Source organism: Pseudomonas sp. A-R-19 (assembly GCF_019956575.1).
Taxonomy (GTDB): domain Bacteria; phylum Pseudomonadota; class Gammaproteobacteria; order Pseudomonadales; family Pseudomonadaceae; genus Aquipseudomonas.
In genome coordinates this window covers 1-57,415 of sequence record NZ_JAHBDR010000126.1, presented here as the reverse complement: position 1 = coordinate 57,415, position 57,415 = coordinate 1, and the positions used below count along the sequence as shown (strand labels likewise).

Sequence of the window (57,415 nt, the reverse complement as noted above, 5' to 3'; positions counted from 1 at the left end):
CCTTTGCGTTGCATAGGCACGGTACGTTGTAACCACTCAGGATCCACCCCGACGCCCCGCATCTTAGGTGCATGCTCGCCCAAAATCCGTGTCGAGTTCGCTCGCATTTCCGTTTGGATAGAACCAGGACATACGGTATTGATACGAATGCCGTCTTTGGCGTAATCACAGGCCATTTGTTTGGACAAGCCAATAACAGCGTGTTTCGACGCGGTGTACGATGCACCATCGGCGCCGCCGACCAAACCACCTACAGATGCAACGTTAACAATATTACCCTTGCCGACGGTCAGGAAGTGCCGGATTGCAGCGCGGCACGCATAGAAAGTACCGCGAAGGTTAATATCGATAATTGCTTCCCACAACTCGTCGCTGGTCTCAACCGCACTGGCGAACCCATCGAAAATGGCTGCGTTGCAGATCAAACCATCTAACTTCCCGTATTTGCGAATTGTCCCGGCGATCAGTTCTTCCACCTGCGCCAGGTTGCGAACGTCAGTCTGGACAAAATCCACGTTACCAACGCCTTTTGCGTTGATCGAATTGGCAGCCTCGGTACCTTTGTCTTCTAGAATGCCGCCTAAAACCACGTTCACGCCGGCGGAAGCAAGGTGTTCAACCGTCGCTAGACCGATACCCGTTTCACCGCCCGTGATGATAATGACCTGACCATTCAAATTGAACATCTGTATCTCCTAATAATTTAGCGTTAGATTAGCTAGCCAAAATCAGAACAACCAACATGACACGGGGTTCTCCTTTGTACTGCCCGGGCACCCCCTCTGTTTGGCAGCCTTGGGGAAGCTCGGTAAGCGCAAGCTGGAGCAAGGGCATGACGCGTGACGTTAGTTCGCATGTGAAAGCTGGTGAGCTCACCATGCCCCTCTGGAAAATATCACGCTGCCGACAAAATCATTCATCGTCTAAACCGCCTTTTACAGGCTTTGTACCCAGGGGTATTAATACGTACCCGCAAGTCAGTATGGCAAAAAGGGCAGTTTTGTCAATGACTGTTTACCCCTATAAACGACGATGTTTTTTGGACGGAAATTGGATAACGCCCTTGATAGACGACAGTGCGATCGTTATGCAGTGACCGACCTTTTCAATCGAGCCAGCAAACAGTTGGATTTGCCCACTCACTGCGAAGATGACCGTTTGTCTGGATAATTCTATAGTCATGCTCTGCAGGTCACTGATCAGCCATTCGAGCCACAGAGAATTTTTATAGCCATATCACCTGCGACGCGCTGCATCGAACCTGATTGCGCATCAGACCGCCTATCCACCAGCATCCCTGAAAGCATGGCTATCACTGCTTCACACGCGAGGTCGCGATAAGTTTGTTTCACTCCGTGCTCACAACATTCACGCGCCGCTATACCCTTTAATAAATTTAAACGGAAGTTTCGAAGGCTGTATATTTTGTCGCGAAAACTCCCGACTAAAGAATGACCTTCCCTGATAGCCAATGTGTGGAGATCACGATTCAGCAAACTGAATTCAGTGTACTCAGACACAAAAGCCATCAGTTTTTTCCTCTGTGAGCGTTCCCGAGCTATTGCTTGTTTGACGCCGCGTGAAAGCTCTTGTTCGAAGTCGTGAATAAGTTCGAAGAGAAGGTACTCCTTCCCTTCGATTCGATTGTACAAATATCCAGGCTTCAAACCGACACCCTGAGCAATTTGCCTTAAACCCACTGCTTGATATCCGTGTGCAACAAAAAGATTGAGCGCCGTTAAACGCACGTTAGCGCTGATATCTCCGCTCAGGCTATCGTATTTACTGGCCAACCTACCGTGGGAATGTAAAACCACAACGATACAACCTGCAAAAAATTTATGGGTTTGATGATTGAGTCAGCCCGGACTGAAGGAAATCAGCTGAGAAGTCCTTTACTTCAACGCTATAACTGACTTCCTCATCGGGAATGGTACGGATTCTGACTTTGGACTCCATTTCCTCAGAGATATGGGCAATTACGCCCGGTAGCGTTGAAATGACCGCTAATCCAGTCATCTCTGCAGGAGTGAAATCCATTTGCGCTAAAATCGCGCCCATCATCCCTACTTCATTAATGACCATCTCAGGTTTGTTGGCTTGACCAATAAAGGCACGGTGAACAGCTTCGTACCATTCACACATGTCGCCCCATACACCCGTTTCGATCGCCAACGTCTTGAGTTGCTCAGCTCGTGGATCGATGTATCGAAAAGCTGGGTGGCCTAACCCCGGCACGCGCTCGCGTTTAGATCTCATTTGGGCTACCAACGATTCGGCAGCCTGGTCAAAGGTCTCAGCGCTTTGCGCGGTAGCGAACGTCGCTTTCAGGAAACTACCTGTTTGATCGGGGGCAAGAGAATATTCTCCCGCCGTCAGCACCGATGTCGCCAAACCGGCCACCATTGAAGGGTTGCTGGACACACAAAATCTCGCTGCCACAGTTCCAGGCTTCTTCAAAGCGTAATCAAGCACCGAGCACAACACACCGTTTACCATCCGCGCCTCCCCTGCTGTAGGAAGACGGCCCCTGATCAATAGAAAGGTTGCGGAGGCAAAATCCAGCTTGCCAATGATGTCTCCCAGGTCATAACCGCGAATGTAGACCGCATTATCTTTGACATGGCTGACAGCGCTGCTCCAGTAACGCTTGCTTGTATCGTTCATCCTGTCCTGCTCCAAAATGGCTAACCCCCCCGATTTCCTGGGGAATGGCAAAACTGTACGTCAGGTCTTTTTTTTTGTCTAGCAAGACAGCTACGATAAAAACAGGTCGGTAATCTGGTTCGAACGGCTGGTTGCCTTTACCCCGAAAGCTGATAGTATCCGATAAGGTATTTTTACATACCCGATGGTCAGTCTCGCAAAAGGCGGCAGCTCGACTGTCAAAGGTGATCGTGCGAAACCAACAAACGCACATCAGCCGAGTGCCTGAGACGAGGTCAGTCAGCTCTGGCATAGAAATAGCCTGCTCTACCTTCAAAAATTGATACCACCCAACCTCATAGGATTGTTCCGGTATGCAGGACACACTATTCACTTCGACGACCCTCTACAGCGCACTGGCGGAAATAGCCCTGCGCACGCCTTCAGCATCAGCCATCGTCTATGAGGGGCAAACCATCCAGTACAAGGAGCTGATCGACCGTATTGATGTGGTTGCCGACTATTTAAATAGTTTGGGATTGCGACAGGGACATTCGATAGCTGCGTTCGGTCAAAACAGTCCAGACTTTGCTATTCACTACTACGCAGCAGCGAAACTGGGTGTAGTTTTTGTACCCCTAAATTTCAATCTGACACCCGCCGAGATTGCCTACATTTTGAATCACTGCGAGGCCAAGTTTCTCTTTCTGGACGAAGATGCTACAGCGCTGATGATTGACAGTTCTGAAACCGCTATGTTCAGGAGCCAGTTCCGGCCTCTTCGCATGCCGGTGCGCTCAGAATGGGGGGTCAATCTGATTGCTCCTTCGGTACCTGAGGCAGAGCATGATCTGATTATTGCTTACACCTCAGGTACTACAGGTACCCCTAAGGCAGTGGTGATGGATCACACTGCACAATTGGGCGCAGCAAAGGCACTTAAAGACTTTTGGGGGCTGAACGGTAACGATTGCACCGTGGTAGCTGCGCCCTTAGGGTTCCTTCTGGGGCTGTCAACCGCCACGACCGTCGGCTTGTTAAATGGCATGAAGGTCGTTATTCACCGACGATTTCACCCAGTAGAAGTGTTGGATTCAATGGTTAAACACGAGGTCACCGTATACACCGGTGTTCCGACGATGTATTCCATGATGCTGGAACACAGCGAACAGCAAGACATCCGTTACGACCTGTCTAAAGTTCGGTCACTTATTTGCTGCGGGGCTCCGCTGGCTGATGAACTCAAGAAACGATTCGAGATACGTTTCGGTCAAAAACTGCAAAATTATTATGGAATGACCGAGTGTTACCCGCTAATTGGTAAATTCGCAAATGATCCAAACCCACACCCCGAGACGTGTGTAGGACGCATTGCGCCTAACGCGAGCATCAAGATCGTGGCGGCGGATGGAAAAGAGTGTGAGCCGGGTGTTGCAGGTGAAATGCTAGTGAAAGCAGCATCCATGCTCAAGCGATATCATAAAGATCATGCCTTGACGCAAGCATCGCTTGTTGATGGATGGTTCAAAAGCGGCGACCTGGGCTCGATCGATGCACACGGACACGTCTATATTACCGGACGCATCAAGGACATTATTATTCGTGGGGGTGCGAATATTTCGCCGGTCGAAATTGAAAGTGTTTTGCAACGGCATCCGGACGTTCAAGATGCGGCGGTCATTGGCGTACCTGACGAGCGTTATGGAGAAGTACCCGTCGCCTTCATTAAATCTCGTCAAGGCAGGAAGGCTCTGGAAAGCAGCCTTATTCAACATTGCACAGTAGCCCTCGCCAAATTTAAAGTACCCGCGTCTATTATTGTGTGCGACGTGTTGCCACTGGGCACTACTGGAAAAGTAGATAAACAGGCGTTAAAAAAACAGTGGTCCACACACACTATCTCGGTCGCCATGTCATAGTTTCCACTTCAAACACATAGCCGAGACAAATCGGCTATGTGTTGCATTCCTCGCTTGAAAGTCGTTTCCCGATACTATTCACAGCACATTATCAGTTAGCCGTTTTGCCGAGTTCGATCCTGGCACTCACTCGCATAGAATGAGCTCGGTTGATACTTGCCAAAGACGTTGAATTCCATTCCGATCGGAACCGCGGCATGCCCTTAACATCGCCCTCAATAAAAAACAGAACAACGCTATTGTATTGGCTTTGCACAGTGGGTGTGATGACCGCACTCACAGGACTCTCGATCAATCGTGTTCAAATGTTATCAAGCGTGGCAGCGGACTCCAGCTCAGAGATCCTGAAAAATAGCGCCATACAATATTTAAACTTAGTGGGGGAACAACAATCCAGCCTCATTACTGAACGATTTAATAGCACCGTCGCATTTAGCGAAACCCTCAGCGGTCAATTAATGCAGGATGCACTCCTCTCCCCTGTCTCTTTGAATGTTGCCTCCCTGACTAATGAAGGTATGCTGCGGCAGTTCCGGGAGATCGACCAGGTTGCCACAGCTTCCCAGGAAATGAGCGCCACGTCTCAAGACGTCGCACGCAACGCCACCCAGGCAGCAGAAGCAGCGCGAGTCGTCGATATTGCTGCTCAAGAGGGTATGACTAGCGTTCGGCAAACGGCTTGTTTCATAGACATTTTGGCAGCCGGAATCGATACATCCATGCGAGAGGTCGAAATTCTCGCAGTGGATAGCGAGCGGATCGGTGCAGTCCTCGATGTCATCCGTTCCGTCGCAGACCAAACCAACTTACTTGCACTTAACGTGGCCATTGAAGCTGCTCGCGCGGGGGAATCCGTGCGCGGTGTTGCAGTGGTAGCGGACGAAGTACGCACCCTCGCTCAACGCACGCAGCAATCAGTGAATCAAATTCATGGGGTCATCGATCGGCTTCAAGGTGGCACCCGTTCCGTTGTGCAATCCATGAAATCAAGCCACGTGCAAGCAGCAACAAGCGTGTTTCAAGCTAAGCAAGCGCTATTGGCGTTAGAGAAGATTTATCTAGGCGTTGAAACCATCAACCAGATGAATTTGCAATAGCCAGTGCCGCGGAGGAGCAAAGTTCCGTGACCGAAGAAGTCAATCGCAGTATGGCCAATATCCGAGATGTCACTGAATTGCTCGTTGGTCAATCCGATCGATCGGCAGAAGTTAGCCCGAATCTGAACGTAATCGCTACCACTCAGCAATCACTGATGAGTCATTTTCGAGTATGACAAGGACGGTTAAAGCCGACGGGTCTGTTAATGGTACGAAGAGGCTGCCTCATGAAGGTAATAAACTCAACAGGAGACGGAAATGCTTATCCATGAGCGTCAGGGTTATGTATTAGGGTTATTTGCCTACTTGGCGTGGGGGCTCTCGCCGCTCTTCTATAAACAACTAGCCGATCTTCCGCCTTTCGAGATTGTCGGCCAGCGAATCATTTGGTCAGCCGTCTTCGGTATTACAGGTCTGATTATCTGGCGCCAGGGCCATCGCCTCTCGGAGCTTCGCGCTCATCCTGGTCGACTATTCGTACTGGTGCTTTGCGGATTACTGGTGAGTTCATCTCAAGTCATCTATATCTGGGCAGTTAATAATCACCAAATTGTAGAAGCCAGCATGGGTTACTACATCTCACCCCTCCTCAATGTGCTGATTGGCTCACTTGTACTAAGAGAACGACTTCGCGCCATTCAGTGGTTTAGCGTGTTCCTTGCCGTTGTGGGTGTCGGGTCACAAGTGTGGCATTACGGGGCAGTGCCGTGGATTTCCCTCTCCTTGGCAGCTTGTTTTTCTTTATACGGAGTCATTCGAAAGCAAGCCAAGGTACTTGCTTTGCCAGGCATGGCAATGGAAAACCTATTGCTATGTCCATTGGCCATAGCGTGGCTCCTCACCACCCCCGACTCTATCACTGGCAGTGCTCCCTACTGGGGCACCGTTGACGCCTGGTGGGCAGTGGCAGTTGGCCCATTCACGCTAATCCCATTGATATGCTTCCACGCGGCGGCTCGACGTGTTCCTTACACCACACTGGGATTCCTGCAGTATTTATCGCCCACCCTCATGCTTCTTCTGGCCGTCAGTGTCTTCGGCGAACCGCTGCTCAACACTACCCTCACGGCGCTCAGCTTCATTTGGGCAGGTTTAGGCCTTTACAGCGTAGACCTCTGGTACTCATCACGTGACAAGCCTCAACGCTTAACAAATTCATAAAGCAGAAAACAAAACTGACTGAGTGGTCTTTTTTTAATCCTTTGCGGTATGATGCGTAGGCAAGGAATGAACTTAGGTGGTGCCGCGCCCGCCTCAGGCCATTTCGCTGCACAAGCCCGCCGCAGGTTAGCAGTCACTTCCTGGTGAGGCGGATCAAGCAGGCTTGCCACGACCGAGGGTACTCTCTGAAATGTCCAGCGAAGAAGTTTTCTTAGAAGCAGTGAGAATTTCGGCTCATAAATCACTTACCAACGTGAGCCCATGCCCTAACGTTGATCCAATTACTCGACTCATCGGCAGCCGAATTAACTCTCGGACGGACAAGACATCGGGAAGCTGTCGGACGTCATGATAGATGTTAAAGCGGGAAAAATAGCCTATGCAGTTCTTTCAGAAGGTGGCTTCTTTGGAAGATCTGACATTCTCCACGCCGTCCCGTGGCGCGTCCTCAAATACGATGGCGATGCGCGGCTTTTTCTTTTAGCTGCAACAGCTGCAAGAGTCAGAGAGGAACCAGGATTCAAGCAAGGTGCGTGGCCGAACATTGAGAACGAGCGATGGGCACGTGCGCTACATCGGTTTTACAACATCACTCCTTATTGGGAGGCCGATGCTGGACATAGTTAAATTACCTCGCTCACATATAGGTGAGGTACGTAAAGATTCCCGCACAGGTGCGCGCTGCTCATCAATTCGGAAAGCTTCGTGTGGGCATACGAGAAAACCTCATCATTTTCCTTATATTAAATAAATGGGCTATCGATGCACTTCAAAGAGAACGACCTCGTGAAACAAACTGCCCAACCGCGCCTCACCGATTTGAACACATTACTCTCACTTCGAGAAAAACTCAGTGCCCAAACCACTGCTGAAATTCGATTTGACGCTGCAACGAAAGCTATCTATGCATCTGAAGCATCCAATTATCGGCAATTACCTATCGGTGTAGTGATACCCAGGACTATTGAAGACGTTGTTACTACAGTAAAGCTGTGTGCGGCAGCAGGCTTACCGATTCTTCCGCGCGGCGCTGGCACGTCGATGTGCGGCCAGGCTGTCAACGCGGCTGTCATCATCGACGCGTCGAAATACCTCAACAGAATCACTTCCATTGACGTCGAGCGTTGGTCTGCGGTTGTGGAGCCAGGTGTTATTTGCGACCAGTTAAAAGGCGCTGCAGCAAAACATGGCTTAACTTTTGGACCGGATCCCGCCACGCACAGTCGATGCACGTTGGGGGGGATGATCGGTAATAACTCCTGTGGTGCCCACTCCGTAATGGCAGGCAAGACAGTCGAAAACATCGAGAGACTTGAAATTCTGACGTACGACGGGGAACGTTTCTGGGTAGGGCCTACAGACGACGCCACCTATCAGGAACACATCCGCGCAGGGGGCCGGCGGGCTGAAATCGTCAAATCACTCAAGACGCTTATTGATCGAAACGAAGCTGAGATCCGTTCCGGTTTCCCCAGACTGAAACGCCGAGTGTCTGGATACAACCTCGATCAGCTATTACCGGAAAATGGTTTCAACATCGCCAGGGCTCTTGTTGGCGTGGAAGGTACCTGTGTAACAATCCTCCAGGCAGAAACGACGTTGATTAAAAACCCGACTCATCGGGTGCTCGTCGTGTATGGTTTTGATGAGATATTCCTGGCGGCGGACGCTGTTCCTCAGTTGTTACCATTGAATCCGATTGCAATGGAAGGTTTAGATGAAGGAATCATTGGGGGGTTGAAGACCCGGGGAATGAAGCTGGCAGATATTGCCGAGCTTCCTGCTGGTCATGCTTGGCTAATGGTGGAGTTCGGTGCTACTTCCCATGAAGAAGCCATAGCAGCGGCTCAGAAAGCCGTCGACATCGCAGAACAATTGCCGGGAACGCCGCGCGTTCGCCTGATCACTGAAAGCGCTTTGATCAGCCGTATCTGGACCATTCGGGAGACCGGTGCGTCCGCCACCTCACTCGGCCTAGACCCAAATGAACCTGATCCAGTGGTGGGTTGGGAGGACGCGGCGGTCGAACCCGAGCAGCTAGGCGCTTATTTGAGGGAGTTCTCGGCGCTGGTGGACAGTTACGGATACAAAACGAATCTGTACGGGCACTTTGGTGATGGCTGCATCCACTCTCGGATCACATTCAATCTAAAGACTGCCCAAGGGCTGACTCAGTGGCGGAGCTTCCTGGAGGAGGCAGCAAGACTTGTGGTCAAGTACGGCGGATCCTTGTCGGGCGAACACGGCGATGGACAAGCAAAAGGCGAATACCTTCACATCATGTATTCACCGGCAATAATGCAGGCCTTTGGTGTTTTCAAGCGGATATGGGACCCGCAAAATCGAATGAATCCGGGCAAACTCATTGACGCCATGCCTGTAGATTCGAACCTGCGGCTTGGCCCCGACTACCAACGTAAAAATATCACCAGCTTGTTCACATACGATGCACGCTTGGGCGACCAGGGCTTTGCGCGGGAAACCGAACGCTGTATAGGCATGGGCAAATGCCGATCCCTGGAAGGTGGGACGATGTGCCCTAGCTATCGAGCAACACGAGACGAAAGGTATTCCACTCGAGGGAGAGCACGACTGTTTTTCGAACTCCTTCGCGGCGAGGTCATTCAAGACGGCTGGAGTAACGCACAGGTCAAGGATTCATTAGACCTCTGCCTAGGGTGCAAAGGCTGTAAAACAGACTGCCCGACGAACGTGGACATTGCTCGTTATAAGTCAGAGTTTCTCTCCAGGTATTATAAAACCAACCGACGTCCACTCATGGACTCAATGATCGGTCGCATTTCAGAATGGCTACCGGCCGCTACAAAGATAGCGCCTATCGTCAACTTCTTGATGGAAAATCGACTGTTTCGAAAAATAGCATCAGGATTTGGCCTGGCTCCTGACGTTAATTTTCCTAAAATTGCGACCGGTAGCTTTCAAGCCAGCCGCGTCGCTCAGAGGTTACAGAAGAATCCTCATAAGTCTGAGAAAAATGTAATTCTCTGGATTGACAGTTTCAATAACGGCTTTACTCCAAAAGTACTTGAGGCCGGCGTCACAGTGTTGGAAAAGCTTGGCTTTTCGGTCAGCTTGATAAAGAAACAAACCTGCTGCGGGCGTCCCTATTATGATGTGGGTATGATCGATAAGGCGAAGTCGAATCTCGAGAAAATTCTAGAACAACTAAAGGAGCCTATCGACCAACAGACTCCGATAGTCGTGCTCGAACCAAGCTGCTTGTCGGTGTTCAGAGACGAGATGCCAGGTTTGTTCCCGAACGACGAACGAGCAACACGCCTGAAAACGATGATAATGACACTCAGCGAGTTCATTGTGAGTAAAAATATCATATTGCCTACAATCGATGAGGATATTCGAATCCACGGGCATTGCCACCAAAAAAGTTGCGGCGGCATGAATGCTGAAGAAACTGTGCTAAAGAATATAGGCGGCAAAGGCCAACTGATCACTGCAGGCTGTTGCGGCGTAGCTGGGGCTTACGGCTACCACGCAAAAAGTGCACCTGTGGCCAAAAAAATCGGACAAGAAGAATTCAAACCTCATCTCGACAACATTCCGTTCGATGCACATGTCGTAGCCGATGGATTCAGCTGTCGTGGGCAGATCAAAAACGTCGGGAACAGGGAGGCACTGCATTTTGCTGAACTTCTTGCTAAAGTCTTGCCCTAGCTAGCTGTTTCAGGGGGGCCGACATCGCCTACGTACATCGGCCTCCTGATGCCACATTCAAGTATTGCGCGCTACACTTGCACCCTCCAAGGTTAACGGCTGTACACGCTGAGCAGAACAAACACCGCGCTTGAAGCAAACACTACTGGAATACAAGGATCAACGCATGACTTTATTATTCCACCTGGGCGCCGTTCGATGGAAAATGTTGAGTTTGATTTTTTGTGCCACGGCGCTCAATTATATTGACCGAGCAGCACTGGGCATCATGCAGCCTGTTCTCAGCAAGAGCTTGAATTGGTCGACCATGGACTATGCCAATATTAATTTTTGGTTCCAGGCCGGTTATGCGGCTGGTTATTTTGCTCAGGGTACTTTCATCGATCGATTCGGAGTAAAAAAGGTTTTTTTCCTGGCTGTACTATTATGGAGCCTGGCGACAGGCCTTCATGGATTTGTCACAAGCGTCAGCGGGTTCATAATCTGTAGACTGATTCTGGGCTTTACAGAGGCCGCCAACTACCCAGCGGGAGTAAAGATCTCCAGGCTGTGGTTCCCTGCAAAAGAGCGTGCATTAGCAACTGGCTTGTTCAATGCCGGAACTCACATTGGTGCCATGATCACCCCAATCCTGTTGCCGATATTGCTAATCACATGGGGATGGCAATCTGTTTTTTTCACCCTGGGCGCGGTCGGAATAGTGTGGTCGATGGTTTGGCTAAGATTCTATAGAGACCCCGAAAGCCACCCTCAATTAAGCGCGCTCGAGAAGTCCCATATTCAAAGTGATAATGAACCCGAATTTGAAAAAGTGCCAATGCACAGAATTCTGCGCATGCGAGGCACCTGGGCATTCGCAGTAGCTTTTACATTAACGGCGCCTGTATTTTGGTTCTACCTCTATTGGTTGCCATCGTTCCTGAATCAGGAGTACGCCCTCGGCATCAGCGTTTCACAGATCGGCTTGCCACTTATCATCATATATTTGTCCGCTGACCTTGGCAGCATCGGAGGAGGCATCATCTCTTCAAATCTCATAAAACGAGGCATGCGCCCCGTTAACGCAAGGCTTTTGACATTATCCTGTTGCACCGTACTGGTAACTACGATTCTACTTGCCAATTCTCCTAACCTCTGGACATGTGTCTTTGCCATCGCTGTTGGGATCGCTGCAGGACAAGCGTGGATTACAAACATCTACAATATAGTAATGGATTACACACCCAAGCATATGATCAGCACTGTCTTCGGATTTGGGGGAATGTGCGCAGCGATGGGTGGCATGCTCATGACGCAAATAGTCGGGCATTTTCTAACCCTGACTAACAACAATTACCAAGCGCTCTTCGCCGCGATACCAGGGCTTTATGTAGTCGCTCTTGCCTGGCTATTCATCACCGCGCCCAGAAGTATTCAGACGCCGATTGCAGGTGACCAATAACATTGCCTCCTGTCACGAGCGTGAATCCGCACATCATGGCTGCATTAAATAGTGAATGACTGTACCCAATGACCTAATGAGTAAGGGCAATCATTCGATTGCCCTCTTCGTCAATTGTTTGGCTTTCTATTTGCGAACCGTGCACGAACACTATTGAACTCGTGTTCATTTCGATCTTTGAGATTTTGATAATACGCACGGCGACTAATACTGTAAGCGCCCTGCTGTTTAAGCTCTGCCAATGACTGCGCTACCTTCAATGCCATCGTATTGGGATTCAAAATAGAAAAATCACGAGGCTGCCCATCAAGAATTGATTTTTCGTAAGAGGCCGAGATGATTGTGCAACCTAAAATTGCTACATCGGCACCCGCCTCCTCCTTGATTTTATTTGCCGCTTCCACGGCATCCCGCGCTACGCCTGCCGGATCCTGAATCATGTCGGTAACCCACCAGTCGATGCAATCCACCTTTCGACAGTGCGCATCTTCACCGTACAGCCTAACCAAGTCTCGGAGGTACGGAACGGCCTTGTGATGATCAGTCACTAAAACGTATTCATGGCCATAATAAGGCGCTAGTTGCATCGCTGCTTCGAGAGGTCCAATGACAGGAATATCTACCAGTTCTCTGGCTACTCGAACACCCGGATCGTAGCAACACCCCACAATCACGGCGTCAAATCCGTCACGCTCAGCATCTATACAGCTCTCATAAATAGCTTCCTCAATAAGATGCTTGTTGTAGTAGTAATCGATATTTTCCGGACAGTTCTTAGTATTGGTGACAAAGAGTTCGGCCCCGCCTGTCAGATAAGGACTCATCGTCTCCATAATAAGATCATTATAAACATCAGTTCCAAACGGGTTTATGAAGCAAATTTTCACACCCACGCTGCCACCTCCAAGCCTGAATGAATTAATAGGGCATTCTGTCTAAAACTATCGTTACCGCTGAGCAACTTTCCAGTCTTTCGACACGTAATAGTTCTTATGCTCTCGGGGTAGCCGCTGTCCTTTGATCAGATCGGCGGCTTTCTCTCCGATCATAATAGTCGGTGCGTTGGTATTAGAAGCGGTGACCTCAGGCATGACAGAAGCATCAGCAATGCGCAAATTTTTGATGCCCCGAACTTTCAGATCTGGAGTTACAACCGCCAACGGATCATCTTCGCGCCCCATTCGGCATGTGCATGATGGATGATAGGCAGTCGCGACATTTTTTCGGATCCAGTTATCAAGCGCCTCATCGCTCTGTATTGATGCGCCAGGCTCCAATTCGTCAGAACGCAGAGCATCAAAAGCGGGTTGGGACACGATTTCACGCGTGAGTTTTATTGCATTGCGCAGCGCAACGAGATCACTTTCAGCGGACAAATAATTAAATTTTATGATTGGTTTATCCAGCGGATTATCAGAGCGTATCGCTACCCAGCCGCGACTTTCCACCCGCATCAAACTCATGTGTATTTGAAAACTGAATCCTTTGTAAGGTGTCAGCGTGTCGTTTTGAAAAGCAAGGGGCAGAAATTCAAGCTTGAGATCGGGATACTCCACGCCTTCACTGGTTCGAAGGTACGCCGCCGCTTCAAATTGGTTACTCGCAGCTGTACCTGTTTTATTCAAGAACCATTCGATGCCGACAAGTTGTTTTTTTGGAAATCCGAGTACGGCGCCCAGTCCGGAAGCCGTTTTGCAGCGCCATTTAATGACCAGATCAGGATGATCCTGGAGATTAGCTCCTACACCTGGAAGCTCATGGACAAGTTTTACACCCGCTTTCTTAAGCACATCTGATGGCCCGATGCCTGAAAGTTGAAGAAGCTGCGGGGAATTGAACGCTCCACCGCACAGAACGACTTCTCGTCTGGCCAATACTTCCGTACTGATATCCTTGCGGCGATACTTGATCCCTTTGGCAGCTTTGCCTTCCAGGATAATCTTTTCTGCTAAAGCACCCGTCACGATATGTAGATTTTTTCTTTTCTGTACGTCTTTACTGAGAAATGCTCTGGCTGTGCTCCATCGACTGCCTTGGTAGATGGTGCATTCATTTGGCCCGAAACCTTCTTGTTGAAATCCGTTGGAGTCAAGCGTTTGAGGGTATCCCGCCTGCTGACCCGCCTCCATGAAAGCTCTATTAAGTGGGTCCGCCATGACATCCGGACGAGTGACATATAACGGCCCGCTCTGTCCCCGGTAATCGTTGTTGCCACTGATGCTGGTCTCAGACTTCTTGAAATACGGAAGAACGTCCGTATAGCCCCAATCTCGGCAACCGTATTTATGCTGCCAATTTTCGTAATCGAGTGCATGCCCGCGCGTGTAAACCATTCCGTTGATCGATGAGGAACCACCCAGCACTCGACCACGAGGATGAGCGATTTGACGCCCGCCTATTGTTTCATCGGGTGCTGATTCATACGCCCAATTATAACGGTCACTCGTTAGCAACTTTTCGATGGCTAACGGCATATCGATGGTCCAGCTTTTGTCTACCGGGCCCGCTTCTAACAGCAGTACAGAAACCGAAGCATCCTCCGACAGACGTGATGCGACCACGCTTCCGCAGGAACCTGCACCGACAACGATGTAGTCGTATTCTTGCAGGGTTTTTGTTGTGATTCCCATCTAACTCTCCACCATTGCCCTACCCAGCAAGCAGACGACGTCATTCGAGCTTCCATGCATCACTGTACAGCGATTCGTCGACTAGACGCTCAACTGTCGACACTCGACGCTGAATTCTCGAATAAGTCCACTTCCATACCGCTGGGAATTATAAAAAGACTTCTAGGTCAGTATGCCTAAACGATCGGTCAAATCAAGGCATTTGTAGTTGTGAATTTTATCGCCGAGGTGGCGTTGGCTGGACAGTGGCCATAGAAGCTGCAGGAAGAAAGCATTCTTCCGAATAGATCGTACAGATAGGTGTACGGTCGCAGTGATCGGCTATCGAGCGGTGTAGCCGCCATCAATAGTCAATGCGCTTCCCGTCACAAAACTGCTCTCGTCAGACGCCAGGTAGAGGCACGCAAAAGCTATATCGATAGGCATTGCCATCCGGCCCAGTGGGTGCACGGCCGCCGCATCTTGTTTGGCTTTTTCCATATCTCCCCCACCTTGTTGGAGTTCATCTTCAGTCATCGGCGTCCATACGAACGCAGGATGAACTGAATTTACCCGAATGCGATCTCGGGCTAGATCCATCGCATCATTGCGGGTCATTGCTTTCACCGCACCTTTAGCTGCGTGATAAGGTGCCAGGCCGCCGAAGCCGATGTCGGCGCAAATCGAACAAATATTCACAATACTTCCGCCACCAGCGGCACGCATCCGGGGGATAGCGTGTTTTGTCCCGAACAGCACTCCTTTTGCGTTGATAGATATTACTTTGTCCCATTCCTCCTCTGACACGTGTTCAGTGCTGCTAAACGTATGCGTAATACCGGCGTTGTTGACTAAAACATCCAGTCGGCCAAATCTCGAGATCACTTCCCCAACAGCGGTTTTAATGGCTGACTCTGAGGACACGTCTACTCGCAGGAACAAAACATTGTGTCCCGCTGAAGACAACTCCTCAGTCAACCGAACTCCAGAGCTGACATCCACATCGAACACTGCAACTTTTGCCCCCTCTTTTGCAAACAGCTCTACACAGGCTTTTCCGATACCAGACGCACCGCCCGTTACGATGCATACTTTTTCAGCCAACCTCGCCATGTCAACGCTCCTCAAGATTATTAAATGCGCAGCAGCTATTACCCGAAACCTCGAAAATTAGAATCGGACATTTCGATTAAGTAAAATTGTCTCAAGCAACCGGCGGTGACCACTGGATTCGATCCGAGTTATTAAACCACCCGTCAACCGGCAGGCCAGACTGACGGGGGGGTCATTAACTAAAGATAGCGATTGCTTTACCCAAAACTTCTTCGTTGGGCTCCACACCGAGGCCGGGCAGATCGGGCGGTGTCAAAAACCCATTCAACGCTCGTGCGCCCTGACCAGGAGCAGGATCAACCGTCAAAAGCTCTTGGCAATTCCAGCAGCCTATTAAGCGATTACTGGGTATCGACTGTGCAAAGTGCGCAGACACGGTGTCATTCACTACCGTGCCCGCCATGCACATGATCAGCATCTTGACATCATAACTTAAGCATAAATCACGAATAGCGCGGGCCTTGGTAATGCCCCCTACCCTGGCAAGTTTGATATTCACAATCTCGCAACTACGGTCGGTAAATGCTCTGGCAAAATCCTTCAAGTCAACAAGGCACTCATCTAAACACAGCGCCTGTCTCGTCTGGCTACGTACATTCATGCACTGGTCATAAGACATGCACGGCTGTTCGAAGCATGCATCCACATCACTGACTGCATTCATGACGCGAATTGCATCCATCGGCGCCCAGCCTGTATTCGCATCATATATGAACGTTTCATGTGGCAACCGTTTGCCCGCAAATGCACGCACGATAGCAACGTCGGATTCATAGTCGTTACCCACTTTGACAGAGAAACGCGTTACACCTTGAAGCCTTTTTTTATCAAGATCTGCAAGCATGACTTCAAGAGGATTAACGTGGATGGCATACGATAACGGAACGTTGTGATCCTCTTTACCGCCCAACAAGTCATACACCGGTAGGTTACATGCTTTGCCTATGATGTCCCAAAGCGCATAATCGATTCCTGCTTTTGCGTAGATGTGACCTGTCAGAACAGCATCCATAAACCGGTTGATTACTTCTGGGCGCAGTGGGTCCATGCCGATTAGCTTGGGCGCGATTTCTGCAATTGCCGTTTGTACCCCACCCGTAAATGCTGGCAGGTAGGAGGCACCCCATGGGCAGACTTCACCCCACCCGGTAATACCTTCATCAGTCTCGATTTTGATGAACGTTGACTCGAACTCACGAAACTCCCTGCCGCGTGAGAGATGTTGCACCTGAGCCAGTGGCAGCGCCAATGCATACGTCGAAATGCTTTTAATACGCATAACAATTCCCGTCTATCGTCTGACTATCGAAAGCAATAATTTATTGCTTCTCACCTTTAAAGATTTTTCCAACTGGCACGGCAGCAGAAGAATCATTAACAGCGGTGATATACATTGTCTTTTCATCTTCAGAAAAGGCGATGTTCGTCGTGCCACTGGAATCGGGAAGTTCAATAACCTTCAACAACTCGCCGCTGGCGGCGATCTTCAGGATTTTCCCACCTCCCCACTGCGCTACATAAACATTGCCTTCGCGGTCTACTTCAATACCATCCGGTCCAGTCCAAGGATCCGAAGACTGTGTAGGACTTAACGCCCCCAGCACTGCAAAATTCTCCATATCGGCAAGCGAGCCGTCAGGCTCCACCGCGAATTTGTACACGACATTTCCAACTTCGCCACTCACATACAAAGTTTTATTATCCGGAGACAGGCCAATTCCATTTGCGTAGTTAATATGATCAGCAACGACACGCCATGTCTTGGTTTTGGGTGAAAACATGATAATCTTACCACTTACCTTTGACGGTGTTTTAGTGGCTTGGCCCCAGAGCGTGGCGTAGACAGCGCCCGATTTGGCGGTGACCATATCATTGACCCCCCCAATAAACTTTTGCCCTTTATTATCGACATCCCACCGCCCGAGTTCATTCCCCTTCAGGTCGATTTCAAGGATGGACCCTGGGTCGGCCGAGCATGCCAGGAATAATGTCTTCGAGGGAGTCAGCGTTAACCCGGTAGGGCCACATTTCGGAAACTCCTTGATGATGGTATTCGCTTTACCATCCCATTTACTCACGGTTTCCTTCGCCCAGGAAACGTAATAGAGGTCGTTCCCGACGATCTGCGGGCCTTCAACGCCAATGACATCGGTAGCCACCACTTCCCTATCAGCAAATGCGAACCCACTGATTACCATCATTGTTACGGACAGCCATGATAGTCGCTTCATAACGCACCTCAAAAATGACGTTCAATTAATTAAATATAATCAATCAATCAACGAGCCGCGGTTCTCCCACATTGGCAGCCGCTGAATCGATCCCGTATTTTTCGAGGGTTTTCTCAATAAATTTTTCATCATGCAGTCCGCTTAGCACGGTATTGATCGCCTGGGCCAGTTGCTCATTATCTTTAGCCCATACGAAACCAACTTGTGCAGGTGTTGCTGTTGATTTCATCTGTTCATCAGGTTCTACAATTTTAAATTGAAAGTTTTGGTAGTTCCCGTTTTTTTGCGCATAAGCACCAATCGCGTAACTGTCCATGCCTACGTCCAGTCGGCCCGATGCAAGATCTTGCGCCAAGGCAACAGGAGACGGATACAAGGAAAGGTTAGTGCCAAATATTCTCTTGAGATCAGACACTTGGTTATAACCCTGAACCGTACCCACTTTGAGCCCTTTCAACTCATCCAGTCGACTGAAACCCTGCTTGGATATAATTGCAAATGAATCCAGGTACAAAGGTGACGACATCCCCATCGTTTGAGCGCGTTTTACCGTCCGGTACCATTGGCCGGAGGTCAGATCAGCTTTCTGCGAAGCGACATACTGGATCGCGGCCGCGAAATCTGTCGTCTTCACGTCTAGTTTCAGGCACTCCCGTTTTGCAATTTCCGCCAGGATCTCCCCTTCAATACCACTTGCAGTACCGTCCGAATTCGGTACGACAAAGGGTGGCAAGTTTGGCATCGCAACCGTCAGAACACCCGGCACTACCGTTTTGATCTTTGCAACCGGTGTACATTCAGCTTGTGCAGTGGCGGCCGCTGTCAGGAGCGCAGTAACCAGAGCAACCGAGCAGGCGAGCTTGTTAGAACTTTTCATTTGCATTATTCCCATGTAACGAGCATTAAAGAAAATGGAGTGATCTTACCGTTCGTGTTTGGACAGCATTTTTTCAAGCTTACCGACTAACAATGAAGCGGGTGCACAGACAGCAATATAGATAACGGCAGCGAGGCTCAACGCGGACATGTACTTAAACGTCATACTTCCGGCTTCACTTGCCTTGGTTGCTAATTCTGGAAGTGCGATAGTGAAACACAGCGAAGTGGACTGCAACATTACCACGCCAAAACCCAACAGCGACGGCAACGCCACTTTCAAAGCCTGAGGAAGTATTACAATGATCAGGGAATCAAAGCGGTTCAGCCCTAAAACATGAGTAGCTTCCTGCTGTCCCGCGCTCACCGAGTTGATGCCAGCTCTTATATATTCACTTGTGTAAGCCGCCGTGCACCATGCGAACGCAACCAGCGCTGCGGAGAAAGACGTCAACATTATCTTCATGGTCGGCAGACCATAGTAAATCAGCTGAAGTAGAATGAGTAATGGCGCCCCCCGCCCTAACTCTACAAATAATGCGCTCAACCCTCTCAGCATACGGGATTTTGCTGAAAGCCCCAGTGCGGCCACCAGACCACCAGGAATGCCAATTATCAGGCTGATGACTGTGACTTCAAGGCTGATCAAGAAACCAGAGATGAATTCTGGGAACCACTCAATCCAGGACAGCAATACCTCATTCATCTAGAAATTCTCCGACGAAGATAATTATCGACCACTCTTGTCACCATGCCGATAATTAAACTTATTCCAAAATAAACAACACCAAACACGGCGAAAACTTCCAGGCCTTTGAATGTCTGCTGCGAAATTCGTTGAGCGCCTTCGGCTAGATCTTGAACTCCAATCGTCGAAGCTATGGCGGTGTCCTTCAGAAGGCCGATCGTGTATGCACCGATGGATGGCAAAATAATTCTGGTGAGCTGTGGTACCAAAATATCGAAGAAAGTGCTTGTGCGGGACAACCCTAATGTTCTGCAGGCTTCCCATTGACCAGGCGGAATAGCTTTAAGTGCGCCGCGGTAGATCTCGGAAAAATTGGCTGCGGTGATCACGGCTAACCCGATCGCAGCAGCGGTGAAAGGTGAGAAATTTATTGAAAGACTTCCAAATCCGAAAAAAAGGATGAACAACCAGAGTATCGGCGGTATCGAGCGAACTATAATGACGACAAACGCGGCGGACACTCTAACCAGCTTGTATCGACTAAGTTGGGCTGCGCAAATTGGAACCCCCATCACAGCGCCGAAAAACAACGCAGTTGTTGTAAGCGCCAGTGTGATAGGCAATCCGTGGAGGATCGCCGCCCAAATCATCTCAGCGGTCGTAGCCATTACCGATTCCTCACCGCAGAAAGGAATTGCTTAACTCGTTCATTTTCAGAATGGCGCATGACTCTTGAGCTAGTCCCTTCTTCAATGATTTTGCCGTCTGCCATGACAATTACACGATTCGAAACGTCCTCTGCGAAGCTCATTTCGTGCGTGACTATCATCATCGTCATTCCGTCTTGAGCCAGTTCTCGCATGACAGCCAATACTTCCAACCCGACTTCTGGATCGAGTGCTGAAGTCGGCTCGTCGAACAACATGATTTTCGGATCAAGCGCGAGCGCTCTGCAGATGGCTATTCGTTGTTGCTGGCCACCTGAGCAACGGGCGGGGTACTGACTCGCTTTTTGCTCCAACCCAACTCGTTTAAGTAAGGACATCGCCCGCTCATTGGCGACTTCAGTCGTTCGCCCCAGAACTCTACGCTGGGCGAGAGTAATGTTTTCCAACACAGTTAAATGGGGAAACAAATTGAATGATTGAAAAACCATTCCGAGATTTCTTTTAAAATGCTGCAATGTCGAACGATCAGGGTCGACCCCCCCTTTGATAGTCAATCCCGCGACAGTGACAGTTCCGGCCTCAGCAGGCTCAAGCTGATTGATACAACGAAGCAGTGTACTTTTGCCCGACCCGCTGGGCCCAATGACTGCTACCACCTCTCCTGGCTCAATGGAAAGATTGATTTCTTTCAGTACTTGCACGCTACCGTAGTGCTTGCTTAGCCCCTGAACTTCTATCACCGGGCTTGCTTTAGTAGCCTCTGGTATTAGTAGCTTGTCTAGAACTGACAGATTTTGCATTCGACACCCCACCCGTTTAGCTTTTTTCTTTCGATATATTTAATGAACACTTTAAGAAATCTTCAAAAAGGAAGACCGCCGCCAGAGTCTGCCCGTCCCACAGATAAACCAGCTGCGAAACACCGATTTCTAATAAGTGCTGAAATCACCGTCATGACGCTTGTTCTCTGTCCGTACGAACATTTTGATAACTGCTGATCGATGAAGCGTTTGATCTTCGACGCTATTTTGATGGGAACGGCAACCTCCCATAACGCAGCTTTGCGTTCCATGTCGGAAAAATGGAACGGCCTGCATTGCTGCTTCGGCACGACGGGGGCAGTTGTGAGGAACCATAAGCCCGTCTGCCGAACGTCGGAGAGCGCTTCTTTCGGTTATGACGGCTACTGGGGCCGCGATACTTCGGTATGTGTGCATGATTCGTCCGTTCGTAGTTCTGCATCAGCAGCATTTCTTATTTTTTATTCGGCTACCTGATCTAGACGGACGGCCGGCAGGCCTGATCAGCAGCAAATGACTACGGTTCTCTCGATATGCATCAGCCTGCTTGGGCCATTGGCCTCAAGACCTATAGGTCTTTTTTACATACCTCCGAGTCAGCATAACTGATTGGCTGATCAGATCAACACTTTTTCAACCTTTTCCTTGGAAATTTTTACGGCTGTTTAGAAGGACTCGCGGCACGACTCAAAGCCGAGCAAATTCAGGGAGCAGGTCAGGGAAATATGGGCCACGTCGTTCATGCAAACGCAAGATTTGATCCAGAGGATCGTAGGGAAGATTTCTCCCACCCCAGTAGGTAGCAGCCCACTCTGGTGTGCGTCCTCGAAGAACCCTCCTAATCTGACACTCGACGTCCGCTATTTCCCTCTCGCGAGAGCATGGGTGAAAGACATGTTTTCCGTATTCCGGTGATCGTTCGCTAGCCTGGCAAAGTACCAGCCAACACCATTGGCAACGGCGTCATGCCCGTCATGGACTGGTTTCCGACGTTTGTCGCGGCGGCAGGTAATCCGAACATCACGCAAGAACTGCTCGAAGGCAAACAACTGGGAGATTCCGGGTGGCAGCTTTTTTATCAGCCATGAACTGGATGAACACTGGAGCGTAGGTTTCGGCCGGTACGGTGACTTCGGGCTGACGGCAAATTACGACAACGACTGGTCCGGACGCTATTTCGCGCAGAACGTCAGCCTCGCTGGCTTGTCGTTCGTGCCCAGCGTGGCGTACCGCGTTAACGAAGAATGGTCGGCTGGCGTCGGCGTGAAACCTGTCTGTATCCATTATGCAGACCCCAGCTCTCGCTCCATTCGGGTGATGTCCAATGCGATGATTCGTAGGCTTTTCCGCTGCTCTACTAACACCTCTGGCCGAGACCCTGCCAGCACCATACGCGCGTAATAACGAGTGGCCGACCTGCCGCCAACTCCCCAAAGGAGTCTGTCGTGTCGATGTAGCGCATAGCAGACTTCATGTCCTTCCAGCCGACGTGGTCATCAGCGTTTTGATGTCCCAGCCCTTCGCCGCCGCCCAAGTGGCGAAGCCGCGACGCAGTGAGTGACTGGTGTACAGATCACCAGACACGCCCGCGCGATCAAAAATTCGAAGCAGCAGCTGACCTTCCTGGTGCATCTTCATTTCTCGGGGAGGCACCACTTGGCAACTCCTTTTGCGACCTCGGGGGTGGAACGTCTTTGAAGTCCCGAGCATTTACTGGCGCACGGCTTTCCCTGTTTGGGGATGGCCCCACACAAGTACGGCCGGAGATATCTGTGTCGGCGACGGGGAGGGTGTGGAGTACGCCCCGGACGATGTTGCAGGCGTTTTGGCATGGTTGCTTGACGAAGCGATACGAATGCTTGAGAGCAACCACAAACGGACCGCACATGATCGTAACAAGCTATTCGCTGATCAATTGGAAGGCTATCTGCAGAATTGCGGGGCAATAGCAGTTTCTATGGGGGTCATGCTAGACCCGGAGCGGACGCTTTACGCTGAGATCGAGCCGGTCAAAAAAGGAAATATGAATCTAGTATCTCCTGAAGTCCGCAGGCTGAACACGGCACGCTAAAGTCTGAGAAGTGTTTGCAGCAGCCAGGCCGAAAGGTGAGCGGTCAATGGCGGTCTGTGCTTGCAGCATGCCGTACATGGCTTGGGGGACACGCTTTCCGGCGTGGTGCACAGTGCGGCGAAGGCGGTGGTTGAAGAAAATTTGAAATAGCTTTCCATCGCCCACTGGGGGGGTTGGAGAAGTCTTAAGGGCTGGAGCGGGAAGCAGTGCTTAACGTCAGGCGCAGACGCTTTGATACTCATTAGCTATCGCGGATCTTCTGAGCGAAGTCGACATCGAAGTAATCTCTCCACGCGGTAATGCGATCACCGTCAAACTCAAGGATGCCCATTACCTTCGCTGCTCCGATCTCGCTGCCATCCGCGAGTTCGAACCGTTCAAGTCGCTCGGTGAGCACTCTGTTACCGTCTGCGGCGATGGCGAGCATTTCGAAACGTACTGTAGCGATGAGCGATGTTTTCTCAAGCGCATCAATGAACGCGATGGCTTCGCCGGTACCGGTCGTAATGGCGACTCCTTCGTTGACCCAGATTGTGCTTGGTGTGAACCACTCCTGTATGGCAACTCTACCGCTATCCTCGGGATAAGCGGCAAAGAACGCGATGGCATTTTCGATTGGTGTTGGCATGAGGGATGTCCTCTCTCAGATAACGGAGACAGTGCCGACAAACATTTTTGGCGTTGGATCCCATGGGTATCGAGAGCCTATCCGCGTAAGCCTGCAGTAAGGCTGAGACATATCGCGTCCGAGAGCATTGCCTGCTGTTCAACAAGGTGCAGTTGGAGTCGCTCGGCGTAATCGCTTCGAACGGCAGAGATGACACTCGGCCTGTTTGCCAATGAGGTCCGCCAAGCTGATACGCGGGGAAGTTTGTCAAAGATCGGCTGGGAGACGACTGGGCTCAGCAAGTCGAAGTAACGAAAGACCGGGGCAAACATCGCATCGACCATCCCGAACGCCGATCCTGCAAAATAGGGCCCTTAATCAAGCTTGTCCTCAAGCCGCTGCAACTTATCTCGAAAGGCAGTTTTCTTGCTTTCGGCAACCACGAGATCTTTGGCGTTGAGGAACTGCCAGGCATCGGCGAGCGCCGCGCCGCCAAACTCCACCCCGGCGCGCTGCTGCGCGCGGGAAATCGCGTCGTTGGAATAAAGGCTGGTACTGCCCTGCGTTTCGTTGAGGTATTCGCAAATGGCTGTGCTCTCGAAGAGTATCGCGTGCGCCCTATCCGGCAGTTCTACTTTGAGTAACGGCACTTTTCCCGTCGGCGAAAGCGCCAGGAACCAATCTGGCTTGGCGGCGAGGTCGACATCGATCCTCTCAAAGGGCACATTCTTTTCCAGCAGCACAATCGCCGCTCGCTGAACGAACGGGCACAACGGATGGCTGATGAGCGTAAGTTGAGCGTGCGGCATGATGGTTTCTCGATAGGGCGGCGACAGGATGGAAGTAACGCAGCTGTGACTAGAGCAACTGCCCGCCCGAAATGTCAAAAGTCGTCCCGTTAGCCCAGGCCATGTCATCGGACAAGATGGCCGCAACCGCACCACCTATATCGTCCGGTAGGCCGACACGGCCCAGCGCGATGCCCTGTGCCACATAGGCGTTCACATCCTTATTGTCGCGCACCGCACCACCGCCAAAATCGGTGGCGATGGCGCCTGGGGCAATCGCATTCACCCGAATTTGGCGCGTACCCAGCTCTACGGCCATGTAACGGGTCAGCACCTCGACTGCCGCTTTTATCGCCGCGTAAATGCCGTACCCCGGCAAAGTAAAGCGTACGAAGCCGGACGAAACGTTCAGGATACGACCGCCGTCTTCCACGAGCGGCAACAGCTTCTGCGTCAGAAAAATCGGCCCGCGCAGGTGCGTGGCGACCAGTGAGGCAAACTGGTCTTCGGTCGCGTCAATAAAGTTCGCAAAGAGGCCATTGCCGGCATTGTTGACGAGGAAGTCGAAGCGCTCACGGCCAAACTCGGTCTTCAGCGTTTCAGTCAATGCGCTTGAAAAAGCCTCATAGCTGGCGGTATCGGTGATGTCGAGCGGCAGCATCGCCGCCTTGCCACCTTGCGCCTCGATTTCCAGCCTCAGCGATTCGGCTTCTGCCGCGCCGCTGCGATAAGTGCCGATGATGTGGACGCCGCGCTTGGCGAGGTGAAGCGCCATGTTGCGGCCAAGGCCGCGGCTGGCGCCGGTGATGAGTGCGATCTGGTTAGTCATGGCTTGTCTCTGCGAGGTTTAGAAGCGCCTTTCGGTGCTTTCTTGACCTGCTCAAGATAGGCAATGACCGGTTTGTAACCCACGCCCAATACGCTCAATTTATTGCCTGATTGTATCAATCATATTGCGTGGTAACGGGACGTAGGCATAATCGGCTCATGAACAACGATCTTGCACCGCATCTTGATATAGCCCTGCGCCATGCGCCACCGGGTTTGACTATCACACGGATCCCGCGTGTAGACCTCTGCGTCGGGCAAGGCTCTACAGATAAGGCGCCATGCCTCTATCGCTCGATGATCTGCTTCATCCTGCAAGGCTCCAAGCGCGTTGCGATTAACGACCATCTTCTGAGCTACGACAGTGAGCAATATCTCATCAGCGCTCTGGATCTGCCTTTGATCGGACAGATTCTCGATGCTGAAGGGGGGCAGCCCTATGTTGCGGTATCGCTCGTGCTGGATCCGGCCATATTGGCGGAACTGGCGGCGAGCATGCCGCCGGTTCGCGAGAGCGAACAAAAAGGGATTGGCATCACGATAAACCCGCTGACCGCTCCGCTCCGCGAGACGTTAATGCGCTTATTGTCCTTGCTCGACACACCTGCCGATATTCCGATTCTCGGCCCCATGGTCGAACGGGAATTACTCTATCGTCTTCTACAGGGCCCTCAGGGGCGGCTGTTGCGTCAGATTGCCCAACCCGATGGCGCACTGGGCAGCATCCGGCGGGCCGTAGCCTGCATCAGGGACAATTACAACATTCGACTTCGCATCGAGGCCTTGTGCGATGCAAGCGGCATGAGTCGGGCGAGCCTGCATCGCCATTTTCTGTCGATGACAGGCCTCAGTCCCATCCAGTATCAGAAACAGCTTAGATTGCAGGAAGCTCGCCAGCTTTTGCTTGCCGGCGAGCATCGCGCGTCTGACGTGGCGTTCGTTGTCGGCTATGAAAGCGCATCACAGTTCACCCGCGAATACTCACGGCAATTCGGCGCATCGCCTGCACGCGACGTGCGTGAGATACGACAGGCGATCGGCTCTCCAAAAAGGGCGTAAACCGGAGACTTGTCTACGGATTGTCTGAGAGCGAATAGCCACTTAATCTGCTATCGGTGACGGGCCTCTTTCAAGATAGGTGGAGAGAGCAATACTGCTACGCGTCGCCTCAATGCCTTCTATTCCATGAATTATGCCGAGTAACGCCTCCAGTGTTTGAGTATCTCGAGTTCTGACTTTGAGCAGGACAGCACTCTCGCCGGTCACGGTGTGGATCTCTTCAATGTCAGGCAAGTCGACCAGTTGTACGAGTTGTCGCGTCTTTGCCCAGCTTTTCGTGTCGACATTGATGAATGCAAGGAGAGGCCTTCCAAGCTTGGCGCCGTCGAGCGAAGCAACAGTCGCCTTTATGATGCCGTGATGTTTAAGGCGTTTCACGCGCTCATGCACAGCCGGCGCTGATAGATGAACCAACTCGCCCAAAATTGCATAGCTAAGCGTCGCGTCTACCGCCAGATGCCCTAATAATTTTCGGTCAATCCCGTCCAGCAAGGTGCTTTTGGACGCACTTTGCTTAACGGGGTTCGATTCTTCATTCATTTCAGAGAGATCTCGCCTTTGCCAAATTTCGTTAGGTATATTTGAGATTCTCTTGTATGGCATTCGGAGGTTTGTGGCAATGACAGGTTTATCTCATTCAGAAGCTTGCGCGCCGATAAACGTTACATTGCTAATGTGCTCGGTCGCTATCGTGGGATCGAATGGCCTGCTTTTGAGCCCAATTCTTTCTGATGTGGCATCTTCCCTGGTTGCGCCCCTTAATTCAGCAGCGATTGCGATGTCAGCTTACGGTGCAGGCACAGCTATTTCTGCCCTGTTCCTGGCTCCCCTAATCGATCGCTATGGTGCGCCCTGGGCTTTGAAAACTGGCTTGATAGCTCTTCTCTTGTCATTGTTTGGCAGCTCCTTAGCTATCTCTGTTGCAATGTTGATCGTCTTCCAAGCATCCGCAGGGGTAGCTGCAGGTCTGGTTCTTCCATCTGCCTACGCACTTGCGACTAAATTTACCTCCCCTGAATTCGCTTCCCAAGCCTTGGGGAGGGTGCTCATTGGCTGGTCACTTTCGCTGGTAGCTGGCGTTCCACTGTCAGCATTAATTACAGAGTACGCAGGGTGGCGAGTTGCCTATCTCTGTTTAGCCGTGCCTGCCACGATCATAGTCAGCTGTTTACCTCAATCGCCGCTGTATCCCAGGAAAAATAAAGAGGAGGCTAGCTGGTCAACCCCCTTCCTAGCGTTGAAAGAAACTGGCGTACGCCCTCTTTTGACTATCGGTCTAGCTTTCACCAGCTCGTTCTACGGCACCTATGCGTTTGTGGTGCAGGAAACCCATGAAGTACTGCAGACTTCAACAGCGCAAGCAGGGATTGTTGTTCTGGTATTCGGGCTCGGTTTTGCAAGCGCCTCAATTGCTAATCGCTGGGTCGACCAGGTCGGGGCTCAGAAAGTTTTACCGTGGCTTCTGATGATTAACGCGGCTATTTACGTGTCCATGATCCTCACAATAGCCTCTTTTGCAGCATTCCTCGCAGTGGCATTCTGCTGGGGCTTTGCTAACCATCTGACCCTTAACTCGGTTGTGCTGCTGTTATCGCAATCCAGTGATGGGCAACGCGGTGCGGTACTCGGACTCAACAGCACCACAACCTATGTAGGTTTAACCATTGGCACTATTGTCGCTAGCCTCATTTATCCCGTAGCTGGTTTTGAACGTATCCTCCTGGTTGCAGCAACGATGCAGATAGCAGCCGCTTTATTAGCATTTTACTGGTTTAGAACTTATAACTAATTTGAAATAAAACCTGATCAAACAAACCGCCGCCCAGGTCAATCCCTATGCCGACTGGGCCATCGCGCAACTCGAAGAAAAACTGATGAAAGCCAAAGCTGGAGTGCTGGAACTGACCCAGTAGCTGGCGCGGGTCGCGCGGGAAATCAAGGCGCAGTTAAGTCAGCTGATGGAGGCCGTGATGCAGCAGGCCGGACAACCTCATTACTCACTGATGGATATTCGATTGATGCTGCAGAACACCAGCGCGGGAAGCACCTTTTTGCGTTGGCGCACCCGTGATTTTGCCCCTATGGGGGTTGCGGTCCGAGAGAGCCACGTTTCCAACAAGGCCCTGCCGCAGGTCATACGCGAAGGATTGCACCTTTTCGAATGCAATCGTATAGCACTGAACTTGCAGATGAGTGTGGTGTGCTACTGGCCGTGGTGGCGATCATCTTGAAAACGTGGGTCGCGGGTGGCAGCACGCCCTCTCCAGAGAACGGTTGATCAGGGCAACCTTCTGTTATCCGTTGAGCAAGCCAAGTCGCTCGGCATTGCAGGCGATACCCAACGCGACACAATCGCCACTCTGGTCAGCTAGGTGAAAGCCATGCGCAACGACATGCTCACAAAGAATCATGTGTCATGGGCATCGAGCAAAAAACAATTTTCTAAGCACTTGAGTGTGTGCGGTACGCCATGCGCAAACATAATTTCGCGAGCAGCAAGCAAGTCAGTAATACAAAGATCATCATAACCAATGGTGTGTCGCCCAATGTGGCTAGATAGCTGGCAAGAGCGCCCACACCCATCTGGAAGAAACCATATATACCTGACGCTGACCCAGCGACCTGTGGGTTGACGCTCAGAGCCTCGGACATCGCCACTGGCGAAATAATTCCTGCACCGAGTGTATAAATCATCATCAATCCCACCAATATGTATTTGCTCAATGCACCTAACAGGGCGGACGAACACAAGACTATGACGGCGACGAAACTGATGCCAGTTCCCCATTGCAACAGACGTTTGGCTGTCACGCGAAAAATCAGGTGGGTGACGCATATATTTCCTAACCATGCCCCGAAGATATTCAGTGCCAGGAATAGCGCCATCTCACTTTCAGAGGTGTGCAGGTCACGGATAAATATAAATGGCGCTGCGGTTATGTAGGCGTAGAGGGATGTGGTTGCCAAACTTCCACCGAGTGAAAAACCCCAAAAGCGTGGTGACTTGAGAAGTGTTGCATAATTGAATACCACGGTTTGAAACGACTGCCCCTGATGGGGGCTGCTCTCGGGGAGCATCCGCCAGATCAAGATGAGGCTGGAAACGCCAAATAATGAAAGCGCTGCAAAGATTAAGCGCCACCCGTCAAGTTTTACCAGTGCCATACCGATCAACGGTGCCAGCCCAGGACCTATCATGACAATGAGGCTAAGCAGCGCCAAGCGCTGAGTTGCTTTAGCCCCTTTGACGGTATCGAGGATGATCGCTTTCCCCAGCACCAGCCCCGAGCAACCGCCTAGCGCTTGTATTAAACGAGCCGCAATCAGCATCTGAATTGAACTCGCTGTCCATGCGCCAACACTGCCAACGCAAAACAGCATGACACCACACAGCAGTACTTTTTTGCGGCCAAGGCGGTCGGATATCGGGCCGTAAAACAATTGACCAACGGCCAAACCAATGATGTAGGCACTCAGGGTTAGTTGGATATAACTTGGACTTACCTGGAAATCATGCGCCGCAGCAGGCAAGGCAGGCACAAACATGTGCATGGCCACCGTGCCGCTAAAGGTAATGAGTGCCAGCAGCCACAATGGTGCTTGCTTGAGCGGATTTGAAGGTGTCGGGCGTTTAGCCGTTGAATGAGCGGCGTTTGAGCTTGTCATCTCACACCTTGTTTGTGATTTGCACGATGTTGTTCGCAATCCGATTCAGTACCTCGCGGGTAGTCGCGACATCTTCGGGTGCGATGCCGGCCAGCACTTCTCCCTCAAGTGCGCGGGAGTACCCTTCAATGCTGGCGACCAGTTGCTGGCCTTGCAGTGTCAGAGAAATCGCTTTGGCGCGACGGTCATCGGGGTCAACTGACCAATCAATGAGCCGTTCAGCACGCAACTTTTCCAGCACCCTTACCATTGAGGAGGTGTCCAAGGACAGACGCTCAGCCAGTTCTTTTTGGCGCAGTGGTCGTCCGGCCCTCGCCAGGGTAATCAGTGGCATCCAACTAGCATCGGTAACGCCAAACGTCTTGAGACGAGCGTCAAGAATTTTGCGCCACTGGCGGTAAATCAGACCTACCTGACTACCCAGCCGCGGGTATGTAGTGTCATTTTTGATATTCACGGAAAAGGCTCTGATTATTGGCTTGCGTGCAAAGTAATTTACCGGGCAAATACTTTGCATGCAAACTAAATAGTCTCGATGCGTGTGGCGCTGACGGGACTGTGGTCCAGGGCCTGTTCCCATTTCGCCCAGCGATTTGCCGAAGGCGCCAGCAAGGAACTCCACAAGGGCCGTCCTCATCGCTTCCCTATGCACTAGAACGTGAAGGTGTAGCCCACAATGACTCGGTTCTCGTCCGCCGGAGCAGTGAAGTTCGAGCGCATGGTCGAGTTACGCCAACGCAACGACACATTCTTGAAAGTGCCTGACTGGATGAGGTAAGTAATGTCAGTGGTTCGCTCCCATTCATCACCCTCACCGCCTGTAGCCTGCAAGGCTTTGGCCTTGACAGTGCTGACATGCTCCGGATCGACCTGATCGCCCTTCACATAACGCACGTTGAAGGTCAGTCCGGGAATTCCAAGTGCGGCGAAGTTGTAGTCATAGCGCATCATCCATACGCGCTCATTCTCCAACGAGAAAGTACTGAGTTGCTGCTCGCTGAACAGATAAGTGTCAGTGCCGCCCACTGAGGCGTATGCCGTATCCCCGCTTCCTTTCTGGTAGCCGCCACTGAAGGTGTGTCCCTGTATCGAGTAACCGAAGTTGGTGCTCAAGGTTCGATTGTCGACGTTGCCAAGCAACTCGCGGCCCGTTTCCTTCGCAGTGAAATAACGCCACTCGGTGAACGCCTCACCCGGCCCCATCTCAGTCCGGAATTTGAACCCAGCGAAATTCCGCTGAAACAAATCCTCAAGCTGGCTGGCGTGCAAGCTCAGCGTCAGATTTTTCAGCGGCTGATAGTCAATTCCCGCGTAGTACAACCGATCGCTGGTGATAGTTGCAGAGTAAGCGCCCTGCTGTGGCGTCGCCGTCAGGTCTTCGGAATCAGTGGAGTCACGTAACTTGGTGGAGTCGATATCCATGCCCGTAAAGGTAAATTTGTCCAGATCCTTGCTCACCACTTGAGCGCCGTTGAACCACTGCGGGAGTAGCCGGCTGTTGTTGGATGCCAGCAGCGGCAGCACGGGGTTGAGACCCCCTACTCGAACCTCCGTTTTCGAGAGTTTTGCCTTGAACGTGACAACGGCCTTTGAATAATCATCAGGCGCGCGCTTGTCCGCTCCGCGTGGTAACAGGCCTGTTCCGGAACGGTCCGGGGAGGAGTCGAGTTTTATGCCGAGCATACCCACCGCATCCAGTCCAAAACCAACCAGGCCTGGTGTAAAACCGGACTGCAACTGCAATATTAAACCTTGGGCCCACTCGCCACGCCTGGACTGAGTTGCAGTATCACCGTGAAAATCGCGATCAAAATAGAAGTTACGCAACTCCATACTTCCCTTCGCATCGCCCAGAAAAGCGGCTTGAGCCGCCGGTTGTAATACACAGCAAAGTGCAGCGAGCATCAGCGATGCGCGCTGGGTATTGATTGTTGTCATGCTTCAGCCTTTATTGTTGTTATTAAGGTATGAAGTTCGATGTAAAGATCCGTCAGGACCCGGGTTATTTAACGTGGCGCATGACCACGAAACAAACGATCAGACTCGGCGCAGCAATGGACAGAAAACTCAGGTAGAGAGTGGTCATCAAATGACTCCGCCAACCGGGTATGCGTTATATAAACGCACACCTGGTTTGCGTTTATGAACGCCCCTGAGGATGCATAGAGTCCATCTTGGTGCCGATGATTGCTTTCTTCCCTCAGACTTCGCGACGGCGCAGATTCGCCACGTTGCGCGTCGTCTTGGCATACAACAGCCCGCCTAGGCAGAACAGTCCGCCGAATACATAGATGCCGATGCTCATACTGCCCATGTGCGTGTTCAACCATCCGATCACTGCTGGACTGATGACTCCACCGAGCAGACCGATGGTCGCAACCGCCGAGACAGCTTTTGCGGAGCCGGGGAAGCAAGCCGGCACACTGGCCCAAAACAGCGGAATGAATGTAACCAGCCCTGCCATACCTACCGACAGCAAAGCGAGTGAAAGCACTAGTGAACTCGAAGCGAATGGCAGCAGGCAGAGTGCAGCGCCGCCGACCAGCTGTGTCGCAACAACGCTTTCGCGCAAACGCTGCTTACGGTCGGCACGCGCCCCAATCGAGATCATCGCGAAGAATGAGAAAACGCTGGGAATGGCGGAGTAGAAGCCGACATGGATGATGTCGGTCACGCCGAGTGAGCGAATGATGGTCGGGGTCCAGAAATGGAGCACCGCGATAGCGCCGGCGAATGTGAAATAGACGGCCATCAGCGCATAGAGGCGAGGATCACGGAGGATCTGTGCGAACGTCTGCCCCTCGCTGGCCGGTGACTCGGCTTTGAGCGAAGCAGCTAGCATGGCCTTTTCTTCGTTTGACAGCCAGTCGGCTTTTTCAGGCGACTCATCAAGCAACATAGGCACCAGCAAGGCGAGAAGGACGCATGGCAAACCTTCGAGCGGGAACATCCACTCCCAGCCGTCCAATCCCCCTAAGCCGTGCATGTGCTTGAGGATCGCGCCTGATATCGGATAAGCAATGACCCCGGATATCACGATTGCCGAGGAGAACAGCGCCAGCACTTTGGCGCGGCGCTGCAGCGGAAACCAGCACGACAGGTAATAGACGACGATCGGAAAGAACCCCGCCTCGAACACGCCCAGCAGAAAGCGCAGCACATAGAACGAGGCTGGGGTGCGGACAAACATCGTGAGTGACGAGACGAGACCCCAGCCAATGGTCAATAGCATGATTGTCTTCAGTGCGCCGAGCCGCGACATCACGATAGTGTTAGGCAATGCGAACAGCGCGTACGACACGAAGAAGATGCCCGCGCCCAAGCCATAGACGGCGTCGGTGAAACCCAGTGCGGACTTCATCTGGAGCTGCGCAATGCCGACGTTGACGCGGTCAATGTTGGACATCAGGTAAATGAGGAATAACAACGGGACCAGGCGGCGAGTGATCTTTTGGAACGTCTTGTCGGCATCAAGAACCTGCGCGGTGCTCGTGGTGCTTGCGTCGGGATATTTCGCTAGTGAAACCATAGTTGTCTCCATTTGATTGTTTTTGGATTACCTGCACAAGTCGTCATTCACGACGAAACAGGGGCGCCCATTTCGTGACCTCAAGTTGAGGTAAGCCCGGTGGGACGTTCGCGGGTCTTTCAAATCTGTATCCGGCCCAGAAAACAAAGGGTTTTCTGAAAAATTAGCCGGTGGATCTACTTGCAATGAATCGTTGAGCCAGCGTGAATCTAGTACATGAAAAAAACCTGCCTTGGCCTGAGCGTGTCGACCAAGCGCACCCGAAAGCGCGAATTTCTGGACTGGATGAACCGTGTGATTCCTTCCCTGCACATCCCGGATTGAGCATAGATACATAGCAAAAAGATGAAAGATGTGTGTCCACTATGCGGACATCTGGAGGTCTTATGCGAGCTGCCGGGGCCTGAGATTTTGTAACCAACCTTGAACACTTCACGCAGCCCAATGCCTCGTGACTGAACAGCGTGGAAGGCTGTTTCGCGCAACTGGAAGGACGAGCGCTGTATCGTAATGCTGTTCACTTAAGTCTCTGTAAGAGCGAGCTCCTACAGTGTTCTAAAAACAGAATAATACTGGGCTGTGATTCGTCAGTTTATCGAGGCCCACAATGACCGTTCGGCCGAACCATTGCGGGGAACAAGACGGCTGAATCAATCATCAGCTCTGTGAACAAAACAAAGCAGGGTTGATAAAGAACACGCTATTGAATTAATCGCTCGAAGCACTAGTCGTCAAAACCAACAAAAACGCTGGCTTCGGCGATGCTCTTGCGCTCGGTGATCACCGCGTTGGCAGGGAAGGTATCGTCAGGCCAACCAAGCGCAATGCTCTTCATGATCACCTGGTCGCCGGCAATGCCGGCATGCTCTCGCACCACCGGCGATTGCATGATGCCCTGACTGTTGATCACGCAACCCAGTCCTCGCGACCACGCGGCGTTCACAATCGCAGTGGTTACTGACCCGCAGTCGAATGGCGTATCGTCGCTGCCGTCAAGCACACGGTCGTAGGTGACAATGACGCAGACAGGCGCATCGAACTGGCGGAAGCCGCGCATGACCCAGTCGTGGCGACTCTCATTGTCGTCGCGCGCGATGCCCATCGCCGTGAACAGCTGCTTGGCGACCTTGACCTGCCGCTCGCGGTGGGTGCCGGCGAAGGCCAGACCGGTCCGAAACTCCCGAGATTGCGGCACACCGGCCATCATCCTCTGCGTATTGCCGGCGCGAATGCGGGCCAGCGGCTCCCCGGTGACGACATAGAAGTTCCACGGTTGGGTGTTATTGGACGATGGGGCCCGCATGGCCAGTGCAATAACTTCCTCGATCACCACCTTTGGAACCGGGTCACGCTTGTAGCCCCGGATGCTGCGGCGGCCGAGGATGACGTCGTCGAACTGCATGATGCCCCTTTAGTCCTTGCACGCGGCTTGGTATTCGCGGACGAGCCGCGCGACCAATGTGGCGACGTCGGGGATGTCGTCGATGAGATCGATGCCTTGCCCGCCGCTCCAGATGTCCCGCCATGGCCGGATGTCGGTCGGCAGATGATCGAACCGTCCAGCGCTGGGCGTAGCGAGCGTGTCGATGTCGACCCCGCACCGCCGTAAAGACGGCTTCAACCAGTTCGCCGACACGCCCGTGACGTTGGGCGTATAGACCAAATCTTCCGATGTCGATTCGACGAGCATCTGCTTGTAATCGGCAGGTGCATCTGCCTCTTTCGTGGCGATGAAGCGTGTCCCCATATACGCGTAATCGGCGCCTAAAACCTCTGCGGCCCGCACGCCAGCACCCGTGGAGATCCCGCCAGCCATGACCAGGGGACCCTTGAATGTCGTGCGGATTTTTTCAATCAGCGCCAGATGGCACAGAAGCCCTGAATGGCCGCCGCCTCCCAAACCAATAGCGATGAGACCATCGACTCCCTGGCTGATCGCCTTGTTCGCGAAGTCCAGACTGATAACATCGTGAAGCACGCCCATGCCCTTCTCATGCGCGACGCGCACGACCTCGCGCGGTCCGCCGCCGACACTGATAACAGTCTCCACGCCGTAGCGGGCTGCAAGAGCCAAACTTTCCTCTATCTCGGCAACAGGCAGTTTTGCGGAGACGTTGACTGCGAGCGCGCCGACCTTTGATGACAGCGCGTTCTTCCGTGCGGTCTGGATCGTATCCAGCCACTCCTCGAACTGCTCCAGGGTTCTGGCGTTGTGGCGCGGCAAAACGCCCACCAGTCCCGCGAGGCAAGCCTCCCGTACCAGGTCGGGTCCGGTGACGAGAAACATCGGAGCGCAGATGACGGGAAGCGAAAGACTAGAGCGATTGAACATAGCTGATTGGCTCTTTTAGAAAAGTGATTGGGTAAGGGCTATTTCGGCTGCGTCGGCTTTCGCCAGTTACGCTCGCTGAAACCCGTGAACAACAGGGGCGACTTTCCGACAAAGCGCTCGACAGCATCAGCGTGGTAATCCGTGCCAATGGCGATGGCCTGAGCGAGCGCCTCAGCCTGCGCCATCGCTGTCTGGCTCGACTCGAATGTCTGATTGAGCAGTTGCTTTGTGAGTGCCACAGCGGCAACGGACGCAAACTTCATCTTGCGTGCGAGCTCGGTGGCCGCTTCTATGACTTCGCTTTCGGGCACCAGGCCGTAAACGATGCCCATTGTCTTGGCCTCGTCGGCACCCAGCACGCGCGCCGAGAAGATCAATTCCTTGGCGCGCTGCAACCCCACGATGCGAGGCAGCATGAAGATAAGCGACGTGTCCGGCACCAGACCCATGCGTCCGAACGCTGCGCAGAAGCTCGACTTCGGCGTCGCAATAATAAAGTCGGCGGCAAGCGCGATGCTGAATCCGGCACCGAAAGCTGGTCCGTCGACAGCCGCGATGACGGGCATCTCAAGCTTGATGAGATCTCGAAACCAGTCCTGGATGTCCGTCATGCGACTGTGCATCATCAGGCCGGTCTTTTTCTTTGCCATGCCCTTCACGTCACCGCCGCCGCAGAAGGCGCCGCCGCGTCCGCCGATCACCAGGGCCCGGACATCGAGATCCTTGTGGTCGATTCCCTTGGTCAGGCGTCTGATGACGTCAGCGATTTCCCCGCGCATGACATCATCAATCGCGTTCTTGGCCGCCGGCCGGTTCAAGTAAAGAAACGCAATGCCGTCTTCAATGTTGAAATCGATCGTTTCATAAGTCATGCACATACCTCCAAAATTCTGACGTAACCGGCCATCCAGCATCCTCACCAAGGGCGGTTTGACTAGACTCCTAAATGCCGATTTGGCCGCTGCGACAGGAGGCAGAGAGTCTGGCCGCGGCGGCTTCGGTTTGATCTATTGCTGCTGTGGCAACAGCCGAGGTGTTCCCCAAAAGCGCCACGTTGTGCAACTCGACGCCCCTCCCCCCAGCACGTTCTCGAGCGCGCTTGGTCCGGCCGGCCCCAATGCGCAGGCCCACAAAGGAATGCAAAGCGGCTGGTGCCCCCGGACGTATGTTGAAGGCGTCGCGTGCATCTCGGCATTCATGCCGCAATGTGGCCGAAGGGGTCGGTCATACCCAGCGTGTGAAACTCTTCACAGTCTCTCGTGGCGGCTGATAGTTATTCACCAGCGCGGACTCGTCTGCATAGCCCAACGCCATGCCGCAAACCAGCATTTCATCGGAACCCGCGCCGATGAAAGGCGTGACGATCTTCGCGTAATTGTTCCACGCCGCCTGGGGACAGGTGTGCAGACCAAGGGTGCGCGCCGCCAGCATCAGGGTTTGCAGGAACATGCCGTAGTCGATCAAGGAGCCACGCCCCATGACGCGATCGATGGTGAACATGAGGCCCACCGGCGCGTCGAAAAAGCGGTAATTCCTCTGTGTTTGCGCATGCATCTTGTCCTTCTCGCCTTTTACGATTCCGAGAGCACCGTACAGGCCCCAACCGTTCTGGCGTCGTCGGTCGATGTAAGGTGAGATCCACTCAGCAGGGTAGTAGCCGTCCACCTCCCCATATTCGGCGGATCGCGAAGGATCTGCTTGCGTCGCTTCGTGCGCAGCACACACCTTCGCAACCAGTGCATCACGTTGATCTCCCTGCAGCACATACACTTTCCACGGCTGGGTGTTGGTGCTGGACGCCGCGCAACTCGCAACCCGCAGAATCTCTTCGATCTGCTGGCGCGCGACCGGCTTGTCGGCCAAGAACGCACGGCACGAGAAGCGGCTCTCGATGGCCGAGACCACGCTCGCCGAATCCCGCACGACCGTTTTGACTTTGGACAGGGTCATTGAATTACCTCCATTGTGTTCGGCACCTTAGACCGTGCCCACTTGGCGCAGCTCGGCGATCTGCCCAACCGAGAACCCCAAAAGTTCGTGTAGGACCTCGTCGGTATGCGCGCCGAGAGCGGGTGCTGGCTTGATTTTCGGCGACGGCGTCCCACTGAAGCGGGGCTGCACAGCTGGCATCTTTAGTTCGCCGATCGTCGGGTGCTCAACGCTGGCGATGCTGCCCCGGGCCTGGTAGTGCGGGTCTGCGACGATGTCCTTGATCGAGTAGATCAAGGAATAAGCGAGGCCCTTCTCTTCGAGAATCCGGCACACCTCCAGAACCGGCAGCGACTTGATCCAATCAGCGACGACCTGGTTGACTTCCTCGACGCACGCGGTGCGTTTCGCGTGGCTGGAAAAGCGCTCGTTACCGACAAGGACCGGAATGACTTCGCACAGGCGGCCGTACATGCGGTCGTTGGACACGGTCAGGACGATGTAGCGTCCATCGCACGTTTCAAAATGGTCACCCGGGGCGGCCGCGAAGTGAAGGTTGCCCGTCCGCTCGCGCGGCAGTCCTATCTTCTCGTACGCCGTGACCATCACGTCGGTAAAGCGGAACACTGTTTCGTACAACGAAAGATCGATTTGCTGACCTGTACCGCCGCACGTATCACGGTTGTAGAGCGCCACCATGATTCCAAAAGCGCCAAGCACCGCTGTCGAATAGTCGGCCATCGCCGTGCCCAGTTTGACGGGGGCGCGATCAGGATAGCCCGTAGCGTTCAGCGTGCCGCCCATTGCGAGGGCAATGCGGTCGTATCCTGCACGATTTGCGTAGGGACCGGTCTGGCCATAGCCGGAAACACTGAGCATCACCAGCCTTGGGTTCACTTGCTTCAGGTGCTCCCACGACAGGTTCCATTTGTCCAAGACGCCGGGGCGGAAATTCTCCACGAGCACATCGGCTTGCTTCAACATTTCCTTCAGAATCCGCTGGCCTTCGGGATGGTGCAGATCGAGCGTCACCGACTTCTTGTTTCGCCCTTCGACATTCCACCAAAGGCTTTCGCCTTCCACCATTGGCCCGATATGGCGTAGGGCGTCGCCACCCCGCGGTTGCTCGATTTTGATCACGTCGGCGCCCAAGTCTGCAAGCAGCGTCGCGGCAACCGGACCAGCAACCATCGTGCCGATGTCAATTACACGGATGCCAGCCAACGGCCCTTTATCTTTCGGTTCCATATTCAATCCCTTTAATCGTTGATGTCAGCCGAGCGGCCTTAGGTCAGGGCGATCGGCTAACACTGTGATAGTCGAGTGGCGGGCAGGACTAGTTGCCCTTGAACTGCGGAGCGCGCTTTTCTTTGAAGGCGGCCAGCCCTTCCACACGATCGGCCGAGAAGTGGTGCAGGTTGCTCAAGGCACGCTCATAGCGCAGACCAATGGCCATGGGCTGATCCAGCGCATCATTTAGCGCCTGCTTCATCCGAGCCAGAACCAGCGGACTCTTTGTCGCGATTTTCTTGGCAAGCGTCGCCACGGCATCAATGAAGCTGTCATCAGCGACCACCACGTTAACGAGGCCGAGCGCCTTCCATTCGCTGGCAGGATGCATGTCGCCCGTGAACATGAGGAGCTTCGCGTTGTTCAATCCCACCTTCCTCGGCAAGCGCACAGTGGCGCCCGCTCCTGGGAATAGGGCGTAGTTCGAATGGGCATCACCAATCCGGGCGGACTCGGCGGCGATCACGATGTCGCAGGCAAGCACGAGTTCCAGCCCGCCGGCGACCGTGATTCCGTTGAGAGCGGCGATGACCGGTTTGGTGGACGCTTCGATCAGCTCGGTCAGCGCGCCGATGGCCTTCACGAATTCGGCACCACTTTCGGGGCGGCTCCTGGCGGGGTCCTTCAAGTCAGCGCCGGCGCAGAAGGCGCGACCCTCGCCTGTCAGAACGATGACACGTACATCCGGGTCGGTCTGAGCATCGTCAATCGCCCGCGTCAATGCGTTTACAAGCGACAGTGTCAGCGAGTTCAACGCCTGTGGTCGATTCAGTTTCAACCACAGCACGCTCTCGTCCTGTTGGCGATGAAGTTCTTCAGTGTTCGATGTAATTTCCACTTTTTGGCTACCTTTCCGAGTTCATTTGCAGGCTGACTAACAGGCTTCTTATCGCAGGCCGAGGGACTTCGCGATGATGCCGCGAAGCACTTCTCTGGTCCCGCCGCGGATCGTGCAGGAAGGTGCATGCAGGATGACGTTGGCCAGCGCCGCGCTGTAGGCCTGCGAGGCGCCCGGCTCCGGTTCGGTCTGCAGGACCAATCGAAGGGTCTCTGGAATCTCCTGTTCGAAGCAGTTACCCAGGTCCTTGACCAAGGCAGCATGCAATGCGGCATCCTGGCCATCGGTGATCATCGTGGCGATCGAGCGCGACATCCGCCTCAGCGTTGAGAGATGAGCGACCAGGCGCCCTACCGTCCGGGCGCCTTCACTCGACGGCTGCTGCTTGAGCGCGGCGACGAATTCCTCGACTGCTCCCATGTGGGACATGAACCGGTCCGGCCCGCTTCGCTCAAGCGTCAGCTCGCTCGTGACCTGTTGCCAGCCTTGGCCTTCGACGCCAATGAGGGCATCGTCAGCGAGGAATACGTCCTGGAAGTGCACTTCATTGAAGTCGTCGTCTCCGGCGATGTTGACGATCTGCCGGCATGTGATGCCGGGCGTCTTCATGTCGACCAGAAACTGGCTTAACCCGGCTTGCCGCACTTCACTCGCGGGCGCCGTACGGCACAGCAGAATCATGTAGTGAGCGCGGTGCGCGCTCGACGTCCAGATCTTGGCACCGTTCACAACCCAGCCACCGTCCACCTTCGTGGCACGCGTGCGCACTGAAGCGAGATCCGACCCCGAATTCGGCTCGCTCAGGCCGATGCAAAAATAGCTTTTCCCGGCGGCAATCTGGGGGACGATCTCCTCGCGCTGCCGTTCGTTGCCGAACCGTAAGAGCAACGGCCCGCTTTGTCGCTCGGCCACCGCATGGGCAAAAATGGGGGCACGAGCGGCAAGCAGTTCCTCCAGCACGACGAACCGTTCCATCAGTCCATAGCCGCCACCGCCATAGCGCTTGGGAAAGCCCATGCCGATCCAGCCGCGTTCGCCAAGTGCTTCGCTGAATGCGGGATCAAAGCCGCCAAAGGTAGCGGCGCCATGCCGATCGCCGTGCCAGCCGTCAAGAAACTCGCGCACTTCAGCTCGAAGCCGCTCGCCAATCTCGGACCCCCGCGGGCGCGCAAAGGAAAGGTTGTTCATCGTGCTGCTCCCGTGACTGTTCCGCTTGCTGTCGGCACCACTGTGTGCCAGAGGGACTGTCCGGGGTCGCCGGCCAGGATGCGTTCGCCAAGCTCGCGAGACCAGAAAGCCTCGTTGCCACACTCATCACGCCAGGACCAAAGCCGCTTGGTGAATCGGTGAAGTTCGTGCTCCTCAGTGAAGCCGATGGCTCCGAACACCTGATGCGCAATCGCACAGGCCTGCCCAGCCGCTTCGCCGGTTCGAATCTTGGCGCTGGCGGCGGCAATGCTTTGCATGAGAGGCTCGCCCATCGCAGCCAGCGATTCATCGATCGCCTCGCAGCCAGCTTCCGCCGCGGCGCGCGCCGCCGCCGCCTGTGTCGCCAACACGGCGATGCTCTGCTGGACGGCCTGGAACTTGCCAATCGCTCGGCCGAACTGCACGCGAAGGTTGGCGTAGTCAACGGCGAGAGCGAGGGACCGTTCGATCGCTCCGGCCATGAGCGCGCTGCGCAGGATGGCTGCAAGGCAAAGCAGCTCATGCTCGCCGAAAGGCGCAGGGGCCACCGCCTCTGGCACAACGCTATCAAGCACCAGCGTGTCGCGCGGCTCGCCGGCGAGATTGCGCCCTGATGTGACAGAGACGCCTGCCGCACCCCGTGCCACCACGATCAGTTGAGCGGCAGTGCCAGCCCCCACGATGAATGCGACATGCGTGCATGCGTCGCCCCATGGCACACGGGGCAGCGTGCCGTCGACGCGCTGGTCGTTGCCTGCTGCACTCACCCGGACCTGCTCGTTGAGCACCGATGGCGCAATGGTCGGCAGGCTTGCGCCCTCGACGCCGGCAAGGTTCATAAGCCAGTGTCCAACCATCGCCTCCGCCAGCGGAGCGGCTGCCGCATGCTCTCCCGCAAGCATCAGAAGCCCGCACGCATCCGCCCAGCTCACGCCCGCGCCGCCTTTACTCTCAGGCAGCAAGGCCTTGTCGAATCCGGACTCTTGCAGAACGGCCCACAGGTTTTCGGGCTTGTCCGCCAGTATCCGGCGGGCTGCTTCATGCAGCATGTCACGCGTCTCATCACTCATCGTTTGTTCCTTATTGTTGTTTTTGTCACGTCAGACTGGATCCCAGGTGAAGATGTCGCGCGACTTGTCCAGCGGAAAGAACGAGGGTTTCATCATGGGCAGCGCCACTTCGAGGCAGGTATCGACAGTCCAGCCTTCGCTGCGATGTGCGGTACGGATCGGCCTAGGCTGTGAGAACAGGAAAATCTCGTTGCTGCGAACGCCGAAGATCTGACCCGACACGCTCTGAGCTTCGTCGGTGAGCAGCGCGCAGGTGAACGGTGCAATCTTGGCAACTTCCATGCGCTGGTTGACCAGCGTGCGGGCCAGCCCTTCCGGCGTGTCGGTCGGAATCGAACTCACCATGCGGGTGAATGCGAATGGCGCAATGCAGTTCGACCGCACTCCGAAGCGCTCCATGTCCAGCGCAATCGATTTCGACAGGCCTACGATGCCCATCTTTGCCGCGGAGTAATTGGCCTGCGCGACGTTACCGATCAGCCCGGAAGTCGAAGTCATGTGGACGATGGCGCCCGACTCCTGGCTTTTAAAATGCGGCGCCGCGGCTCGGGCCATGTTGAAGCAGCCCTTCAGGTGCACCTTCACCACCGCGTCGAAGTCCTCTTCCGTCATCTTGTGGAAGATCCCGTCTCGCAGATTGCCGGCGTTGTTGACCAGCCCGTCGATACGTCCGTACGTGTCCAGCGCATGCTGCACGATTCGTTGCGCCGAGCTCCACTCTGCCACGCTGTCTGTATTGGCCGAAGCCTCACCACCGGCGGCCCGGATCTGATCCACGGTCTGCTGCGCTGGGCCTGCACTACCGCCCTCGCCTTCCATGCTCACGCCCAGGTCGTTCACGATCACACGTGCACCCTGGCGCGCCGCTTCAAGCGCAATTTCCTTGCCCACGCCGGCGCCCGCGCCGGTCACCACGATTACTTTGCCCAGCAGTCGCTGTGTCATATCAATCTCCAGATTTATCGATCAATCGTTCCGAGGAGCCAGTCGACCCGGTTCACGTAGTCAGGATGGTCACAACCGCTGCGGCCGAGTCACCGCCAACTTGCCCTCCGGAGTTTTGCGCCAGGCCAACCTTTGCCGACTTGCGTTGCCGCTCGCCCGCCTCACCGCGAAGTTGCTGCACGAGTTCGAAAATCTGAGCAGTGCCCGTCGCCCCGATAGGGTGGCCCCGGCTGAGCAACCCACCGCTCGGATTGATCGAAATCTTTCCGCCGAGGTCTGTGGCGCCGCTTCGCAGCAGTTGGACGGCCTCTCCGGGCGCACAGAGCTGTAACGTTTCGCAATTGATCAGCTCGCCTGGTGCGGATGCATCGTGGACTTCGACAACGTGAATTTCTCTCGGATCGATAGAAGCTGATTCATACGCCACCTTTGCAGCCCGTGCTGTAGCGTTGGGACCTGTCGGATCTGCCGAGCCCGAAACCAATGCAGAAGTAGCCACCCACACTGGTCTGGCACCCGTCAATTGCGCGGCAATGCGACTCGAACACAGAACGATTGCTGCAGCACCGTCACCGATCGAAGAGCACATCGGGAGCGTCAATGGGTTGCTGATCATGCGGGCCGCCAACACCTCTTCAACGGTCGTTGGCTTGCGGAATTGAGCAAAGGGATTTAGGGACGCTGCACGCCGGCTTTTGACCACTACTTGGGCTATGTCCGCCGATGTCGTTCCCGTTGCCTCCATGTAACGGCGGGTTCTCTCGGCGTAAATGTCCATGAAGATGGAGCCGCTACCTGACCCGACATGCTCGAGTTGCTTTTCTTCCAAATCTACCGCGGAACCGAATGCACCGAAGGACACCGCTTTGTCGACGTGGGTGAGCTTTTCCGCGCCAACCACCAGCACGACATCGGCTTGTCCGGCTTCCACGCACTGCCATGCAAGATGAAACGCGGTGCTACCTGTGGCACACGCGTTTTCAGTGTTAATCATCGGCTTGCCCATCAGCCCCGTGAATCTCAACGCAGCCTGGGCGCGAACCATTTCCTGCCCTGTGACAAGGCCAGCCGCCGCGTTACCAAAGTAAACCCGGTCAACGCGCCCGGCATCGATACCGGCATCTTCCAGCGCTATCTGTACAGCTTCTTCCGAAAGATTTCTGACCGAGCGGTCGAGAAACTTTCCAAAAGAAGTCATTCCAATTCCAACGATTGCTACACGATCGGACATGAGTGTCTCCAATTCATGAATAGTTAAGTAAGGACGTCGCATCCAAACCGTGGCGGTTTTGGATTAAGTGTTCTGTCAGCGTGCAGGGTCGTTGTTGGTCCGGCGCGCTGGGCCGTCGTATTCAACTTGGTCAAGCGTTATCTGGCGCCAGCCGGGCTCGCGCACGGACTCTTCGAATGCGTGGGCGAACAAGCCCGCAGTGCGCGGAATGACGATGAAAGCGCGAGCCAGCCGCCAGTCGATTCCCATGTCCGAGATGATTGCGCCGACCGCGGCATCGATGTTCGCCAGCAGCGGTCGGTTTTTCTTCTTGATCAGCGCCTTCTCCAGCTCGCGAGTCATCCGGACGTGATCGCCTGCAATCCCATATTCCTCGGCGAGTGCGAACAGCACCTTCCCGCGAGGATCGCCCTCGGGATGCTGCGGATGTCCGAAGCCATCCAGTCGCTTTTGGTTGGCAACGTACTCAGACGCCACATCCTCATAGCTACGTCCGCTTGAGGCTGCCTCGGACACCAGCTCCTGAACGTAGCGGGCGAACTCCTCGCCGGCACCCCCGTGGACGTCGCCGAACATCATGGCGCCTGCCGCGACCGAGCATTGGATCGGCACACCCGCGGCTTGCACGAACCGCGTGACCGTCGAGGACGGTGAAATACCGTGGTCGGCCACCGAGATGAACATCGCATTGATGATTTTCGACTCATTGCCCTTGGGGAGCTCGCCCTTGAAAAGCAGGTACACCATTGCCCCGAAGTCGATCTTGCCGACGAGATCGGTGAGGACGTCATAGCCCCTGACCACAGTGCCTTCGTGTGGAGAAGGATCCGCGATAGCGGTGCGCCAGTATTTTCGATCTGCTGTTTTTGTCGTGTTAGTCATGCAGTTCTCGATTTCAGTGAGAGGAGATTCAGGCGATTGATCTCGAACCTGTGAGGAAAAATCCTACTTCCCGGCGTCTGGATATAAAAACCTAACATCCACAATATGGATGTTTTCCTCCAAATTCTTCCGACAAGAAGCTCCACAGGGTTCGTTTCACGCCCCCGCTCGGCTCACGTCATGTTTGGAATTATGAGAAGTACGAACTAAAGCGGAACGAAGTGAACAGGCACGGAAATCGAGAGGGCCCCAACATTTGAGAAAATGGAGCCATGAGGAAAAAGCACTCAAGTATTCGTCGCAGGCCAAACGAAAGATGCAGCGCTTGTGCTTTTTTCGCGTAGCTGCACCGCACACCGCGACGACTCTGGCCAACACGGTGTCGGTGCCCGCGCGCGCGTCCATTGGCTCGGCAGCAAGCCAGATGAAATCGATGCGGACACTCCGGGGCGCTAAAAGCTGATTCTTGTCCTAAGAAAACTGCGGCTTGTGCCGGTTATTCGCGGGATGGGTGATAGCGAAACGCTGGAGGATTTAGGCGGGAACACGTACTAAAATTTCACAGCAAATCTAAGCGTTCCTGAATAGACAATATGTGCCGGTTGACGATTTGCATTGATTTCTCCTGCATCTCCTTTGTCATCCGACTGTCTAAAGAAGCAGTGGTGATCGCTCCTAGCACTTTTCCTACGCTGTTTCTCAATGTCACACCTATGCCAATAACGCCCGGAGCGCTGTAATGACCAATCACTGCATATCCGCGGTTTTGGGTAGCAGCGATCATCGCGCGCAACGTAGAAACGTTCAGCGAGCCGTAGCCGGTAAGTCGACGGGCGTTAGCGCGCAAGCACTCCTGTTGTTGGGCACGGGACAAAGTAGCCAGAATTGCCAACCCTCCTGCCCCGACGCCCAAAGGTTGCCGATGACCAACCCTGACCGCCACAACCTGGATTGGATAGCCACCGATGGCCCGCGCAACGCACATAGAGTCTAGGTCCATCTGAATAATCAAGAATGAACTGTTCCCCGTTTCTTCTGAAATGGCTTTCAAGACGGGATTGCAAATTGAGCGTAAATCCAGTCGGTCAGCAAACTGGGCCCCAAGTTCCCGACAGAACTCGCCGAGCACATACCGGGTTGAGCCAGTTGGGCGCGAAAGCAAGCCGTGCTTCATGAGCGACTGCACCATACGGTACGCAGTCGGTCGCTCCACACCGCTAAGCCTTACTAGATCAACCAGGCGCAGCCCCCTGTGGCTGTTGGCCGCTACCAGCTTTAACAGGCCAATCGACCGTTCAAGGCTTTGGGTTCCCGAACTCTGGGAAGCTGCTTCTTCTGAAGTTGACGTTTGGGAAGTCATGTGGGACCTGAGATTTCCATGATTGTTAGAATGCAGCTTAAATATCCATATGTTGGACGTTAAGCTACTAAAAGGAGGCTACCAGAGATAGGGTTCCTCTGTGTTGAACCACACAGTTACGAATCGCATATCTTGTGACCGTTTATCAAATTACGGAGATCGACAGGGTTGAATCAACAGGAATTTAGCTGGGAGCGTAGGTCTCTATGATGACACTTGATCAGAGCGAGCTTAGCCAGCGCGTCACGGACTTCACGGCTGAGACGGCGGACGAGCTCGGTGACTTGCTGGCTCCTCAACCAAGGTCAGACCGTCTGAATCCGGGGAGCAACTTCATCCAAGCTCGCCAGTCGACTATTGTCGGCGGATCAGCCGTTTTTCAACCAAACATCATCGCTAAACACGTCCTGGGCAGCCATAAACACTATGCACTACGAAACCGTTCTTTTTAGTATTGAGGAGGGCATTGCTCGGCTGGTGCTTAATCGGCCGAGTAAGCTCAACAGTTTTTCTGAAACCATGCACCACGAGATTGCGGAGGTGATGCACTATTTGATGCAGGCCAATAACGGCGTACGCGTTCTATTAATTACTGGGGCCGGACGGGCGTTCTGTGCTGGGCAAGACTTGTCGGAAGGTCAAATGTCCGGCGGGAGTACCGTTGATCTCGGTATTACCGTGGCGCGTTACTATGAGCCACTCGTAAGAAACTTAAGAGCCCTGCCCATTCCGGTCATTGCTGCGGTGAACGGAGTAGCCGCCGGAGCCGGAGCGAATTTCGCACTGGCTTGCGATATCGTCGTAGCGAAATCCTCTGCTTTCTTTTTGCAGCCTTTTGTTAACCTTGGCCTACAGCCAGACACTGGTGGTACGTACTTTTTGCCGCGCCTAATCGGCAGTGCCAGGGCAATGGGGCTATCGTTGTTAGGTGACAAACTTAGCGCGGACCAAGCAGAGCAATGGGGGCTGATTTGGAAGTCGATTCCGGACGAGGAGTTTGACACTGCCGTGGAGACGTTAGCACGCAGGCTGGCATCAGGTCCGTCGTTAGCTCATGCCCACATCAAGCAGGCGCTGCACGCCAGCATAGGTAACGATCTGGATCAACAGCTTGCATTGGAGCGCGAGAGCATGCGTACGCTAGGAAATAGCGCGGACTATATCGAAGGAGTCGGTGCTTTCCTGGAAAAACGATTGCCTCGCTTTAACGAGCGCTAGGCTCGATATGGACTCAAAGCCCGTTTGCCCAACGCATCCCGTATAGCTTCTTGTAGCGGCCGCTTTCTTTGCCGCGCCCGGCTTTTGAAAATACTCAGAAGTACCAGCATTGTGCTTGACTCGAGCTTGAACGGGCGCGGTAGGGACGGCAATTACCTGCCGCTCCCTGCACAGGTCCGTACGTGCGGAACTACCGCATACGGCTCCTGCCTCGCCTGTGACGCGAAGCGATCCTCAGGGTAAGGATGTGCATTTCTGGGGTTCGCTGGTAGCACCATCGCCGGCGATCAACCCTTCGCGCTCTTGACCGCCGCGCGGTAGGCCCGCTCCGCCCACTGCTGCAGTTGCTCATGATCCTCAACTACGTCGGCGGGCACTTCCCAATAGGACTTCAGCGCATGCTCCTCGCCTTCGCTCACGTAACCCAAGGGATGGGAACCTGCGGTCTCGTAGTTCTTGCGCGAGTCGTTATCAACCTTGAAATAGAGGCACCCATGCCAAGCCATGGCAAAGACATGATCGTGCCGATAAAGTGCAACGGCACCGAACAGAGGCCGTGTCGTGATCTTTGCCCAGGACGAGAGCTGGTCTACATAATAATCTGCAAGTGCTTGGGTTTTCTGGGATTGCTGGGTCATTGCTGGGTTCCTTTTACTGAGGTGACTTTTCCGGCGCAGTCCAGACTAAGATCGTCTGCTCATCGGGATCGATACGTCGATGCTTTTCAGGTGATGCACCTGAGTGCCACGCACTTCGATAGCTTGAATCGCCCTCTAGCTCACGCCCTGTCCTTTTTGGGCCTGTCACGCTCCGGCATCGTTTCGACGACCAACTGATAGGAAGTCTCGATCAGTTCAGTGATCAACTGCGGGGTGATGCCCCGGCCCACGCCGATGGAGATCCAGTGTCCCTTGTCCAGGTAGCGTCCGGTAGTCACCGTTCGGAAGTGATCACGCAGCGCACTCGCATGATGTGGATCAGCTTTTAGTGTGATGATTCTCTCGTCGGGATCATCGGTCACGATCATGAAAACTTTATCGCCAACCTTGTACACATCCAGCTTTTCCACGAATGGGCGGCCATGGCTTACGCCTGACAGCGACGCCGCCACTTTTCGAGCCAACGGTTGGAGCTGGCGCTGCGATAGGCTTCTAGTACATAGCCTCTGGCCACCAGAATCGCGGACGTTCATACGAATCCCTTTTTAGACAAGCCCTAGGACTTGCGTGTTTTCGTCAGAGGAGCGCATTGGCGATGATCCTTGCGGGTTCTTACTGAGGACTACCTCCGCAAGCAGCGAGAAGAGCAGCGTTCCGCGATCAGGAGGCCGATGGCGTTGTCATGGACTGCGTTATTGCCCAGTTCGAATGCACGATACGCCATGTGCCCTTGATCTTCCGGTAGACCTCTGTCGCATTCCAGGCGCGTAACAACTGCTCTTCGCCGTTGGCATCCGCGACATAGCTACGCAGGTTGTAGCTCAGGACGGCCAAGTCACTTGCCTCGCTAGTGATCACGTGTGGGTTGAGATACTCACTGCGCACGATATATGGATTCTTATACAGTTTCTGGATGTGCTCGACGACGGCGTCGCGCCCCACCAGCAGGCCATCGAGAGCAGGATCGAAGTAGCTAATGTCCTCATGGTAGTTGTCGAGATAACCGCGGTTGTCTCCTGCACTCCACCGATCATTGAGCGAGCGCTCCAGCTCAAACACTTCCTGCGCGGCCTTTTGAAGGTTGTTATTCATAGCTAGTTTCCCTTTAGCCTGAAAATGATACTTTCGCGCACCCTCATATAATAAATAAAGGCACAAATTACGTTTTTCAGATACTTTTCGGACAAATCTGGTCGTAACAGAACGTGATCTCATCGTTGAAAGGACTCTATGAAATGACGGGATCATCAAGGAATCAGGTCAAGGAAATTCGTTACCAGCCCGAAGGTTCGTACCCCTATGGCCTGGAGGTGTTCCGGGTCTCAGACCTGCGTCGACGGACAAGCCCGAAAGGCATGCGCCGAACGTACGGCTACACGTTCTATATGCTGATACTGGTGACCGGAGGCCAGTGCAATCAAATGCTAGACTTCCAGGCCTGCTCAGGCGGGGCTGGGAGCATGATCATGGTTCGCCCTGGGCAGGCGCATAACTTTGGAGAGGGCGAAGATTGGGATGGCTGGATAGTGTTAGTACGTCCGGATTTTCTTCGGGCCGAGTCATCCCGTGAGGATCCTCGCACGGGATTCGATATAGATCGATTTCCAGCCTACGTCCGCATCGATGCCGTGGATCTAAAGCGTGCAGAATCCGCCATCGAATGGATGAGGCAGGACGCGGCGTTCAATGACGAAAGCAGCTCAGAGCATTCGCAGCATGATCCGGGCCGACCGGCGCAATTTGTCGAGGACATACAGTCTCATCTGCGATATTGCTTTTATGCGCTGGTTTCATGGATTGCTATTACCTATAGGGACAAACGTACGGATGACCTGCGGAGGCGACCAGCGGTGATGCGTTTCCATCATTTCAAGGCCTTGGTAGAGCAGCATTTCGTAGAGTGGAAAAGCATCGGTGCATACGCGATTGAAATGGGGTGCACCGAGAGAAGCCTTACGCGTGCCACGCTGGACGCTGAAGGCATCAGTGCTAAGGAGTATGTTTCACGACGCCTTGGTCTGGAGGCGAAGCGTCTACTGATACACACTGATTGGCCCGTCGGCGTGATCGCCGATCATCTCGGCTTTAAAGAGGCAACGCATTTCAGTAAATTTTTCAGGCGCGTCGCAGGATTTACGCCTCAGCAATTCCGATCTGCAAATGGAACCAGCACACACCCTTAACGGGAGAACTGAACTCATGACTAATACCGCTGCCCACTCGATCCGCTCATGGCTGGGAATCCCCTACGCCAGCGCAGAACGCTTTCGCCGACCCACTTTGCTGCCGTTCAACCCGGACCTACCCTATGACCAGAAGGGGCCCGCGCCGCTCCAAGTCGGCGACACGAGCTGGCTCGAAGCCGACAACGGCTTGAGCGAGGACTGCCTGAACCTCAATGTCTGGGCACCCAAGGACACCGGCGACGAACAGCTCCCCGTGATCGTCTACATCTTCGGCGGGGGCTTCGAAGTCGGCGCAAACACCCAGACCACCTCAAACGCTTCGGGTCTGGCCGCGACCGGGCGCGCCATTGGGGTATCCCTGAACTACCGGCTCGGCCCTTTGGGGTGGCTCTCGCTCTCCCATTACGGGGGCGTGCTCGCGGACGCCACCAACCTCGGCCTGCAGGACATCATCACCGCACTCAAGTGGGTGCAGGAGAACATCGCCCAATTCGGCGGTGACCCTCAGAACGTCACCGTCACCGGTCATAGCGCTGGAGCGTACTGCACGACCGCGCTCCTCGCCGCTCCGACCGCCGACGGTCTCTACCAGCGCCTTGCGGCGTTTTCCGGCGGTGCGTCCCGTATCGTTCCGGCCTGGTGGGCCGAAGAGCTCGCGATCACGTTCCTCACAGAACTCGGCATCGCGGACGATCCCGAAAGGCTGCTCACTTTGGATCCGAAACTTCTCATCCAGACATTCATCAAGGTCAGCCCGCGTGAGTTCGGGCAGAGACACAGCATCGATAACACCACGACAAGCATCGTCGATGACCACACGCAACCTGGTGCCGTTCTTACAGGCCATCCCATGCGTGCCATCGAGGCCGGGAGGCGCTCTGACATCGACATCCTGTTCAGCAGCACCACTCACGAAGTTGACTGGTACGTCATCAACGATCCGACGTTCGACCCGGGCAGCATCGACAACATCATCGATGTGTTCGCCTTGAAGGGCCGCATTCCCAGAAGCCGTGCTCGGCGCATCGTTGCCACCTATGACGTCAATGGACGCACTCCGGCGGAGGTTCGTGGAGCACTGTATACCGACTATTCCTTCACCCTTCCAGCCGCACGTGCGGCGCTTGCCCACGCCGCCGCAGGCGGAAATGCCCGTCTGCTCAGCGTTGGCCCTGTCGAGGGTGCGCATGCGGTACACGGCACCGAGATGTACGGTATCGTTGGACAGGAACGCCCCGGGCAAAGCGACGAGCAAGCCATCCGCGACACCTTTGTCTGCAACGCCCTCCTCGACTTCGCCGAAGGCAAGCACGACCGGCTGTGGAATGCAGTGACCACGGAACCCACCTCACACGGCATCGGCAACCCACCATACGACCCTACTGCCCACTCGGCCGAAGTCCTGCGCACGTTCGCGGGCATCGAACGCACCTGATCTGCCATAAATCGCCGCAACAAGTTCGACCAAGAACGCCGCGGACGAGGGCGATCAAAAAATGCCCCAGACAAAGAAGGACAATTATTGGTACTTCGACATGAAGGCAGCATCGGTACCGATGTTGACAGCGTTCCCTTCAACGAAGTACGGCAGGCACCAAAAAATATCAACTATCAAGCCCGTCTGGCGTCTGGCGCTGTCGTCGAAACGGCAGACGCCTTGCGCCGTGTCATACTGCTACCTCCTTGACTTCTTGCATCCCGGTGAATCGTCTTGCGTCGATTCGCAACCAGTTCGGCCGCGTTACGCACCGGCTTGCCCTCGATGTGAACATAGCGGATGAACATGGCCAGGGTCTTGTCTGCCGTTGAACGCAATATTCGTGGCAAGCGGGTTTGCGATGACTGCGAAACGCTGATCCAAGCACCTGTACCGGCGCAGGTCATTGACAAGGGCATCCCGACTGCCGGATTACTTGCCCACGTCATGATCGCGAAGTTCGCTGATCATCTTCCGCTTTACCATCAGGAATCGATTTTTGGTCGCGCTGGCTTGGCGATTCCACGCTCGACTTTAGCTCAATGGGTGGGCGTTACGGGCGTGCAGTTGCAGCCCTGGTCGATGCCCTGCGTGACGTAGTGATCGGGCAGCAGGTCGTGCACTCGGATGAAACACCCGTGCAAATGCTTGCTCCGGGCTCGAAGAAAACCCACCGTTCTTATGTTTGGGCTTACGCCACCAGCCAATTCTGCGAAACAGCCACTGTCGTCTACGACGTCAGCCCCAGTCGCGCCGGTGAGCATGCTCGCAACTTCCTGCAAGGCTGGAAAGGTAAGTTGGTCTGCGAAGATTTTGGCGGCTACAAAGTCAGTTTCGAACTTGGTGTTACCGAAATCGGCTGCATGGCCATGCGCGTCGCAAGTTCTTCGAACTGCACGCCACGAACAAAAGCCAACTCGCCGAGCAGGCCCTGCGTTACAACCAGTTGCTGTACGAAATCGAGAGCGAAGTGCGCGACCTGGAGTCGGATTTACGATGCCGAATACGGCAAGCAAGGGTCGTACCCATGATGGATAGGCTGCATGCCTGGATGATCGCCCAGCGTGATCTTGTGCCCGAAGGTTCGGCTATCAGCAGAGCACTCGATTACAGCCTGAAACGCTGGGCAGCGCTGTCACGCTACCTCGATGACGGGGTCGTACCCATTGATAATAATTGGGCCAAGAATCAGATCCGACCATGGGCTCTTGGCCGCAAGAACTGGCTCTTCGCCGGATCGCGACGCAGCGGAAAACGGACTGCGGCGATCATGAGCTTGCATTGCTCGCGGTGGCATTCTGCTGGGGTTTTGCAGTTTGATGATGCAATGCTCATCGGCAGGAATGAAAAAAGTCTATGCAGACTGTAAGAAAATCGCGGACTAAATCTTGTCACCCCCAGCAGAATGCTGAAGAGTTTCAATCAGCATATTCCCGCGCCACATGCATAGCAGAGCTCGCTAAGGTGAGCTTCACATAGCAGGTAGCGCGGGCGTAGAGCCTACTCAGGAAGGAACCGGTGCCTGAGCATCGATCAAGCTCTGGCTCTTCAGCTCCTCCCAAAAGGCTGCTGGAATACCGACCTTCATCGCCTTTACATTGGAAACTACCTGCCCCGGCGAACGCGCCCCCGGAATGATCGCGGACACTTGCGGATGTGCTGCTGCGAACTGCAAAGCAGCAGTATGAATGTCGATGCCATGTCGGCAGGCAACGGCCATGATTCGCGCGCGCTTTTCTACCGCACCGGGAGGTAGATCCTGGCTAAAATTATATCGGCTGCGACCTCCCAAAAATCCATCATTCAGTGGTGTTCCAACCACAACGCTGGTGCCCTTCCTTTTCAACGCAGGAAAGGTACTGCGCAACGCATCGCCGTGGTCAAGGAGGGAATACTGGCAGGCTAGTAACACGATGTCGGGAGTCGGGTCATCACTGGCCAATGCCTGAACCACAGCATTCGGTGTATTGACTCCGAAGCCCCACGCCTTAATGAGCCCCTCATCACGCATCTTTTCAAGCTCAACCATCGCCCCTGTGCGCGCAACTTGATACGCCGCTTCCCATCCACCCTCCAGTTCAGTGTTATCTGGCGAGAGGTCATGGATTAAGACGATATCGATACGTGGCAGCCCCAGTCGCTGCAGGCTGTCTTCTACGGAACGACGCGCGCCTGCTGCGGTGTAGTCGTATCGGTAGTTGAAGGGCGCCGGCGACTTCCAAATGGCATGGTCCGCACGCTGACCACCAGAGGCCGTCAATACGCGGCCGACCTTGGTGGAGATCACATAGTCATCTGGATCTTTGCCATGCAGGAAACGCCCTAGACGATACTCACTCAAGCCAAACCCATAGAACGGGGACGTATCGTAAAGCCGTACGCCCGCCCCCCAAGCGGCCTGCAGAACCGAACTCGCCTGCTCGTCGCTGATCGGCGCAAAAATATTTCCGACCTGCGTCCCGCCCATACCAAAGCGTTGAGGTGTCATGTACCTCATTGCATGTGAGGGCAAATTGAGGGGCAGGTCTGCGCGTACAAGTCGCCCTTTTGTTCGCATCACGCTTCCGCGCTCTGTTAACGAAGAGGGCGCCGGGGCTGTAGCCACAGAACTGGCGCGACTCGATGCTGGCAGTAAAGCGGCTGCAACAGCACCCGCCGCCGAATAGGTAAGAAAATCTCGTCTGTCCATCCAACGTTCCTTTCGCGACTGAGGGTTCAGGGGCTCATCGAAGCCCGCATTCAAACTAGAAACTAGAGCAACGAGGAGTAATCGGTGAGCCTAATACGCCATATTTTCTGCATAATCCTGCCGATACGCTTGTGCTAGGCACGCACGCTCAGCACACTCAAATACTCCGTTAACAGGACGCATGTGATGACGAGCGGTTCCTTCTCGCAGTTTGGTGTCGGCCATGCGCATTCCCTGAGCGAGGGCGAACCCGTTCAGCCCAACGAACGCCTTCAGGCACTTAGAAGACTTATCGAAAAAGTCACAATCCAGATTGGTTTGAACGAGGTCTGCTCAACATCGATCCCCGGCCTGACTTTTTATCGAATGGCCGAACTGGGTACGCCCACGTACTGCGTTTATGAACCGTGCGTGGCAATCATTCTGCAGGGGGCGAAGGAGATCACGTTCGGTGAGGAAGTCTGTGAGTTCGGGCAGGGGACGTTTTTCGTCACTTCGGTCGATATACCCACATTGGCTCGCGTTACCGCGGCTAACGAGCAGACCCCCTATTTATCCGTTGTGTTGAAGCTCGATCTTTCCATGCTCAACGAGGTGATCCAGACCTTGGAACCACCCAAGCAGGAATTGGCTTCTGAAGCACGGGGCTTCGCATCTGGTGCGGCGTCGGGCGAGATGCTCGACGCATTCAATCGACTCTCCACACTAATCGAACGGCCGCTTGAAGCGGGCTTGATGTCGGATCTTATCAAGCGGGAAATATGCGTTCGGCTGCTGCTTAGTGGTGCGGGCCAGTGGCTGCGCAGCGTCACTCGCGATGGTTACCGTGACAAGGGCATCGTGAGAGCCATTGAATGGCTGAAACATCACTATGACAAACCGCTGCACGTGGCCGATCTCGCTCAACGATCAGGAATGGCCAGCTCCACGCTACACCACAATTTTCGCAAACTGACAGGCACCAGTCCCGTTCAGTATCAAAAATCGTTACGGCTGCAAGCCGCGCGCAGCCTGATGTTGACGGATCGGGTAGACGTGAACACCGCCGCGTTACGAGTCGGCTATGAAAGCGTCGCTCAATTCAGCCGCGAATATGCTCGGCGCTTCGGAGCCCCACCCTCGAAAGACATCAAGCACGCACGGGAAAATGGTGGGCGGCTCGATTAGCCGCACCAAGCATGGCACGGGTAGGTTCCCACAGCATAGGCAAGACGAGGGTGAAATACTGTGATGAACAGGAGCTCGGAAAGAAGTACTAACGGGTAAAGTCGACAGGATCGCTTGCGTATCTACGTTGGTTAAATCGCGCTGCCCCAAAGCGCCTGATCAACTCAATCAGGACGAAAAATACTTGCTCAGCATCTAGGAAACACTGGACAGCAACCGCACGGAAGCCTAGGTCACTTCAGTAGATCTTTAGACAGTACCTAGCGGGTCTGCCCTTTGATAGGAGGCTACCTCTATGTACGGATCTAACACCTATAGCTCTGATGAAAAACTGTTCTACAGACCCATCGAAGCGGCTATACGCTGGTGTGGTTTGGTAAATTACGAAACGAGCATTCTCGAGTTGACGTGGGATTATCCTGAGCGCCTCATGTCGGCCTTCCCCCAATGGCCCTATTTATACAAGAACTTAGAGAGAATTCTGGATGCAGTACGAAACCAGGAGTTGCGTTATGGGATGCTCGGCATCACCGTTTCACCTGGTACCCCTGTCGATCTCAAACTGCTGACCATCCGGCACTCGGATCTAAAGTCGTGGATGTTTCATCACTATCCGGAGGAGCGTCCCTCTTTTCTTTTTCACGAAATCACACCTGACCAGGAATCGATACGCTACGGGACATATCTGATTTTGCTAGCTGATAGGGACGCCCTACAGGTGCAGCTAAATTCTACCGAGACAAAGCTCCAGGAGCTCATGGCAGAACTGGCAGCTGCTGGATTGGAGCGAGAAAATATTCGCTCGCTTGCCGACTCGGCAAAAGAGATCAGCGGACAGAGTAAAGCCGGCTTTCTCAACGTAATTGGAGCTCTGGTCAATACCATGCTTGGCTCTACTGAAAGCGGAAGGCGTCATTCTATCTTCGATAGCCAAGCATCTATTGTCGACTCTATAACTGCGCATTACGGTGAGGTTCCCGGACTGAGCAAGCGTTCACTGGATGAAAAATTTGCGGCTGCCCGACGTAGTCTAAACCAAGCCAGGCCGTAAGGATTGCAATGCAATCCCGTCAATTGCATTGCAATGACTCAGCACATTTTCTGGTATTGAATCCAGGTCACTTACCACCACACGCCAATCGGCGCCAGGAGTGACCAGCATGTCCAGCCAATCCTCAACCATCGTCGAAACACCTCAATTGCAGGTCGAGCGTCACATCATGCGGCGTGACGAGGTGGAGCGAAAAACCGGCTTCAAGCGTGCCCACATTTACAACTTGATGAAGGAAGGTAAATTCCCTCAAGCCAAACGCATTGGACTGCGCGCTGTAGGCTGGGTGTCGGCGCTGATTGAAAACTGACCCACCCTGCCGATTGAAAATTGACCCAGGGCGGATTGCTGATTTTTGCTTCAGCAATTGTGGATAAGCTTAGCAGTCGTGTCCCAGTGCAGAGGCGCCGAAC

The 57,415-nt window shown here is 53.8% G+C and carries 52 protein-coding genes and 8 pseudogenes (1 of these 60 cut by a window edge); 21 read left to right on the top strand and 39 right to left on the bottom strand.

What is annotated here, in order from left to right; genetic code table 11:
- The 3 genes from KGA88_RS30930 to KGA88_RS30920 form a co-directional block, all read right to left on the bottom strand.
- Positions 1–686: the 5' portion of an SDR family NAD(P)-dependent oxidoreductase gene (locus KGA88_RS30930; protein WP_223596643.1), read on the bottom strand. Its footprint begins 106 nt before the window's first position; the window shows 686 of its 792 coding nt (coding positions 1–686); the start codon lies at positions 684–686; the stop codon falls past the left edge of the window.
- A gap of 513 nt (positions 687–1,199) precedes the next feature.
- Positions 1,200–1,817 carry a TetR/AcrR family transcriptional regulator gene (locus KGA88_RS30925; RefSeq protein ID WP_223596641.1) on the bottom strand — a complete coding sequence of 206 codons (618 nt, stop codon included), beginning with the start codon at positions 1,815–1,817 and terminating at the stop codon, positions 1,200–1,202.
- Positions 1,818–1,839: 22 nt separating this feature from the next.
- Positions 1,840–2,667 carry a citryl-CoA lyase gene (locus KGA88_RS30920; protein ID WP_223596639.1) on the bottom strand — a complete coding sequence of 276 codons (828 nt, stop codon included), beginning with the start codon at positions 2,665–2,667 and terminating at the stop codon, positions 1,840–1,842.
- A 353-nt stretch (positions 2,668–3,020) separates the two neighbouring features.
- On the opposite strand from KGA88_RS30920, the gene KGA88_RS30915 reads away from it, so the two are divergent.
- From KGA88_RS30915 to KGA88_RS30890, 7 genes and pseudogenes are all read left to right on the top strand, one after another.
- Positions 3,021–4,565 carry a class I adenylate-forming enzyme family protein gene (locus KGA88_RS30915; protein WP_223596637.1) on the top strand — a complete coding sequence of 515 codons (1,545 nt, stop codon included), beginning with the start codon at positions 3,021–3,023 and terminating at the stop codon, positions 4,563–4,565.
- Between the two features lie 197 nt (positions 4,566–4,762).
- Positions 4,763–5,662, top strand: a complete 900-nt coding sequence (locus KGA88_RS30910) for a methyl-accepting chemotaxis protein (RefSeq protein ID WP_411740878.1) — start codon at positions 4,763–4,765, stop codon at positions 5,660–5,662.
- Positions 5,663–5,688: 26 nt separating this feature from the next.
- Positions 5,689–5,838 carry a hypothetical protein gene (locus KGA88_RS31910; protein WP_411740877.1) on the top strand — a complete coding sequence of 50 codons (150 nt, stop codon included), beginning with the start codon at positions 5,689–5,691 and terminating at the stop codon, positions 5,836–5,838.
- An 82-nt stretch (positions 5,839–5,920) separates the two neighbouring features.
- Entirely contained in the window at positions 5,921–6,823 is a 903-nt protein-coding gene (gene rarD / locus KGA88_RS30905) for an EamA family transporter RarD (protein WP_223596635.1), read from the top strand.
- Positions 6,824–7,147: 324 nt separating this feature from the next.
- Positions 7,148–7,450 (top strand): annotated as a pseudogene (locus KGA88_RS31905) (PRC-barrel domain-containing protein); the annotation flags it as partial.
- Between the two features lie 135 nt (positions 7,451–7,585).
- Positions 7,586–10,516 carry an FAD-binding and (Fe-S)-binding domain-containing protein gene (locus tag KGA88_RS30895; RefSeq protein ID WP_223596633.1) on the top strand — a complete coding sequence of 977 codons (2,931 nt, stop codon included), beginning with the start codon at positions 7,586–7,588 and terminating at the stop codon, positions 10,514–10,516.
- A 166-nt stretch (positions 10,517–10,682) separates the two neighbouring features.
- Positions 10,683–11,957 carry an MFS transporter gene (locus tag KGA88_RS30890; protein WP_223596631.1) on the top strand — a complete coding sequence of 425 codons (1,275 nt, stop codon included), beginning with the start codon at positions 10,683–10,685 and terminating at the stop codon, positions 11,955–11,957.
- Positions 11,958–12,067: 110 nt separating this feature from the next.
- Here KGA88_RS30890 and KGA88_RS30885 read toward each other — a convergent pair whose 3' ends face one another.
- From KGA88_RS30885 to KGA88_RS30845, 9 genes are all read right to left on the bottom strand, one after another.
- On the bottom strand, positions 12,068–12,850 hold the full coding sequence (locus KGA88_RS30885; protein ID WP_223596629.1) for an aspartate/glutamate racemase family protein: 783 nt from the start codon (positions 12,848–12,850) through the stop codon (positions 12,068–12,070).
- A 54-nt stretch (positions 12,851–12,904) separates the two neighbouring features.
- Positions 12,905–14,587, bottom strand: a complete 1,683-nt coding sequence (locus KGA88_RS30880) for a choline dehydrogenase (RefSeq protein ID WP_223596627.1) — start codon at positions 14,585–14,587, stop codon at positions 12,905–12,907.
- A 321-nt stretch (positions 14,588–14,908) separates the two neighbouring features.
- Positions 14,909–15,679, bottom strand: coding sequence for an SDR family NAD(P)-dependent oxidoreductase (locus KGA88_RS30875; RefSeq protein ID WP_223596625.1), 771 nt, complete (start codon positions 15,677–15,679; stop codon positions 14,909–14,911).
- 175 nt (positions 15,680–15,854) lie between these two features.
- Positions 15,855–16,958 (bottom strand): mandelate racemase/muconate lactonizing enzyme family protein, encoded by a 1,104-nt coding sequence (locus KGA88_RS30870; protein ID WP_223596623.1) that lies wholly within the window; start codon positions 16,956–16,958, stop codon positions 15,855–15,857.
- Positions 16,959–16,998: 40 nt separating this feature from the next.
- A complete protein-coding gene (locus tag KGA88_RS30865) occupies positions 16,999–17,910 on the bottom strand; it encodes an SMP-30/gluconolactonase/LRE family protein (RefSeq protein WP_223596613.1) in 912 nt (303 codons plus the stop codon).
- 43 nt (positions 17,911–17,953) lie between these two features.
- On the bottom strand, positions 17,954–18,787 hold the full coding sequence (locus tag KGA88_RS30860; RefSeq protein ID WP_223596610.1) for a substrate-binding periplasmic protein: 834 nt from the start codon (positions 18,785–18,787) through the stop codon (positions 17,954–17,956).
- A 45-nt stretch (positions 18,788–18,832) separates the two neighbouring features.
- Positions 18,833–19,492, bottom strand: a complete 660-nt coding sequence (locus KGA88_RS30855; RefSeq protein WP_223596608.1) for an amino acid ABC transporter permease — start codon at positions 19,490–19,492, stop codon at positions 18,833–18,835.
- Positions 19,489–20,142: an amino acid ABC transporter permease gene (locus tag KGA88_RS30850; RefSeq protein WP_223596606.1), complete on the bottom strand. Its 654-nt coding sequence runs from the start codon at positions 20,140–20,142 to the stop codon at positions 19,489–19,491. Before KGA88_RS30850 ends, KGA88_RS30855 begins: the two co-directional genes overlap by 4 nt.
- Complete coding sequence (locus KGA88_RS30845; protein WP_223596604.1) at positions 20,142–20,942, bottom strand: amino acid ABC transporter ATP-binding protein; 801 nt, start codon at positions 20,940–20,942, stop codon at positions 20,142–20,144. Before KGA88_RS30845 ends, KGA88_RS30850 begins: the two co-directional genes overlap by 1 nt.
- A gap of 965 nt (positions 20,943–21,907) precedes the next feature.
- On the opposite strand from KGA88_RS30845, the gene KGA88_RS31500 reads away from it, so the two are divergent.
- Positions 21,908–22,030 carry a hypothetical protein gene (locus tag KGA88_RS31500; RefSeq protein ID WP_263296318.1) on the top strand — a complete coding sequence of 41 codons (123 nt, stop codon included), beginning with the start codon at positions 21,908–21,910 and terminating at the stop codon, positions 22,028–22,030.
- Positions 21,999–22,211: pseudogene (locus KGA88_RS30840) on the top strand (outer membrane protein transport protein); the annotation flags it as partial. The gene KGA88_RS31500 and the pseudogene KGA88_RS30840, both read left to right, overlap by 32 nt.
- Before the next feature lie 201 nt (positions 22,212–22,412).
- Here KGA88_RS30840 and KGA88_RS30835 read toward each other — a convergent pair.
- The 5 genes and pseudogenes from KGA88_RS30835 to KGA88_RS30815 form a co-directional block, all read right to left on the bottom strand.
- A complete protein-coding gene (locus KGA88_RS30835; protein ID WP_223596602.1) occupies positions 22,413–22,574 on the bottom strand; it encodes a hypothetical protein in 162 nt (53 codons plus the stop codon).
- Positions 22,575–23,254: 680 nt separating this feature from the next.
- Complete coding sequence (locus tag KGA88_RS30830) at positions 23,255–23,641, bottom strand: limonene-1,2-epoxide hydrolase family protein (RefSeq protein WP_223596600.1); 387 nt, start codon at positions 23,639–23,641, stop codon at positions 23,255–23,257.
- A 77-nt stretch (positions 23,642–23,718) separates the two neighbouring features.
- Positions 23,719–23,982 (bottom strand): annotated as a pseudogene (locus tag KGA88_RS30825) (glutathione S-transferase family protein); the annotation flags it as partial.
- A 12-nt stretch (positions 23,983–23,994) separates the two neighbouring features.
- On the bottom strand, positions 23,995–24,429 hold the full coding sequence (locus KGA88_RS30820) for a glutathione S-transferase family protein (protein ID WP_223596597.1): 435 nt from the start codon (positions 24,427–24,429) through the stop codon (positions 23,995–23,997).
- Positions 24,430–24,478: 49 nt separating this feature from the next.
- Positions 24,479–25,237 carry an SDR family NAD(P)-dependent oxidoreductase gene (locus tag KGA88_RS30815; protein ID WP_223596595.1) on the bottom strand — a complete coding sequence of 253 codons (759 nt, stop codon included), beginning with the start codon at positions 25,235–25,237 and terminating at the stop codon, positions 24,479–24,481.
- Positions 25,238–25,395: 158 nt separating this feature from the next.
- Here KGA88_RS30815 and KGA88_RS30810 point away from each other — a divergent pair, with 158 nt between their 5' ends.
- Positions 25,396–26,295: an AraC family transcriptional regulator gene (locus tag KGA88_RS30810; RefSeq protein WP_223596593.1), complete on the top strand. Its 900-nt coding sequence runs from the start codon at positions 25,396–25,398 to the stop codon at positions 26,293–26,295.
- A 42-nt stretch (positions 26,296–26,337) separates the two neighbouring features.
- On the opposite strand, the gene KGA88_RS30805 is transcribed toward KGA88_RS30810, so the two are convergent.
- The gene (locus KGA88_RS30805; RefSeq protein ID WP_223596591.1) at positions 26,338–26,835 is read right to left on the bottom strand and encodes an Lrp/AsnC family transcriptional regulator; all 498 of its coding nucleotides are present in this window, start codon (positions 26,833–26,835) and stop codon (positions 26,338–26,340) included.
- A 79-nt stretch (positions 26,836–26,914) separates the two neighbouring features.
- Here KGA88_RS30805 and KGA88_RS30800 point away from each other — a divergent pair, with 79 nt between their 5' ends.
- The 4 genes and pseudogenes from KGA88_RS30800 to KGA88_RS30785 all read left to right on the top strand — a co-directional run.
- A complete protein-coding gene (locus KGA88_RS30800; RefSeq protein WP_263296308.1) occupies positions 26,915–28,084 on the top strand; it encodes an MFS transporter in 1,170 nt (389 codons plus the stop codon).
- Between the two features lie 10 nt (positions 28,085–28,094).
- A pseudogene (locus KGA88_RS31630) lies at positions 28,095–28,205 on the top strand (TIGR03761 family integrating conjugative element protein); the annotation flags it as partial.
- Between the two features lie 48 nt (positions 28,206–28,253).
- Positions 28,254–28,496, top strand: a pseudogene (locus tag KGA88_RS30790) (DUF3158 family protein); the annotation flags it as partial.
- Positions 28,457–28,664: pseudogene (locus KGA88_RS30785) on the top strand (hypothetical protein); the annotation flags it as partial. The pseudogenes KGA88_RS30790 and KGA88_RS30785, both read left to right, overlap by 40 nt.
- Before the next feature lie 73 nt (positions 28,665–28,737).
- On the opposite strand, the gene KGA88_RS30780 reads toward KGA88_RS30785, so the two are convergent.
- From KGA88_RS30780 to KGA88_RS30705, 16 genes are all read right to left on the bottom strand, one after another.
- Complete coding sequence (locus KGA88_RS30780; RefSeq protein ID WP_223596589.1) at positions 28,738–29,961, bottom strand: multidrug effflux MFS transporter; 1,224 nt, start codon at positions 29,959–29,961, stop codon at positions 28,738–28,740.
- A gap of 1 nt (position 29,962) precedes the next feature.
- Positions 29,963–30,583, bottom strand: coding sequence for a MarR family winged helix-turn-helix transcriptional regulator (locus tag KGA88_RS30775; RefSeq protein WP_223596587.1), 621 nt, complete (start codon positions 30,581–30,583; stop codon positions 29,963–29,965).
- A 29-nt stretch (positions 30,584–30,612) separates the two neighbouring features.
- Positions 30,613–31,899 carry an OprD family porin gene (locus KGA88_RS30770; RefSeq protein ID WP_223596585.1) on the bottom strand — a complete coding sequence of 429 codons (1,287 nt, stop codon included), beginning with the start codon at positions 31,897–31,899 and terminating at the stop codon, positions 30,613–30,615.
- Between the two features lie 262 nt (positions 31,900–32,161).
- Complete coding sequence (locus KGA88_RS30765; RefSeq protein WP_223596584.1) at positions 32,162–33,490, bottom strand: MFS transporter; 1,329 nt, start codon at positions 33,488–33,490, stop codon at positions 32,162–32,164.
- Positions 33,491–34,214: 724 nt separating this feature from the next.
- Positions 34,215–34,892: a nitroreductase gene (locus tag KGA88_RS30760; protein WP_223596582.1), complete on the bottom strand. Its 678-nt coding sequence runs from the start codon at positions 34,890–34,892 to the stop codon at positions 34,215–34,217.
- Between the two features lie 9 nt (positions 34,893–34,901).
- On the bottom strand, positions 34,902–35,822 hold the full coding sequence (locus KGA88_RS30755; protein WP_223596579.1) for an NAD(P)H-dependent flavin oxidoreductase: 921 nt from the start codon (positions 35,820–35,822) through the stop codon (positions 34,902–34,904).
- A gap of 38 nt (positions 35,823–35,860) precedes the next feature.
- Positions 35,861–36,694, bottom strand: a complete 834-nt coding sequence (locus tag KGA88_RS30750) for an enoyl-CoA hydratase/isomerase family protein (RefSeq protein WP_223596577.1) — start codon at positions 36,692–36,694, stop codon at positions 35,861–35,863.
- A 352-nt stretch (positions 36,695–37,046) separates the two neighbouring features.
- Positions 37,047–37,772: a nitroreductase gene (locus tag KGA88_RS30745; RefSeq protein ID WP_223596575.1), complete on the bottom strand. Its 726-nt coding sequence runs from the start codon at positions 37,770–37,772 to the stop codon at positions 37,047–37,049.
- Between the two features lie 27 nt (positions 37,773–37,799).
- Positions 37,800–38,999: a CaiB/BaiF CoA transferase family protein gene (locus KGA88_RS30740; protein ID WP_223596569.1), complete on the bottom strand. Its 1,200-nt coding sequence runs from the start codon at positions 38,997–38,999 to the stop codon at positions 37,800–37,802.
- 88 nt (positions 39,000–39,087) lie between these two features.
- A complete protein-coding gene (locus KGA88_RS30735) occupies positions 39,088–39,879 on the bottom strand; it encodes an enoyl-CoA hydratase/isomerase family protein (protein ID WP_223596568.1) in 792 nt (263 codons plus the stop codon).
- 48 nt (positions 39,880–39,927) lie between these two features.
- Entirely contained in the window at positions 39,928–41,067 is a 1,140-nt protein-coding gene (locus tag KGA88_RS30730; RefSeq protein WP_223596567.1) for an acyl-CoA dehydrogenase family protein, read from the bottom strand.
- Positions 41,064–42,137 carry an acyl-CoA dehydrogenase family protein gene (locus KGA88_RS30725; RefSeq protein ID WP_223596566.1) on the bottom strand — a complete coding sequence of 358 codons (1,074 nt, stop codon included), beginning with the start codon at positions 42,135–42,137 and terminating at the stop codon, positions 41,064–41,066. Before KGA88_RS30725 ends, KGA88_RS30730 begins: the two co-directional genes overlap by 4 nt.
- A gap of 30 nt (positions 42,138–42,167) precedes the next feature.
- Positions 42,168–43,082 carry an SDR family NAD(P)-dependent oxidoreductase gene (locus KGA88_RS30720; RefSeq protein WP_223596565.1) on the bottom strand — a complete coding sequence of 305 codons (915 nt, stop codon included), beginning with the start codon at positions 43,080–43,082 and terminating at the stop codon, positions 42,168–42,170.
- Between the two features lie 52 nt (positions 43,083–43,134).
- Entirely contained in the window at positions 43,135–44,313 is a 1,179-nt protein-coding gene (locus tag KGA88_RS30715; RefSeq protein WP_223596564.1) for a thiolase family protein, read from the bottom strand.
- A gap of 75 nt (positions 44,314–44,388) precedes the next feature.
- Positions 44,389–45,207 (bottom strand): citryl-CoA lyase, encoded by an 819-nt coding sequence (locus tag KGA88_RS30710; RefSeq protein WP_317851690.1) that lies wholly within the window; start codon positions 45,205–45,207, stop codon positions 44,389–44,391.
- A gap of 547 nt (positions 45,208–45,754) precedes the next feature.
- Complete coding sequence (locus tag KGA88_RS30705) at positions 45,755–46,555, bottom strand: IclR family transcriptional regulator (protein ID WP_223596562.1); 801 nt, start codon at positions 46,553–46,555, stop codon at positions 45,755–45,757.
- Positions 46,556–46,981: 426 nt separating this feature from the next.
- Here KGA88_RS30705 and paaG point away from each other — a divergent pair, with 426 nt between their 5' ends.
- Positions 46,982–47,773 carry a 2-(1,2-epoxy-1,2-dihydrophenyl)acetyl-CoA isomerase PaaG gene (paaG, locus tag KGA88_RS30700; RefSeq protein WP_223596559.1) on the top strand — a complete coding sequence of 264 codons (792 nt, stop codon included), beginning with the start codon at positions 46,982–46,984 and terminating at the stop codon, positions 47,771–47,773.
- Positions 47,774–48,060: 287 nt separating this feature from the next.
- Here paaG and KGA88_RS30695 read toward each other — a convergent pair whose 3' ends face one another.
- The 3 genes from KGA88_RS30695 to KGA88_RS30685 form a co-directional block, all read right to left on the bottom strand.
- A complete protein-coding gene (locus tag KGA88_RS30695; RefSeq protein ID WP_223596550.1) occupies positions 48,061–48,411 on the bottom strand; it encodes a TfoX/Sxy family protein in 351 nt (116 codons plus the stop codon).
- A gap of 140 nt (positions 48,412–48,551) precedes the next feature.
- Positions 48,552–48,965, bottom strand: coding sequence for an MmcQ/YjbR family DNA-binding protein (locus KGA88_RS30690; RefSeq protein ID WP_223596548.1), 414 nt, complete (start codon positions 48,963–48,965; stop codon positions 48,552–48,554).
- A gap of 127 nt (positions 48,966–49,092) precedes the next feature.
- Positions 49,093–49,524, bottom strand: a complete 432-nt coding sequence (locus tag KGA88_RS30685) for a YybH family protein (protein WP_223596546.1) — start codon at positions 49,522–49,524, stop codon at positions 49,093–49,095.
- Between the two features lie 143 nt (positions 49,525–49,667).
- Here KGA88_RS30685 and KGA88_RS30680 point away from each other — a divergent pair, with 143 nt between their 5' ends.
- Positions 49,668–50,615, top strand: coding sequence for a helix-turn-helix domain-containing protein (locus tag KGA88_RS30680; RefSeq protein WP_223596543.1), 948 nt, complete (start codon positions 49,668–49,670; stop codon positions 50,613–50,615).
- Positions 50,616–50,631: 16 nt separating this feature from the next.
- Positions 50,632–52,053 (top strand): carboxylesterase family protein, encoded by a 1,422-nt coding sequence (locus KGA88_RS30675; RefSeq protein WP_263296307.1) that lies wholly within the window; start codon positions 50,632–50,634, stop codon positions 52,051–52,053.
- 176 nt (positions 52,054–52,229) lie between these two features.
- Here the strand turns inward: KGA88_RS30675 and KGA88_RS30665 are convergent.
- A pseudogene (locus KGA88_RS30665) lies at positions 52,230–52,424 on the bottom strand (hypothetical protein); the annotation flags it as partial.
- Between KGA88_RS30665 and tnpC the strand changes: the two are divergent.
- Positions 52,423–53,374: pseudogene (gene tnpC / locus KGA88_RS30660) on the top strand (IS66 family transposase); the annotation flags it as partial. The pseudogenes KGA88_RS30665 and tnpC overlap by 2 nt on opposite strands.
- Positions 53,375–53,599: 225 nt before the next feature.
- On the opposite strand, the gene KGA88_RS30655 reads toward tnpC, so the two are convergent.
- Positions 53,600–54,784, bottom strand: coding sequence for an aldo/keto reductase (locus KGA88_RS30655; RefSeq protein WP_223596531.1), 1,185 nt, complete (start codon positions 54,782–54,784; stop codon positions 53,600–53,602).
- A 186-nt stretch (positions 54,785–54,970) separates the two neighbouring features.
- On the opposite strand from KGA88_RS30655, the gene KGA88_RS30650 reads away from it, so the two are divergent.
- The 3 genes from KGA88_RS30650 to KGA88_RS30640 all read left to right on the top strand — a co-directional run bounded on the left by KGA88_RS30650 (position 54,971) and on the right by KGA88_RS30640 (position 57,312).
- Positions 54,971–55,951, top strand: coding sequence for an AraC family transcriptional regulator (locus KGA88_RS30650; RefSeq protein WP_223596529.1), 981 nt, complete (start codon positions 54,971–54,973; stop codon positions 55,949–55,951).
- Between the two features lie 295 nt (positions 55,952–56,246).
- Positions 56,247–57,002, top strand: coding sequence for a hypothetical protein (locus tag KGA88_RS30645; RefSeq protein WP_223596527.1), 756 nt, complete (start codon positions 56,247–56,249; stop codon positions 57,000–57,002).
- A gap of 109 nt (positions 57,003–57,111) precedes the next feature.
- The gene (locus KGA88_RS30640) at positions 57,112–57,312 is read left to right on the top strand and encodes an AlpA family phage regulatory protein (protein ID WP_223596525.1); all 201 of its coding nucleotides are present in this window, start codon (positions 57,112–57,114) and stop codon (positions 57,310–57,312) included.
- Positions 57,313–57,415 lie beyond the last annotated feature (103 nt).

Bases quoted from the DNA above. Each gene is read 5' to 3' on its own strand.
- KGA88_RS30685 (WP_223596546.1), bottom strand. From the start codon at position 49,524: ATGAATAACAACCTTCAAAAGGCCGCGCAGGAAGTGTTTGAGCTGGAG.
- KGA88_RS30690 (WP_223596548.1), bottom strand. From the start codon at position 48,965: ATGAACGTCCGCGATTCTGGTGGCCAGAGGCTATGTACTAGAAGCCTA.
- KGA88_RS30830 (WP_223596600.1), bottom strand. From the start codon at position 23,641: ATGCCAACACCAATCGAAAATGCCATCGCGTTCTTTGCCGCTTATCCC.
- KGA88_RS30640 (WP_223596525.1), top strand. From the start codon at position 57,112: ATGTCCAGCCAATCCTCAACCATCGTCGAAACACCTCAATTGCAGGTC.
- KGA88_RS30750 (WP_223596577.1), bottom strand. From the start codon at position 36,694: ATGACTTATGAAACGATCGATTTCAACATTGAAGACGGCATTGCGTTT.
- KGA88_RS30740 (WP_223596569.1), bottom strand. From the start codon at position 38,999: ATGGAACCGAAAGATAAAGGGCCGTTGGCTGGCATCCGTGTAATTGAC.
- KGA88_RS30770 (WP_223596585.1), bottom strand. From the start codon at position 31,899: ATGACAACAATCAATACCCAGCGCGCATCGCTGATGCTCGCTGCACTT.
- KGA88_RS30760 (WP_223596582.1), bottom strand. From the start codon at position 34,892: ATGCAGTTCGACGACGTCATCCTCGGCCGCCGCAGCATCCGGGGCTAC.
- KGA88_RS30650 (WP_223596529.1), top strand. From the start codon at position 54,971: ATGACGAGCGGTTCCTTCTCGCAGTTTGGTGTCGGCCATGCGCATTCC.
- KGA88_RS30730 (WP_223596567.1), bottom strand. From the start codon at position 41,067: ATGAACAACCTTTCCTTTGCGCGCCCGCGGGGGTCCGAGATTGGCGAG.
- rarD (WP_223596635.1), top strand. From the start codon at position 5,921: ATGCTTATCCATGAGCGTCAGGGTTATGTATTAGGGTTATTTGCCTAC.
- KGA88_RS30680 (WP_223596543.1), top strand. From the start codon at position 49,668: ATGACGGGATCATCAAGGAATCAGGTCAAGGAAATTCGTTACCAGCCC.
- KGA88_RS30645 (WP_223596527.1), top strand. From the start codon at position 56,247: ATGTACGGATCTAACACCTATAGCTCTGATGAAAAACTGTTCTACAGA.
- KGA88_RS30880 (WP_223596627.1), bottom strand. From the start codon at position 14,587: ATGGGAATCACAACAAAAACCCTGCAAGAATACGACTACATCGTTGTC.
- KGA88_RS30865 (WP_223596613.1), bottom strand. From the start codon at position 17,910: ATGAAGCGACTATCATGGCTGTCCGTAACAATGATGGTAATCAGTGGG.
- KGA88_RS30860 (WP_223596610.1), bottom strand. From the start codon at position 18,787: ATGAAAAGTTCTAACAAGCTCGCCTGCTCGGTTGCTCTGGTTACTGCG.
- KGA88_RS30725 (WP_223596566.1), bottom strand. From the start codon at position 42,137: ATGAGTGATGAGACGCGTGACATGCTGCATGAAGCAGCCCGCCGGATA.
- KGA88_RS30675 (WP_263296307.1), top strand. From the start codon at position 50,632: ATGACTAATACCGCTGCCCACTCGATCCGCTCATGGCTGGGAATCCCC.
- KGA88_RS30890 (WP_223596631.1), top strand. From the start codon at position 10,683: ATGACTTTATTATTCCACCTGGGCGCCGTTCGATGGAAAATGTTGAGT.
- KGA88_RS30780 (WP_223596589.1), bottom strand. From the start codon at position 29,961: ATGACAAGCTCAAACGCCGCTCATTCAACGGCTAAACGCCCGACACCT.
- KGA88_RS30920 (WP_223596639.1), bottom strand. From the start codon at position 2,667: ATGAACGATACAAGCAAGCGTTACTGGAGCAGCGCTGTCAGCCATGTC.
- KGA88_RS30845 (WP_223596604.1), bottom strand. From the start codon at position 20,942: ATGCAAAATCTGTCAGTTCTAGACAAGCTACTAATACCAGAGGCTACT.
- KGA88_RS30835 (WP_223596602.1), bottom strand. From the start codon at position 22,574: ATGCACCAGGAAGGTCAGCTGCTGCTTCGAATTTTTGATCGCGCGGGC.
- KGA88_RS30745 (WP_223596575.1), bottom strand. From the start codon at position 37,772: ATGACCCTGTCCAAAGTCAAAACGGTCGTGCGGGATTCGGCGAGCGTG.
- KGA88_RS30800 (WP_263296308.1), top strand. From the start codon at position 26,915: ATGACAGGTTTATCTCATTCAGAAGCTTGCGCGCCGATAAACGTTACA.
- KGA88_RS30870 (WP_223596623.1), bottom strand. From the start codon at position 16,958: ATGCGTATTAAAAGCATTTCGACGTATGCATTGGCGCTGCCACTGGCT.
- KGA88_RS30715 (WP_223596564.1), bottom strand. From the start codon at position 44,313: ATGTCCGATCGTGTAGCAATCGTTGGAATTGGAATGACTTCTTTTGGA.
- KGA88_RS30855 (WP_223596608.1), bottom strand. From the start codon at position 19,492: ATGAATGAGGTATTGCTGTCCTGGATTGAGTGGTTCCCAGAATTCATC.
- KGA88_RS30705 (WP_223596562.1), bottom strand. From the start codon at position 46,555: ATGACTTCCCAAACGTCAACTTCAGAAGAAGCAGCTTCCCAGAGTTCG.
- KGA88_RS30815 (WP_223596595.1), bottom strand. From the start codon at position 25,237: ATGACTAACCAGATCGCACTCATCACCGGCGCCAGCCGCGGCCTTGGC.
- KGA88_RS30805 (WP_223596591.1), bottom strand. From the start codon at position 26,835: ATGAATGAAGAATCGAACCCCGTTAAGCAAAGTGCGTCCAAAAGCACC.
- KGA88_RS30915 (WP_223596637.1), top strand. From the start codon at position 3,021: ATGCAGGACACACTATTCACTTCGACGACCCTCTACAGCGCACTGGCG.
- paaG (WP_223596559.1), top strand. From the start codon at position 46,982: ATGCACTACGAAACCGTTCTTTTTAGTATTGAGGAGGGCATTGCTCGG.
- KGA88_RS30695 (WP_223596550.1), bottom strand. From the start codon at position 48,411: ATGACCCAGCAATCCCAGAAAACCCAAGCACTTGCAGATTATTATGTA.
- KGA88_RS30895 (WP_223596633.1), top strand. From the start codon at position 7,586: ATGCACTTCAAAGAGAACGACCTCGTGAAACAAACTGCCCAACCGCGC.
- KGA88_RS31500 (WP_263296318.1), top strand. From the start codon at position 21,908: ATGCCCGTCATGGACTGGTTTCCGACGTTTGTCGCGGCGGCAGGTAAT.
- KGA88_RS30910 (WP_411740878.1), top strand. From the start codon at position 4,763: ATGCCCTTAACATCGCCCTCAATAAAAAACAGAACAACGCTATTGTAT.
- KGA88_RS30755 (WP_223596579.1), bottom strand. From the start codon at position 35,822: ATGTTCAATCGCTCTAGTCTTTCGCTTCCCGTCATCTGCGCTCCGATG.
- KGA88_RS30655 (WP_223596531.1), bottom strand. From the start codon at position 54,784: ATGGACAGACGAGATTTTCTTACCTATTCGGCGGCGGGTGCTGTTGCA.
- KGA88_RS30875 (WP_223596625.1), bottom strand. From the start codon at position 15,679: ATGGCGAGGTTGGCTGAAAAAGTATGCATCGTAACGGGCGGTGCGTCT.
- KGA88_RS30810 (WP_223596593.1), top strand. From the start codon at position 25,396: ATGAACAACGATCTTGCACCGCATCTTGATATAGCCCTGCGCCATGCG.
- KGA88_RS30765 (WP_223596584.1), bottom strand. From the start codon at position 33,490: ATGGTTTCACTAGCGAAATATCCCGACGCAAGCACCACGAGCACCGCG.
- KGA88_RS30850 (WP_223596606.1), bottom strand. From the start codon at position 20,142: ATGGCTACGACCGCTGAGATGATTTGGGCGGCGATCCTCCACGGATTG.
- KGA88_RS30820 (WP_223596597.1), bottom strand. From the start codon at position 24,429: ATGCCGCACGCTCAACTTACGCTCATCAGCCATCCGTTGTGCCCGTTC.
- KGA88_RS30720 (WP_223596565.1), bottom strand. From the start codon at position 43,082: ATGACACAGCGACTGCTGGGCAAAGTAATCGTGGTGACCGGCGCGGGC.